Annotated in this window: 38 protein-coding genes, 5 tRNA genes, 2 rRNA genes, 1 pseudogene and 1 other annotated feature (1 of these 47 only partly in view); of the genes and pseudogenes, 13 read left to right on the plus strand and 33 right to left on the minus strand. The window is 33.9% G+C overall.

Annotated features, from left to right (window positions below):
* Positions 1-338, minus strand: the 5' portion of a protein-coding gene (locus B7R65_RS07280; RefSeq protein ID WP_088042106.1) for a response regulator transcription factor. Its footprint begins 349 nt before the window's first position; only the first 338 of its 687 coding nucleotides appear in the window; the start codon lies at positions 336-338; the stop codon falls past the left edge of the window.
* A gap of 809 nt (positions 339-1,147) precedes the next feature.
* Here B7R65_RS07280 and B7R65_RS21690 point away from each other — a divergent pair.
* Positions 1,148-1,867 (plus strand): GGDEF domain-containing protein, encoded by a 720-nt coding sequence (locus tag B7R65_RS21690; RefSeq protein WP_256941202.1) that lies wholly within the window; start codon positions 1,148-1,150, stop codon positions 1,865-1,867.
* 236 nt (positions 1,868-2,103) lie between these two features.
* Here B7R65_RS21690 and rlmH read toward each other — a convergent pair whose 3' ends face one another.
* From rlmH to B7R65_RS07395, 22 genes and pseudogenes are all read right to left on the minus strand, one after another.
* Complete coding sequence (rlmH, locus tag B7R65_RS07290) at positions 2,104-2,583, minus strand: 23S rRNA (pseudouridine(1915)-N(3))-methyltransferase RlmH (RefSeq protein ID WP_088042108.1); 480 nt, start codon at positions 2,581-2,583, stop codon at positions 2,104-2,106.
* A 59-nt stretch (positions 2,584-2,642) separates the two neighbouring features.
* Positions 2,643-2,834, minus strand: coding sequence for a CxxH/CxxC protein (locus B7R65_RS07295; protein WP_088042109.1), 192 nt, complete (start codon positions 2,832-2,834; stop codon positions 2,643-2,645).
* Between the two features lie 73 nt (positions 2,835-2,907).
* Positions 2,908-3,702, minus strand: a complete 795-nt coding sequence (locus B7R65_RS07300) for an MBL fold metallo-hydrolase (RefSeq protein WP_088042110.1) — start codon at positions 3,700-3,702, stop codon at positions 2,908-2,910.
* Between the two features lie 2 nt (positions 3,703-3,704).
* A complete protein-coding gene (locus B7R65_RS07305) occupies positions 3,705-4,499 on the minus strand; it encodes a two-component system regulatory protein YycI (protein ID WP_179194802.1) in 795 nt (264 codons plus the stop codon).
* On the minus strand, positions 4,486-5,835 hold the full coding sequence (locus B7R65_RS07310) for a YycH family regulatory protein (RefSeq protein WP_088042112.1): 1,350 nt from the start codon (positions 5,833-5,835) through the stop codon (positions 4,486-4,488). The genes B7R65_RS07305 and B7R65_RS07310 overlap by 14 nt, the downstream gene beginning before the upstream one ends.
* The gene (gene walK / locus B7R65_RS07315) at positions 5,832-7,676 is read right to left on the minus strand and encodes a cell wall metabolism sensor histidine kinase WalK (protein ID WP_088042113.1); all 1,845 of its coding nucleotides are present in this window, start codon (positions 7,674-7,676) and stop codon (positions 5,832-5,834) included. The genes B7R65_RS07310 and walK overlap by 4 nt, the downstream gene beginning before the upstream one ends.
* The gene (gene yycF, locus B7R65_RS07320) at positions 7,676-8,380 is read right to left on the minus strand and encodes a response regulator YycF (RefSeq protein ID WP_088042114.1); all 705 of its coding nucleotides are present in this window, start codon (positions 8,378-8,380) and stop codon (positions 7,676-7,678) included. The genes walK and yycF overlap by 1 nt, the downstream gene beginning before the upstream one ends.
* Positions 8,381-8,758: 378 nt before the next feature.
* Positions 8,759-8,823: transfer RNA gene (locus B7R65_RS07325), tRNA-Val, on the minus strand.
* Positions 8,824-8,837: 14 nt separating this feature from the next.
* Positions 8,838-8,953, minus strand: a 5S ribosomal RNA gene (gene rrf / locus B7R65_RS07330).
* Between the two features lie 139 nt (positions 8,954-9,092).
* Positions 9,093-9,340: a sequence feature (23S ribosomal RNA rRNA prediction is too short), on the minus strand.
* Positions 9,328-9,651 (minus strand): annotated as a pseudogene (locus B7R65_RS21965) (adenylosuccinate synthetase); the annotation flags it as partial. (Overlaps the previous feature by 13 nt.)
* Positions 9,644-9,716 (minus strand) — tRNA-Lys (locus B7R65_RS07340). The gene B7R65_RS07340 and the pseudogene B7R65_RS21965, both read right to left, overlap by 8 nt.
* A gap of 132 nt (positions 9,717-9,848) precedes the next feature.
* Positions 9,849-11,138, minus strand: a complete 1,290-nt coding sequence (locus B7R65_RS07345; protein WP_088042115.1) for an adenylosuccinate synthase — start codon at positions 11,136-11,138, stop codon at positions 9,849-9,851.
* Positions 11,139-11,340: 202 nt separating this feature from the next.
* Complete coding sequence (gene dnaB / locus B7R65_RS07350) at positions 11,341-12,705, minus strand: replicative DNA helicase (protein WP_088042116.1); 1,365 nt, start codon at positions 12,703-12,705, stop codon at positions 11,341-11,343.
* A 25-nt stretch (positions 12,706-12,730) separates the two neighbouring features.
* Positions 12,731-13,174: a 50S ribosomal protein L9 gene (gene rplI, locus B7R65_RS07355; protein WP_088042117.1), complete on the minus strand. Its 444-nt coding sequence runs from the start codon at positions 13,172-13,174 to the stop codon at positions 12,731-12,733.
* Positions 13,171-15,147, minus strand: a complete 1,977-nt coding sequence (locus B7R65_RS07360) for a DHH family phosphoesterase (protein ID WP_088042118.1) — start codon at positions 15,145-15,147, stop codon at positions 13,171-13,173. The genes rplI and B7R65_RS07360 overlap by 4 nt, the downstream gene beginning before the upstream one ends.
* A 76-nt stretch (positions 15,148-15,223) precedes the next feature.
* The gene (locus tag B7R65_RS07365) at positions 15,224-16,150 is read right to left on the minus strand and encodes a YybS family protein (RefSeq protein ID WP_088042119.1); all 927 of its coding nucleotides are present in this window, start codon (positions 16,148-16,150) and stop codon (positions 15,224-15,226) included.
* Positions 16,151-16,293: 143 nt separating this feature from the next.
* Positions 16,294-16,527, minus strand: a complete 234-nt coding sequence (gene rpsR, locus B7R65_RS07370; protein WP_088042153.1) for a 30S ribosomal protein S18 — start codon at positions 16,525-16,527, stop codon at positions 16,294-16,296.
* A gap of 74 nt (positions 16,528-16,601) precedes the next feature.
* Complete coding sequence (gene ssb, locus B7R65_RS07375) at positions 16,602-17,087, minus strand: single-stranded DNA-binding protein (RefSeq protein WP_088042120.1); 486 nt, start codon at positions 17,085-17,087, stop codon at positions 16,602-16,604.
* A 32-nt stretch (positions 17,088-17,119) separates the two neighbouring features.
* Positions 17,120-17,410 (minus strand): 30S ribosomal protein S6, encoded by a 291-nt coding sequence (rpsF, locus tag B7R65_RS07380; protein WP_088042121.1) that lies wholly within the window; start codon positions 17,408-17,410, stop codon positions 17,120-17,122.
* A gap of 129 nt (positions 17,411-17,539) precedes the next feature.
* Complete coding sequence (ychF, locus tag B7R65_RS07385; protein WP_088042122.1) at positions 17,540-18,640, minus strand: redox-regulated ATPase YchF; 1,101 nt, start codon at positions 18,638-18,640, stop codon at positions 17,540-17,542.
* Between the two features lie 161 nt (positions 18,641-18,801).
* Positions 18,802-18,999, minus strand: a complete 198-nt coding sequence (locus B7R65_RS07390) for a DUF951 domain-containing protein (RefSeq protein ID WP_088042123.1) — start codon at positions 18,997-18,999, stop codon at positions 18,802-18,804.
* Positions 19,000-19,033: 34 nt separating this feature from the next.
* Positions 19,034-19,915 (minus strand): mechanosensitive ion channel family protein, encoded by an 882-nt coding sequence (locus B7R65_RS07395; protein WP_088042124.1) that lies wholly within the window; start codon positions 19,913-19,915, stop codon positions 19,034-19,036.
* Positions 19,916-20,103: 188 nt separating this feature from the next.
* On the opposite strand from B7R65_RS07395, the gene yyaC reads away from it, so the two are divergent.
* The gene (gene yyaC / locus B7R65_RS07400) at positions 20,104-20,679 is read left to right on the plus strand and encodes a spore protease YyaC (RefSeq protein ID WP_088042125.1); all 576 of its coding nucleotides are present in this window, start codon (positions 20,104-20,106) and stop codon (positions 20,677-20,679) included.
* Positions 20,680-20,793: 114 nt separating this feature from the next.
* Here yyaC and B7R65_RS07405 read toward each other — a convergent pair whose 3' ends face one another.
* From B7R65_RS07405 to rpmH, 10 genes are all read right to left on the minus strand, one after another.
* The gene (locus tag B7R65_RS07405) at positions 20,794-21,636 is read right to left on the minus strand and encodes a ParB/RepB/Spo0J family partition protein (protein WP_088042126.1); all 843 of its coding nucleotides are present in this window, start codon (positions 21,634-21,636) and stop codon (positions 20,794-20,796) included.
* Positions 21,629-22,390, minus strand: coding sequence for a ParA family protein (locus tag B7R65_RS07410; RefSeq protein WP_088042127.1), 762 nt, complete (start codon positions 22,388-22,390; stop codon positions 21,629-21,631). The genes B7R65_RS07405 and B7R65_RS07410 overlap by 8 nt, the downstream gene beginning before the upstream one ends.
* Before the next feature lie 137 nt (positions 22,391-22,527).
* Positions 22,528-23,334 (minus strand): nucleoid occlusion protein, encoded by an 807-nt coding sequence (gene noc, locus B7R65_RS07415; RefSeq protein WP_373419556.1) that lies wholly within the window; start codon positions 23,332-23,334, stop codon positions 22,528-22,530.
* Positions 23,335-23,465: 131 nt separating this feature from the next.
* Positions 23,466-24,185 carry a 16S rRNA (guanine(527)-N(7))-methyltransferase RsmG gene (gene rsmG / locus B7R65_RS07420; protein WP_088042129.1) on the minus strand — a complete coding sequence of 240 codons (720 nt, stop codon included), beginning with the start codon at positions 24,183-24,185 and terminating at the stop codon, positions 23,466-23,468.
* A gap of 20 nt (positions 24,186-24,205) precedes the next feature.
* Positions 24,206-26,092, minus strand: coding sequence for a tRNA uridine-5-carboxymethylaminomethyl(34) synthesis enzyme MnmG (gene mnmG / locus B7R65_RS07425; protein WP_088042130.1), 1,887 nt, complete (start codon positions 26,090-26,092; stop codon positions 24,206-24,208).
* Between the two features lie 20 nt (positions 26,093-26,112).
* On the minus strand, positions 26,113-27,489 hold the full coding sequence (gene mnmE / locus B7R65_RS07430) for a tRNA uridine-5-carboxymethylaminomethyl(34) synthesis GTPase MnmE (RefSeq protein WP_088042131.1): 1,377 nt from the start codon (positions 27,487-27,489) through the stop codon (positions 26,113-26,115).
* Between the two features lie 166 nt (positions 27,490-27,655).
* Complete coding sequence (jag, locus tag B7R65_RS07435) at positions 27,656-28,297, minus strand: RNA-binding cell elongation regulator Jag/EloR (protein WP_088042132.1); 642 nt, start codon at positions 28,295-28,297, stop codon at positions 27,656-27,658.
* On the minus strand, positions 28,294-29,058 hold the full coding sequence (gene spoIIIJ, locus B7R65_RS07440) for a YidC family membrane integrase SpoIIIJ (RefSeq protein ID WP_088042154.1): 765 nt from the start codon (positions 29,056-29,058) through the stop codon (positions 28,294-28,296). The genes jag and spoIIIJ overlap by 4 nt, the downstream gene beginning before the upstream one ends.
* Positions 29,059-29,118: 60 nt before the next feature.
* Positions 29,119-29,499 (minus strand): ribonuclease P protein component, encoded by a 381-nt coding sequence (gene rnpA / locus B7R65_RS07445; protein WP_088042133.1) that lies wholly within the window; start codon positions 29,497-29,499, stop codon positions 29,119-29,121.
* Between the two features lie 142 nt (positions 29,500-29,641).
* A complete protein-coding gene (rpmH, locus tag B7R65_RS07450) occupies positions 29,642-29,776 on the minus strand; it encodes a 50S ribosomal protein L34 (protein ID WP_056467137.1) in 135 nt (44 codons plus the stop codon).
* 743 nt (positions 29,777-30,519) lie between these two features.
* On the opposite strand from rpmH, the gene dnaA reads away from it, so the two are divergent.
* From dnaA to B7R65_RS07505, 11 genes are all read left to right on the plus strand, one after another.
* Positions 30,520-31,866 (plus strand): chromosomal replication initiator protein DnaA, encoded by a 1,347-nt coding sequence (gene dnaA, locus B7R65_RS07455; protein WP_088042134.1) that lies wholly within the window; start codon positions 30,520-30,522, stop codon positions 31,864-31,866.
* A gap of 155 nt (positions 31,867-32,021) precedes the next feature.
* Positions 32,022-33,167, plus strand: a complete 1,146-nt coding sequence (dnaN, locus tag B7R65_RS07460) for a DNA polymerase III subunit beta (RefSeq protein ID WP_088042135.1) — start codon at positions 32,022-32,024, stop codon at positions 33,165-33,167.
* A gap of 227 nt (positions 33,168-33,394) precedes the next feature.
* Positions 33,395-33,613 carry a S4 domain-containing protein YaaA gene (gene yaaA, locus B7R65_RS07465; protein ID WP_088042136.1) on the plus strand — a complete coding sequence of 73 codons (219 nt, stop codon included), beginning with the start codon at positions 33,395-33,397 and terminating at the stop codon, positions 33,611-33,613.
* 17 nt (positions 33,614-33,630) lie between these two features.
* Positions 33,631-34,752 (plus strand): DNA replication/repair protein RecF, encoded by a 1,122-nt coding sequence (gene recF / locus B7R65_RS07470; RefSeq protein WP_088042137.1) that lies wholly within the window; start codon positions 33,631-33,633, stop codon positions 34,750-34,752.
* A gap of 98 nt (positions 34,753-34,850) precedes the next feature.
* Positions 34,851-36,770 (plus strand): DNA topoisomerase (ATP-hydrolyzing) subunit B, encoded by a 1,920-nt coding sequence (gyrB, locus tag B7R65_RS07475; protein ID WP_088042155.1) that lies wholly within the window; start codon positions 34,851-34,853, stop codon positions 36,768-36,770.
* A gap of 71 nt (positions 36,771-36,841) precedes the next feature.
* The gene (gene gyrA, locus B7R65_RS07480) at positions 36,842-39,325 is read left to right on the plus strand and encodes a DNA gyrase subunit A (RefSeq protein WP_088042138.1); all 2,484 of its coding nucleotides are present in this window, start codon (positions 36,842-36,844) and stop codon (positions 39,323-39,325) included.
* 86 nt (positions 39,326-39,411) lie between these two features.
* On the plus strand, positions 39,412-40,404 hold the full coding sequence (locus B7R65_RS07485; RefSeq protein ID WP_088042139.1) for an HD-GYP domain-containing protein: 993 nt from the start codon (positions 39,412-39,414) through the stop codon (positions 40,402-40,404).
* A tRNA-Arg gene (locus B7R65_RS07490) sits at positions 40,395-40,471 on the plus strand. Before B7R65_RS07485 ends, B7R65_RS07490 begins: the two co-directional genes overlap by 10 nt.
* A 5-nt stretch (positions 40,472-40,476) precedes the next feature.
* Positions 40,477-40,553: transfer RNA gene (locus B7R65_RS07495), tRNA-Pro, on the plus strand.
* A 10-nt stretch (positions 40,554-40,563) separates the two neighbouring features.
* Positions 40,564-40,639 (plus strand) — tRNA-Ala (locus B7R65_RS07500).
* 88 nt (positions 40,640-40,727) lie between these two features.
* Positions 40,728-41,268 (plus strand): 16S ribosomal RNA (locus B7R65_RS07505); the annotation flags it as partial.

Genomic DNA, 41,268 nt, shown 5'->3' on the forward strand with positions numbered 1-41,268 from the left:
GATTTCACCCTTGCTATAAGCTCTAATGGATTAAATGGTTTTGTTATGTAATCATCTGCTCCTAAATTTAAGCCTAAAATTTTATCCGAATCCTCAGACTTAGCAGAAAGCATAATGATAGGTACCTTATTCGTTTCTCTAATCTTCATCGTAGCTCTAATTCCATCTAACTTAGGCATCATAATATCCATAATAATAAGATGGATCTCTTGATTTTCAATAACCTCAAAAGCTTCTTCTCCGTTATATGCCTTAAATAAGCTATAACCTTCATTTTCTAAATAAATGCAAATCGCCTCTACAATGGATATATCATCATCACAAACTAAAATGTTCATGTAAATTCGCTCCTATATATGTTTTTCAACATTGTATCACCTCTTTATTTTTTGTGATAAGAGGATGATATCAATAAAATCTTAATAACCGCCTAATGTAAATCTTAAGATTTTCTTAGGATTAATAAAAAACAGCCAGCTTTAGGCTGGCTAGTTTAAGTTGATTCTATTTTAATGTACTATCACTACTTTCATAATTTCCAAAGTTAAAGATTCTATTTGAATAACCGAAATTTATTGTATAGTCTTTATCGACAAATTAGCTTCTTAAACTACAAATAGTTTAATATGTGCGCATAATTAAAGGAGGTACAGCTTAAGTGAAAATTACTTTTAAAACAGTCTTCTCACCTATTACTTATATTTTTATTCTTTTGGGATGTTATTTCTTGATCCAAAAAATCCCATCTTTCACACCTCCTGTTATACTTGTTATTAAGTATTCTTCATATGTTATATTTGGATTAGGAATCACCTTAAGCATTCGATTTAATCGAGGGAGGGTTTTCCTGATAATTTTACTACTTATCCTATCTCAATTGTTTCTGAACCGTTATTCAGAATTGTCAATAAATATTACAAATTATTCTCAGGTCCTTTATCCCCTGATGTGCTTGCTTATACCTCTTAATATCATTACTTTCGCGCACTTAAAGGAAAGAGGCTTATTCTCTTTATGGGGAAAAGTACGTATCACTCTTATATTAATCGAGCTGTTTTGTATTTATAAAATTGCTGTGTCCAATAACTCGTCAATACAAAAGGTATTGAATTATAAATTCATAAATCTCCCTTTAGAGAAAACTATTATGAATCAAACAGCTCTGCTAATATTCATTTTAACGCTTATATTTTTTATAATAAAAGCCTATGTGAAAAATAGTGTCTTTGAAGTACGATTAGTTGGTGTTATTATCTCTGTTTTCACAGCCCTCTTATTCGTTAATGATAAAATATCTTTTTCTATATTTCTAAGTGCCGCTGGTTTAATGTTAATTATCAGCATCATTGAGGACTCCTACTCCATGGCATATCTTGATGAACTTACGGGAATTCCTTCACGCCGCGCCCTAAGGGAGAACTTGATGAAACTAGGCAATAAATATGTTATAGCGATGGTAGATATTGATTTTTTCAAAAAATTCAATGATAAATACGGGCATGATGTTGGAGATGATGTTTTAAAATTGGTAGCTTCTAATTTAGTGCAGGTCACAGGTGGTGGGAAAGCCTTTCGTTATGGTGGGGAAGAATTTACAATTCTGTTTCCAGGCAAATCTATAAATGACGTAATACCACATTTGGAAAGCTTACGTGAACAAGTATCCAAATCAGGATACACCAAAAAAGCATCAAAAGATCAAAAATCAAAATCAAAACGTGGAAATTCAAGCCAATTATTTGTTACAATCAGCATGGGAGTATGTGAGAAAAACAGTAAATATAAGGATTCTAACGATGTAATAAAAGGTGCTGACAAAGCCCTGTACAGAGCTAAGAAAAAAGGTCGAAACTGTGTCAGTAAATAACAGCTGAATAGTACGATTTTTTCCCATAACAAAAACGCCTCTAATGAAATATAGTTTAACTATACGACATTAAAGGTGTTTTTTTCTTGAGTCCCACTTTAAGGGTTCATCTAAAGCGCTGGAACCTTTTTATTAGTGGTGAAAGAGCTTGGGTCTCTCGGAAGGTCATACCCCATTCGCTTATTTTCAAACAAAGGCAAGTATTCTAATTAATATAACTCCCGCAAAAGTCTACATCATTTATGATATGGTTCATTTCTGTTAATCCTAAAAGCACGATACACCTGTTCAACCAATATGAGTTTCATTAATTGATGTGGAAATGTCATTTTTGAAAATGATAGAGTATCATCCGACCTTTTCATCACCGCTTCACTCAGTCCAAGTGATCCTCCGATAACAAAAGCTACTTTACTATTTCCATACGTTGCTAACTGATCTATTTTTTTTGCAAGTGATTCTGAAGAATGCTCTTTACCGTTTATGGCAAGCGCAATTACATACGAATCTTCTGAAATTTTACTTAGTATTCTTTCTCCTTCTTTTTCCTTTACGATTAGCATATCTGCATCACTTAAATTTTCTGGTGCTTTTTCATCTGGAACTTCGATAATTTCCATTTTGGCATAACCAGATAATCGTTTTATGTATTCATCTATCCCCATTTTTAAATATTTCTCTTTTAACTTTCCAACACTGATTATTGAGATATTCACACTGTATCCTCACTTTACAAACAAGTTATCCACAAAACTTATCCACATACCCACAATTTCTATCCACATTTAGTGGGAGAATCTATGTTCGATACAATATATATGGCATCATTTTGACAATATTCACAGCTTGTGGATATTTTTTGAGTTTTTTCGACTTTATTCAACAAAGGTGTTTCATTATACTTATCCACAAAATCATCAAGTGCCCATTCTATATGTTCATTGCAACTTAATATCTTTTTTTCCATTTTTGCTCATCTCCTTATTTTTACACAAAAAAAGAAGGGAAAGTAAACTCTCCCCTTTAGCATACGTTCATTATTATACATACACTATATCTGTCGGTTTTTGAGGATCTGTATGATGAAGTGCAAATTGACTCCCCACTTCAAACCCTTTTCCCTCTAATACCTGAGTAACAGACATTTTGGCAAGCTCTTTCATGTTATTATCTTGGCTTAAATGCGCAAGATAAATACGCTTCGTTTTATCTCCTATCACATCAGACATTGCTAATGCAGCATCTTCATTTGAAACGTGACCAACATCACTTAATATACGTCGTTTAATGCTCCACGGATATTTTCCCATACGTAGCATTTCAACATCATGATTACTTTCAAAAATGTACATATCTGCGTTTGATATAATACCTTTCATTCGATCACTTACATAACCTGTATCCGTAATTGTTACAAATTTTTTCCCGTTGTGATGAAACACGTAAAACATTGGTTCAGCAGCATCATGTGATACGCCAAAAGATTCGACTTCAATATCCCCAAACTGATGCGTCGTTTCCATATTAAAGATGAACTTTTGCTCCGTTGGAATATCTCCAATTAAGTGGTTCATTGCTTTCCATGTTTTTTCATTTGCATAAATAGGAACTTGGTATCTCCTAGCAAGTACACCAAGTCCTTTAATATGATCACTATGCTCATGTGTAACAAGAATGCCAGAAACTTCTTTGAGATCTCTGTTAATATCTTTCGCTAACGCTTCCATCGCCTTACCGCTTAGTCCCGCATCAACTAAAAGTTTTGTTTGCTCCGTCCCAACGTACAACGCATTTCCGGTACTTCCACTTGCAAGTACACTAAAATGCAAACTCATTTCTATTCACTCCATTTTTCATCTTCAATCTTATTTACTTGTCCCTCGATCGCATTGACAAAATAGTCTTGTCTATCATTTACAACTAAATGCCATGCAGGCGCGATGACTTTTACGCCTGTTGATAACGGAATTAAAGTGTAATATCCAAAATCAACTTTTGTTACACGATCGCTTGGTTTAAGCTCGTCTTTTACATAAAGGTTTTCAATTGCTTTAATAGCAGGTAATACCTCTTGAACACTTTCTTTATCAATTTCTTTCAAGTCTTCTAAATATCTTTGACGATATGATACAATTTCGTCTTTTTCATTGTACTTAATTTCTATAACAGAACTTTCGATATTATAAATTAAACGATCTTTATAAATCTGACAGAAATAGATTGTTTTCGAATTTAAATCTGTCTTACAGAAACGATAACTTTTTCCATTCCAAACATACTCATTAATAAAATTCTCTAAAAAGAAAATTCGATTTGTATCTGGAAGCTTTACCTTGTTTTTTAATTGACTCTGAATGACATCACGATATATTTCAATATCTTGTCCTTTAAGACTCGAAATGGTTTTCTCATTGAAAACTTTACTATTACCAGTAAGATAAGACACCTTTAATGATTCTTTAGGTAATGGAACATAGGTAATGTCATTGGCTTTTAGTTGTTCTTCTATAGTTGATTCTGCTATTAAGTCTAGCTGATCGCTACTTCTTTTTTGATAATATTGAATCGCCAAGAAGATATCAAGTACTAAAAAAGTTAATATAAATATTGTTTTGATTCTACTCCAATCCAACAATATTCACCCCAGTTCTACTGAGCAAATCTTGATCGATTTTCTTAAAAGAATCTCCATAATAGATGACCCAAACAGGCTTCAACTGGATTGCTCGATTATAATAAAATTTATTAATTTGGTCTTCATCACCATCAAATATAGTTTCGTATCCCAAAGTAATATCTTTGATCAGCGATTTATTAATCGACTTATTATTATCTAAAACCTCCATAATTTGAGGTCCAGACATTAATTCCATTTCACTTTCTTTTTTCTCCATTTGTAAATTCAGTTTATATAATGGACGTTTATAAGTTTGAATATCATCTTGTTTTCCCAATTTAGTCGCAATTGTCGCGTTCTTAAAAACAGGTAAATTGTTAATATTAAGCCTATAGAAAATCTCATTGTTTTCAGGCTTAATGCCAGATAACACATATCCGTCTGTCCAACCTCCGTGCCCATTTATAAACTCTACACTTTTTTGGATTAGTACGTTGGGACTTTGGTTTTCATCAGCAGCTATTGTCGGGTTTACAAACGTAATCGAACGATTTAATGGAGAAACAGTCATTAATCTTGTCCCATCAGTATACGTATCGCCAGAGTCACTACTCTCTTTACGCACATTAGTAGGGTCGATAAATATTGCATCTTTAAATTTATCTACTTCAATATCAGACGTTAAAAACTCCATCGTTTTTAATTTTACTGTTTGTTTAGGTAAATAGATTGTTTTTCCTGTTTGCAACTTATATTTAACACTATCTGTATAATGCTTGTAATTGGATTTTATTTTCCCTACCGCTGAAATAATACCCGAATTATCAAACGTTGCATCATAAAGTAAATTTAGAGAATCATTAACAAAATAGATTTTCGAAGAGGTCTCCTGTTTTTGAGACATTCTTATAACGATTCTGTCGAAAACAATATTTTGCAATCTTTTTGAATCTAATTTAAATATTTTATCTAATGTTTCAATTGGGATTAATGTAGGAAAAATGATTTCAATTTTGTTTTTTCCTTTTGTAATTCCCTGGAAATTTTGCTCAGAAGTATCACTGGTCAAGTTTTCAAAATTAGATATTTCTACTTTCTGTAAAGCCTTATAAAGAGGTAATATATTACTTTGTTTTGATGTTACAAAATGCTTATTGGACTCATGTACAACTACTTGACTTGGAATCACGATATTTTCAAAATCTTTCTGCGCACCAATTTTAACATTTTGTATATAATCACGTTGGATTGGATCGTAAGTAGGCTTATATGACCAAAGTCTATACGATAAAACTAAGCTTAAAATAACTAAACTAGTAAGTGCAATTGATTTGATACGTTCTCTCTTCATCCCCACTCATCCTCTTGGTCATCAGCTACTGGAAGTGTAAAATAGACTGTAGTACCCTTTCCTTCTTCACTTTTAGCCCAAATATGACCATCATGCGCATAAATCATTTCTTTAGCAATTGCGAGTCCAAGACCAGTACCTCCTACTTGTCTAGAACGTGCTTTATCAACTCGGTAAAAACGATCAAATATTTTCGCTAAATTATCTTTTGGAATTCCCATACCCTCGTCAGTTATGCTAATCAGTATCTGATCTCTTGATTCCTTAATTCGATAAGTTACTTTTCCACCCTCTGGCGAATATTTTAAAGCATTTGAAATGATATTATCTAAAACCTGAGTAATTTTATCTTCGTCAATAAAAACAAAACGGGTTTTGTTTAAAAACTCTCGCTTGAAAGATACTGCTTGTGATTTACTCATTTCAAAACGATCGATAATACGATTAAATAGATCTGTAAAGTTAACCCAATCTTTCGTTAATCGATATTCAGTACTATCAAGTTTAGATAATTGCAATAGGTCATTAACCAATCGAATCATTCGTTCAGTTTCATCTTGAGTTACTTGCAGGAATTTAGGAGCAATTTCCTTATTCTCCCAAGCTCCATCTGATAAAGCCTCTAAATAACTTCTCATAGTTGTTAATGGTGTTCTTAATTCATGTGATACATTAGCAACAAATTCTCTTCGCTCTTGTTCTATTTTTTCTTGCTCTGTTACATCATATAGTACAGCAATTAAACCATTTACTTTGCCTGTATCTTTTTGAATCGTCGAGAAGCTTGCCCTAATAATCATCGGTCTTTTATTTTCACTGTAATCTAGCATAATCGAATCCGGCTCTTCGTATAAATCATCTAATGTATTAACTTTTTCAATTCCTAAAACTTCTAAAATTGATTTATTTAATACTGTTTCACGTGAAACATTCAACATCGCTTCAGCTGGATCATTTAATAAGATAATTTTCCCTCTACGGTCTGTTGCAATTACTCCATCAGTCATATGCTCTAATACCGATTGTAATTTTCTTCTTTCACCTTCCGTAGATGCCCTGGCCTGTTGTAAGTTTCGAGATAAATTATTAAATGAAATTGTTAATTCTCCAATTTCATCTTCACTATATGCCTTTAATCGACGTGAGAAATTCCCCTTCGCCATTTCCTGAGCTTGTCTTCTTATTTCAGAGATTGGCTTTGTAATTGCCTTTGCAAGTAAAATCCCTAAAATCGAAGTAATAGCTACAGCTATAAGTGTACCCGTTGAAAAAATACGATTGATTAAAGTCATTCTGTCATACGTACTTTCCATGGATGCACTAGTATAAATAGCCGCGACAGTTCCGTCATCTTCTTCAACAGGAACTACAATTATTCTCATCCGATGTCCATTTTTAGGATCAATTAATACTTTTTCAGTTGTTGTTCCGACTAATAATGTTCTTGTTATCAATAAATCAGTTGTTCTTTTACCAACAATTGAACGATTATTGGAATCTGATGTAGCAATCACTTCACTATTTTGATTTACGACCCTTACATCAGAGATTCCAATATTTCCAACTTCAGAAACAACATCTGAAACTATTTTTTGTATATTTGTTTTAATTTCTGGATCATCAAGTGTTTTCTTTTTTTCGTACTCCATCTTGATATTATAGGCCAGCATATTGGCACGATCGCTAATTGACGCAGAAAAGTTATTAACTAACTGTTTTTCTAGCTCTCTTGAAAAATACACGCTGATAACCTGCATAGCAACTAATATGAGTAAAATGTATACTAGTACGAATTTAAATACGATTGATTGAAATAACCCTACTTTATTATAGGCTGCCATTAATCTTGCTCCGGATCACGTAAGTAGTAGCCTACTCCTCTTCTTGTTACGATGAATAGCGGATAGCTTGGATTATCCTCAATTTTTTCACGTAATCTTCTAATTGTTACGTCGACAGTACGTACGTCTCCAAAGTAATCATATCCCCAAACAGTTTGAAGTAAATGTTCTCTAGTCATTACTTGTCCTATATGCTTAGCTAAATAGTAAAGTAACTCAAATTCACGATGAGTTAACTCAATCTTTTCTCCTCGTTTTGTAACGATATATGCATTTGGATTAATTACAAGTGAACCAATTACAACTTCTACTGACTCTTCTTTTTCAGCCGTTGCTCCAGTTTGATGTCTTCTTAGGTTAGCCTTAACTCTGGCAAGCAACTCTCTCGTACTAAACGGTTTAGTTACATAGTCATCTGCTCCCATTTCAAGTCCTAATACTTTATCTAATTCTGAGTCCTTCGCTGTAATCATGATAATAGGCATTTCATGATTTTTTCGAATTTCTCTACAAACTTCTAATCCATCTCGAATTGGAAGCATAATGTCTAGTAATACTAAGTCTGGAAGAAATTCATCAATTTTTTGTAAAGCTTCTTCCCCATCATACGCACAAACTATTTCAAAACCTTCTTTTTCTAGATTAAACTTTAATATATCTGCAATTGGCTTTTCATCATCGACTATTAATATTTTCTTATTCATTCCCCGCACTCCTTTTCTAGTAAGTTCAGCTGCCTGTTTGTCTATTCTTATCTTTAGCAATTTAATAATAAATTAGGCAACAAATAAACTAATCATAGTAATTTCGTTTTGTAGGATTGTCTCTATAAATATACAATACGACTAATAACTAACGTGTCCTTGTTTTTAACAAAAACAATATGAAATTTTATATCTTTTTTAGAAAAAAACCCCTAGCTTGTTGCTAGAGGTTTAATTCACTTACTTCTATTTTAAATTAAGTATGTTTTTTTGTAAAATACTTCACTAATTTGATCCTATAAATATCGGATAATCCTATGAATTATGAACCCATATAGAAATAAATAAAAACTACTGCATACACAGTAGTTTTTATGATGGCTCGGGACGGAATCGAACCGCCGACCCCCTGCTTGTAAGGCAGGTGCTCTCCCAGCTGAGCTAATCCTCCATCAAAACCAAGCGACGTTCTACTCTCACAGGGGGAAACCCCCAACTACCATCGACGCTGAAGAGCTTAACTGCCGTGTTCGGTATGGGAACGGGTGTGACCTCTTCGCTATCATCACTTGATTTATTTGCTTGGGACATTGATTATTATAACAAAATATCAATCAAAGTCAACATTTTTTTAAAGATATTTTAAAGTTTTTACACTTTTTTATACCTTCAAAACTAGATAATGTCATTATCAAACTTGTTAGTTAAGTCCTCGACCGATTAGTATCAGTCAGCTCCACGTGTCACCACGCTTCCACCTCTGACCTATCAACCTGATCATCTCTCAGGGGTCTTACTAGCTTAACGCTATGGGAAATCTCATCTTGAGGGGGGCTTCATGCTTAGATGCTTTCAGCACTTATCCCTTCCACACATAGCTACCCAGCCTCTGGTCCTACCGAGAACACAGACAAAGGTATACCTACTAATTGAGATACACGCTCTACATAGTGTCTTGCGTTAACTGGCAGTTCATTTAGTGTTTTCACACCCGTTATATCTTCTGTCCAGCCTGGAAGTTCTTCGTATACTGGTTCACACTCTGAAAGTTGTTTTAAGCTAGCAGGGAACTCAGAGATTGTCTCTCCACGGTATTTGTATGCTACACATATCTTAACTGTTTCTAGGCCTGTTAAAACGTCAATAGAGTTAAGTGATAAATCAGTGATTCCACTTACGCGACGAGCATGACGTACAACAACACTATCAAACCAACCAACACGTCTTGGTCTTCCTGTAAAACCATAATATAAAAATAAAAGATGAGCCATGAAGGATTCGAACCTTCGACCCTCTGATTAAAAGTCAGATGCTCTACCTACTGAGCTAATGGCTCGCATAATAATTTTATGTTGTCAGTTATGACGACAAGATTTATCATAACATATAAACCAAATACATTGCAATAGTAATTTTATATTTAAGAAAAATAAAAGCCCTTAAAGAATTTAAGGGCTTTTTAGTCAAATTAAGCTCCGTAAACGTTACGAACAATATTCGTTTGATTACGATCTGGTCCTACCGAGAACACAGACAAAGGTATACCTACTAATTGAGATACACGCTCTACATAGTGTCTTGCGTTAACTGGCAGTTCATTTAGTGTTTTCACACCCGTTATATCTTCTGTCCAGCCTGGAAGTTCTTCGTATACTGGTTCACACTCTGAAAGTTGTTTTAAGCTAGCAGGGAACTCAGAGATTGTCTCTCCACGGTATTTGTATGCTACACATATCTTAACTGTTTCTAGGCCTGTTAAAACGTCAATAGAGTTAAGTGATAAATCAGTGATTCCACTTACGCGACGAGCATGACGTACAACAACACTATCAAACCAACCAACACGTCTTGGTCTTCCTGTAGTTGTTCCATATTCACGACCTACTTCACGAATTGTATTTCCAATTTCGTCATGTAGTTCAGTTGGGAATGCTCCTTCACCAACACGAGTTGTATAAGCTTTACATACTCCTACAACATGATTAATTTTTGTTGGTCCTACACCAGATCCAATTGTTACTCCACCTGCAACTGGGTTAGATGATGTAACGAATGGGTAAGTACCTTGATCGATATCTAACATTACACCTTGAGCACCTTCAAATAATACTCGTCTTCCACCATCAATTGCATCATTTAATACAACTGAAGTATCGCAAACGTACTTTTTAATTTGTTGTCCAAATTCATAATATTCTTCGAAAATATCATCAATGTTTAACTCAGTTGAATCGTACATTTTCACGAATAAATTATTTTTCTCTTCAAGATTACGTTTTAATTTTATATAGAACTCTTCCTTATCAAGTAGATCCGCCATACGAATTCCAACACGAGCAGCTTTGTCCATATAAGCCGGTCCAATACCTTTTTTCGTTGTACCAATCTTATTAGCGCCTTTACGTTCTTCCTCTAGCTCATCTTGTTTTAAATGGTACGGTAAGATAACATGAGCACGATTACTAATACGTAAATTATCTGTTGAAACACCTTTATTATGTAAATATGCTAGTTCTTGAACTAACGCCTTAGGATCTACAACCATTCCATTACCAATTACACAAATTTTCTCTGAGAAGAAAATACCTGATGGAATTAAATGAAGTTTGTACTTTTCACCATTGAAAACAATTGTATGTCCAGCATTGTTACCACCTTGATATCTAGCAACCACTTCTGCTTGCTGAGATAAAAAGTCAGTAATTTTTCCTTTTCCTTCGTCTCCCCATTGAGAACCTACTACTACTACTGATGACAATGTATTGCACCTCCGAATAAAATTCGCTATTTCCGAACTAAAACCAAGACAAGTATATCAAACCTACGGAATTTGTCAATAAAACTCAGCCTTTTTTTCATTTTCAACTTAAATATGTTCGAATTTGCTATCTAATGTCTTACAATAAATAGTTTACCCTTTCTAAAAAAAATAATCACATAGAATCTCTATGTGATCATTTTTATGCACCCGGTGCATGTTCATCGTTAAACCTACGTTCTAAGTTTACGAATTTATTATATTCTTTTACAAATGCTAATTGAACTGTTCCTACTGGACCATTCCTTTGTTTTGCTATGATAATCTCAATGATATTTTTATTCTCTGATTCTTTATCATAGTAATCGTCACGATATAAGAAAGCAACGATATCAGCATCTTGCTCAATACTTCCTGATTCACGAATATCGGACATCATAGGACGTTTATCTTGTCTTGATTCAACGCTACGTGACAGCTGAGATAACGCGATTACAGGTACTTTTAATTCCCTTGCTAATGCTTTAAGTGAACGTGAGATTTCAGAAACTTCTTGTTGACGATTTTCTCCTCCACCTCTACCACTACCTTGAATGAGCTGAAGATAATCGATTAAGATCATTCCTAATCCATGCTCTTGTTTTAGCCTTCTACACTTAGCACGTATATCATTTACGCGTATACCAGGGGTATCATCTATATAAATACCTGTATTCGCTAAGCTACTAGCTGCCATAGTCAGCTTATTCCAATCTTCTTGCTCTAAATTACCCGTTCTTAAAGCCTGGGCATTAATATTTCCTTCAGCACAAAGCATACGCATTACTAATTGATCAGAACCCATCTCTAGACTAAAGATAGCTACATTTTCATCAGTTTTTGTTGCCACATTTTGTGCGATATTTAATGCAAACGCTGTTTTACCTACAGAAGGACGCGCTGCAACAATAATTAAATCATTCGGTTGAAATCCAGCTGTCATACGATCCAGGTCAGTGAAGCCAGTTGGAATACCAGTTATTTCACCGCGTTGATTAAATAGCATTTCAATTTTACTAAATGTATTAAAAACAACGTCTTTAATATTCTGGAAACCCGATACATTTGTCCGTTGAGCTACTTGTAAAATACTTTTCTCTGCTTCATTAAGAATGACATCTACTGGAACATCCGATACATAACCTTCGGAAGCAATATTAGTAGCTGTTCGAATCAGCCTTCTTAACGTAGATTTTTCTTCTACAATCTTTGCATAGTAGTCTACATTTGATGCTGTTGGCACAGAAGCCAATAAATCATTTAAATAAGACACTCCTCCTACTTCCTCTAGTAAGCCTTGATTGGCTAATTCAGAAGTTAGAGTGATGACATCTAGAGGCTCGTTTCTTGAAGAAATATTCAACATTGCTTCAAATAACTTTTGATGAGCAGCTCGATAAAAGTCATCAGGTAAAAGCCGTTCTGTAGTTGGTATTAAAGCATCTGAATCTAACAGGACTGCTCCTAATACAGCTTGTTCAGCTTCTATATTCTGCGGTGGAGTACGATCATTTAACAAATCACTCATTTTTAGTCCTCCAGATGCTTATTACTTATTGTTCCTTTACATGAACTTTTAATGTTGCACTCACTTCTGGGTGTAATTTAACTTTAATATTCGTTACACCTAAACCACGAATTGCATCATTCATATCAAATTTACGTTTATCTAATTTAATACCATGAGTTTTTTGTAGCTCGTCTGTAATTTGTTTACTAGTAATCGAACCGAAAAGACGACCGCCTTCTCCTGATTTTGCTTTCAATTCCACAGTAAGTGCTTCAATTGTCTCTTTCAGTTTTTTACAGTTTTCTAATTCAATCGCAGCATCTTTTGCTTCTTTGTTCTTTTTCGCATCAAGAGTTTTTAGGTTACCGGCAGTTGCTTCAATTGCATCACCATTTTTAACTAAGAAATTAGCATAACCATCTGCTACATTTTTAGTTTCGCCTTTTTTCCCTTTACCTTTTACGTCTTTTAAGAAAATTACTTTCATTTGTTCGATCTCCCTTCGATATATTGATCAATTATTTGCAATAAATTTAATTCTACTTCTCTTATTGAAGTTGCTTCGATTTGTGCCGCTGCATTCGTTAAATGTCCGCCACCACCGAGCTCCTCCATGATTAATTGAACGTTTATATCACCTAATGATCGGCTACTGATACTAACAAGATTATCAGAACGTTTAGCAATTACGAAGGATGCAATTACATCAGTCATCGTTAATAATGTGTCGGCAGCCTGCGCGATTAATACTTGCTCATAGTTAATGTTTTCTTTACCGTAGCTAATAGCGAAGCCGTTTTTATACATATAGGCTTCTTCAATTAACTCTGCTTTACGTATATATTCATTCATATCTTGTTTTAACAGGTTTTGAACGAGAATTGTATCTGCCCCGTTTGATCGTAAGTATGATGCTGCATCGAATGTACGAGCTCCCGTACGGAATGTAAAACTCTTCGTATCAACTATAATACCTGCTAATAAAGCTGTTGCTTCAAGCATATTTAATTTGATTTTTTTAGGCTGATATTCTAATAACTCAGTTACTAACTCCGCTGTAGAAGAAGCATAAGGCTCCATATAAACAAGAATAGCATCTTTTATAAAGTCTTCACCTCTACGATGGTGGTCAATGACAACGATTTTATCCGTTTCATCTAATAATGACTCTACTTCTACCATTGTCGGTCTATGTGTATCAACTACAACTATTAAAGTATCTTCATTCACTAATTCTTTTGCTTTTTCAGGCGTAATAAAGCATGTCATATACTGCTCACTTTTAGACATTTCTCTCATCAATCGATTAACGCCTTTATCAACTTCATCCTTATTAATAACTACATATCCATTCACATCGTTATGGGTAACCATTTTTAATATCCCTACAGCAGAGCCTAATGCATCCATATCTGGCAATTTATGCCCCATAATCATAACGTTTGAACTGCTTTTCATTAAATCCCTTAAAGCGTGTGAAATAACCCTTGCTCTAACCCTCGTTCGTTTTTCAACTGGGTTTGTTTTCCCACCAAAGAATTTCACTTTGCCGTTTATATTTTTTACTGTTACTTGATCTCCACCACGGCCTAACGCTAAGTCTAGACCTGATTGAGCCAAATGTCCAAGTTCAGGTAAATTCTCACTACCTACCCCAACACCAACACTTAATGTAATGGGCAGATTTCTCTTTGTTGTTTCATCTCTAACAAGATCTAAAATTGCGAATTTATTACTTTCTAACGCGCTTAAAATACCTTCATTTAAGACGGCATACAGTCGGTCTGAAGAAACTCTTCTTAAGAAAATACCATGTTTATATGCCCAACTATTTAAAATTGTAGTAACAGCACCATTGATACTAGAGCGTTCTTGATCATCTAACCCTTGAGTCATTTCATCATAATTATCAAGTAATATGACTGCAATAACAGTTCTTTGATCTTCATACAATTTCTCCATCTGAGCTTGTTCAGTCACATCAAATAAATAAATATATCGTTCTTCTCTTTTAATGACAACTCGATAAGTTCTTTTATTAATTGTTATTAAATCTTCTTTTTTTTCTTTTTTCGAGATAAGAGCCATTAAGCCATCTGATAAATCATAGATGTGTTTTCCAATTAAAGTATGATCGTCTAAAATATTAATAATGTATTGGTTACCCCATTCAATTTGATATTCACGATCATATAATAGCACTCCGATTGGCATTTCAGTTATTGCTTCATTACTTAAATTTTTTACTCTCGACATAACCGATTGAATATACATATCTAAAATATGACGATACTTTATTTCAATCTTTACCACTAAAAAAATAACTAACAGAAAGATAATAATAAAGATTATACCTAGTTGTGGACGTATATAAACTACAGTTCCTATCAGAAATATTGCAAGAGCAGTTAATATATAGACGGGAATAAGAAACACTTGTTTCTTATGAAAATCTTGCATAAATTCAGCCCCTAAATCAAATAAAATCTAACTTCTTTACAAATTAAGAAATCCATACATACTTAGCTAAGTACGTTTACTTTTTCCTTCTATTAAAAATTCCGATTGAAACGATACCAATCAACAAAACAATGTATATCAAAGGTTGAATGAAAATACACACTATTAATATAAGAATTGGTACTGCTTTTGTTAACTTTTTCAAATGACTAAAATAAAAAATCGATGCAAATCCTTGTACGATCAATAGTAACTGTAGTACATAAGTTAAGTTAATTACAGCGATATATAAAAAACTATTTTCAGCTAATTTAAAAAAGTTAAAGATTAAAACAACTAAAAAGAACCATGAAAATCCTAATGGAATTCTAAATTCTCTAAAAGGCTTAAACTTAGGCGTCTTAATACCTAATCTTTTTATTATTGGAAATGTAATAGCTTGTGTTAAAAAAGCGTATACAAAACTTGCCATTAATAATAAAGTTGGAAATATTACTGGAATAAGCTTAAAAGTTTTTGTAAGGCTATCCAAATTTTTCTCATCATAAGAGATACCTAAATCTGAATACATCTTCTTACTATTATCAATTGAGTCAATTAACATTGTTGTTATTTTATTAGCCAAATCTGTTTGGAAATAAACCTTGGCCAATATATTCAATAGTACTATATGTATTAATACTAAAAACGTACTACTTAATAAAATCTCACCTTTACTTCTTTCGTTTTTAAGTAAATATCCTATCAAAATCCCCAGAGTTGAAAACATTACAGTAACTGGAATCATTGTTACACCTGTCATAATGAGTGTTAGACCTATTCCTACACAGGTTATTACGATTGACTCTTTTAAAGGAAATTTAAAACTAAATCGAATAAATGGTAGCGGAATAAAAAATAGTAAGACAAGTGACATTATAGGTATATATGTGAATAGTAACAATAGGATAGAGTAAATCGCTAATGCTACTGCACCTTCAGAAATTAAACGAGCTGATTTCAATTTGTTGCTCCTTTCTACTACACCAACTTAATACCGGTAAGCATACTAACTCCTATTTTACCATAAAACATTATAAAAAATGAAACCTTCATAAAGACAAAAAAAGTACAGCACGAGAATGCTGTACTTTTTTATTATTCAGCTTATTCAGCCACGTATGGTAATAATGCCATTTGACGAGAGCGTTTGATTGCAATCGTTAATTTACGTTGGTATCTAGCTGAAGTACCAGTTACACGACGAGGTAAAATTTTACCACGCTCTGATACGAAACGTTTTAATAACTCTGTATCTTTATAGTCGATTTTAGTTATGCCGTTTGAAGTAAAGTAACAAACTTTACGACGCTTAGCACGTCCACCTTTACGTCCACCCATTGCCATTTCATTTCCCTCCTTTTTTTTAAGAATTCATTTTTGTAATGTTTACCGTTCAACAATACATTTTATTATTAGAAAGGAAGGTCATCATCAGTAATATCAATTGTTTTGCTTGTCCCACCGAATGGATCATCATTAAAGCTAGGCTTCCCTGATGGCGCTTCAAAAGGATTTCCAGCGTTAGCCCCTTGGTTTTGTTGGTTCATTCCAAATGAACCACCTTGGTTGTTTGATGCATTTCTTGGTTCTAAGAATTGGACAGAGTCTGCAACAACTTCTGTTACATAAACTTTCTTTCCATCTTGACCATCATAACTTCTAGTTTGTATGCGACCTTCAACGCCCGCTAAGCTTCCTTTTTTCAAGAAGTTCGCAACGTTTTCAGCAGGTTTTCTCCAGATAACGCAGTTAATAAAATCTGCTTCTCGATCTCCTGACTGATTTGAGAAGGTACGATTTACCGCTAGAGTAAATGTAGCAACAGCAACCCCAGCTGGTGTATAACGTAAGTCTGGATCCTTTGTTAGACGACCTACAAGCACAACACGATTGATCATCCGATTCTTACCTCCCTAAGGCATTTCAAATATTATTTGTCTTCTTCACGGATAACGATATGGCGAATGATATCTTCGCTGATTTTCGCTAAACGATCGAATTCTTGTACTGCTTCTGGTTTACTAGAAACATTTACAAGCATGTAATGTCCATCACGGAAATCGTTAATTTCATAAGCTAAACGACGTTTACCCCACTCTTTAACGTTTGTGATTTCTGCACCTTGTTCAGTTAAAACGTTGTTAAAACGCTCAACTAATGCTTTTTGTGCTTCGTCTTCCATATTTGGTCGAACGATGTACATGATTTCGTATTTATTCATCACAATGTCACCTCCTTTTGGTCTAACGGCCCAATTAAGGGCAAGGAGCAATTTTATTAATCACTCACGAGTTCAAATTATAGCATATAAAAATTTATATAGCAAACCAATAATAATTTAGGCTTACTCTTAAACATTAAAACGGAAATGCATTACGTCTCCATCTTGAACGATATATTCTTTCCCTTCAAGACGAACTTTTCCAGCTTCTTTTGCAGTAGTCATTGAGCCATATGATGCTAAATCTTCGTATGAAACAGTTTCTGCACGGATAAACCCACGTTCAAAGTCAGTGTGAATAACTCCAGCACATTGTGGTGCTTTCATACCTTTTTTGAATGTCCAAGCACGTACCTCTTGAACACCAGCAGTAAAGTATGTTGCTAAGCCTAGTAAATGATACGCTGCACGAATTAATTGATCTAAACCTGATTCTTCAATTCCGATTTCTTGCAGGAATGAACGCTTTTCTTCATCATCTAATTCTGCAATTTCTTCTTCGATTTTTGCACTAATGACAATTACCTGAGATCCTTCTGCATCTGCAAAAGCACGAACTTTTTCTACATATTCATTAGAAGATGGGTCAACAATGTCATCTTCACCAACATTTGCGATATATAGCATTGGTTTTGTTGTTAATAAATGTAATCCTTTAACAACCTTCATTTGTTCTTCAGTAAATTCAACTGATCGAGCAGGTTTATCACTTTCAAACGCATCTCTTAGTTTTACTAAAATTTCATGCTCATATGATGCATCTTTATCTTTCTGTTTAGCTAATTTAGCTACACGATCAATTCTTTTTTCAACTGACTCTAAATCAGCCAGAATTAATTCCAGATTAATCGTTTCGATATCTGCAATTGGATCTACTTTACCAGAAACGTGCGTGATATTATCATCCGCGAAGCAACGTACAACCTGACAAATTGCATCCACTTGGCGAATATGAGATAAGAATTTATTTCCTAAACCTTCACCTTTACTTGCACCTTTTACGATCCCTGCAATATCAGTGAACTCAAATGTTGTTGGAACTGTTTTTTTCGGTTGAACTAATTCAGTTAATTTCTCTAAACGATAGTCTGGTACTTCTACTACTCCTACGTTTGGATCAATTGTACAAAACGGATAGTTTGCTGATTCAGCACCGGCTTGTGTAATTGCATTAAATAATGTTGACTTTCCTACGTTTGGTAAACCTACGATACCTGCTGTTAATGCCATAATTTCCACTCCTATACGAACTTAGTTAATCTTTCACAATTATATTGATTTCAAAAAAAAATAACAAGAATATCCGAATAATATTTTCAACATACGAAAGGTATCTAATAAGAGCGGTAACAAGTTGCTCCTACTAGATACCTTTTAATATTTGTATAGTACTACTCTTCTGCCTTAATTAAAACTTTTTTTAATTTTCTTGAAAACTCTCTACGCGGTATAAGAACACTATGCCCACAGCCCTCACATTTGAGGCGAATATCCATACCCATGCGAATGATTTTCCATTTATTCACACCACAAGGATGTGCTTTTTTCATTTCTACTATATCATTTAAATTAAAAACCTTCTCTTCCACTGATCATTTCACTTCCTTAATAGTAGAATAAAGACTAAGCGTTTTCGTTTTTAGCTTCTGGTTGTCTATATAATACCATTTTTGGATAAGGAATTTCTATGTTATTTCTTTCAAGTATTTCTTTAATCTCTTTACGAATGGCTCTTGATATTTTAAATTGAGTCATTGGTTTCACTTCTGACGCAATCCTTAAAGTCACTTCAGATGGACCAAGGTTTTGTATTCCAAGATATTCTGGTGGTTTTACCATCTCTTCATATCTAGCTGGCATCGTTTCTAAATGTTCCTCTATAACCGCTTGTGCGTGTTCAATTTCACCTTCATATGAAATACTAATATCTACTAAAGCAACTGCATTGTGAAGAGAAAAATTAGTTACTTCGGTTATCATACCATTTTGAATAATATGTAACTCACCCGTACCACTTCTTATTTTAGTAGTTTTTAATCCTATTGATTGTACAGTTCCTTCAAAAGTTTGTATTCTAATATAATCCCCTACAGAAAATTGGTCTTCAAACAATATGAAAAATCCTGAAATGATATCTTTAACTAAACTTTGTGCACCAAAACCTAGTGCAACACCACCAACTCCTGCGCCTACAATAAGACCTTTTGTTTCAACGCCGAATATTGGTAGGATTGTCAAAACGGCAATAAAAAACACAACATAAGCGAGTACGTTTTCTAATAGTTTTACAAGAGTATTAGATCGTCTCTCTGATACTTGTAACGGGCCTCTTGCATTTACTTTTAAAATTTTGCGAATTAATTTCCTTCCAAATTTAACAGCCAATACGGAAGCAATAATTATTAGTGCTACTTTAATTGAGGAGCTAAAAAGTGTATCCCATTGGCTCTCAGTTAGCATTGAATCTTTAATTGTTTTTTCTGCTTGATTCAAAGATGTTTCCATTTTATCCCCCTGTTCACTTTCTTCTATTTCTTTAAAAGTAATACTAAACGAAAAGGAAATTTTAAACCATAAAAATACCTAAATGTAACCATAAAGTAATTTTATAATAAAGATAACTAGTAAAGTATAAATTGTTTAAATATTGCATAAACTATTACTACTCTTTTAAATGAAAAGTAGGCGATAGTATGCAGTTTCCAGCAAATCCTTTGCGTAATTTATTTAAAGATGATTATTCAGTATTTTTAGATGATGAAAATGCAGTTGAGCAGTTTGCGGATCGTCTCTGCAAGTCGATTCCTAATCTTTACGCTAGTGAAGTTGTCTTTGTATGTATAGGTACTGATCGTTCAACTGGAGATTCTTTAGGTCCGTTAGTCGGAACAATGCTAGGAGAATTAAATTTAAATAGGTTCCATTATTATGGTACTCTTGATGAACCAATTCATGCGTTAAATCTTTCAGAACAATTAGAGATGATAAAAAGCAAGCATAATAACCCTTTTATCATCGCAATCGATGCATGTTTAGGTAGAGTTAAAAGTATTGGTAGTGTTCGACTATCAAACGGGCCACTAAAACCTGGAGCTGCAATGAAAAAGGAATTACCACCTGTAGGAGAATTAAATTTAACTGGTGTTGTGAACGTTAGTGGTTTTATGGAATTTTATGTACTTCAAAATACGAGGTTAAGTCTTGTAATGAAGTTGGCAAGGTTTATTGCTAAATCAATTAAAGAAACTGAAGTTAAATTGACATGTTAATTCAAATTTTCATTTTAGTAGTTTACTAACTTACACAAATAAAATATCAGTATACAAAAGGAACACTAATTGGATTTTTGGCGAGCAAAACAATTAGTGTTCCTTAGTATCATACTATTTTATTATCGAAAGGATTCTCTCAAGATCCTCTTTATTAAAAAATTGGATTTCAATCTTACCCTTATCTTTGACTGATTTAATTTTAACAGATGTACCAAACTTCTCCTGTAGAACATCCTCGTATTCGCTAAAAAACACGTTTTTACTTGGTAATTTCTTTATTGTTTCACGTGAAACATTGGAGTTTAATTCATTAACTAACGTTTCAACTTCTCTAACGCTAAGATTTTTTTCAATTACCTTTAATGCAGTACCTTCAATTAAACCTTTTCTTTTTAGACCTAAAAGAGCTCTCCCATGTCCCATAGAGAGTGTACCATTTTCAACCATTTCTTGAACTGAATTTGGTAAAGTTAATATTCTTAAATAATTTGCAATGTGCGGTCGGCTCTTACCTAGCTTTTTTGCAAGTTGTTCTTGTGTCAAATGTAATTGCTCTATTAACGTCTGATAAGCCTCAGCTTCCTCAAGAGGATTCAAATCATCTCGCTGTAAATTTTCTAATACTGCAAGTTCCATCATTTGCTCTTCAGTTAGATCTCTTACGATAACCGGAACAGTATTTAATCCTGCATTCTTAGCAGCTCGAAAACGTCGTTCACCAGCAACAATTTGAAAACCTTTAATACTTTTCCTTGCAATTATAGGTTGTAAAATACCATGTTCTATTACGGATTGAGTTAATTCCTGCATGGCAATCTCATCAAAAAATTTTCTAGGTTGATAAGGATTTGGTCTTAGTTCTTTAAGTGAAATCTCTTGGACAACCTCTTCATTTAACTGTTGATCAATATCTTGGAAGAATGCTCCAATACCTTTTCCTAAACCTTTAGCCATTATCAATCACTTCCTTTGCTAGTTCAAGATAGACTTCTGCACCTCTAGACTTCGGATCATATGTAATAATAGGTTTACCATGACTCGGCGCTTCGCTTAAGCGGATATTTCTTGGAATAATTGATTTATAAACGCGATCTTGGAAGTATTTTTTTACTTCTTCAATAACTTGTAGCCCTAAATTTGTACGAGCATCTAGCATTGTTAAAAGTACACCTTCAATTGCTAAATTCTTATTTAAATGTTTTTGAACTAATCTCACTGTGCTTAATAACTGACTTAAGCCTTCTAATGCGTAATATTCACACTGTACTGGTATAATAATGGAATCCGATGCAGTTAATGAGTTTAAAGTTAATAAGCCAAGAGATGGAGGACAATCTATTAAAATATAATCATAGTTTCCTTTAACTGTATCTAACGCACGTTTCAAACGAACTTCTCTAGATATAGTAGGTACTAGTTCGATTTCAGCACCAGCAAGTTGAATTGTTGCTGGAATGATATCAAAGTTCGGAATAGCGGTGTTTAATATTACGTTTTTCGCTTCAACATCATCAACTAATACATTGTATACACACTGATTAACATCTGCTTTTTCAATTCCAATCCCACTTGTAGCGTTTCCTTGAGGATCTATATCGACTAACAATACTTTTTTACCTAAATGAGCTAAACAAGCGCTTAAATTAACTGATGTTGTCGTCTTACCAACACCACCTTTTTGATTAGCTATAGAGATTACTTTAACCACTTTGTAATCTACTCCTTCCACAACAAACAATTCTTAATTTCTATTCTATCATGAATACATTCATCATTGTGTTTAGATTTAAAAATGGACAAAAAAAATTCACCACTAGATTAGAGGTGAATTAGTGAAAAATACCATTATTTTTTAGGTATTTTTATAGTTATTTGATAGTATTCATCATGTTCTTCTTCTTGACTATCAATATTCATGCCAGTTTTCGTAACCATTTGTAAAGATTCACGAATGGTGTTCATTGCAATGCGAATATCCTTACTAATCGCTTTGAATTTCGGTTTAGGTTTTGGTTTTTTCTCTGTTAATAAAGCAACCACACGATCTTCAGTTTGTTTTACATTCAACTGTTTATCAATAATTTCTTGTAGTAATGTAATTTGCAATTGAGGTAGCTTTAAAGGAATAAGTGCTCTAGCGTGACGTTCTGTAATTCTTTTATCCAATAACGCTTGTTGAATATCCTCTGGTAATTTTAACAACCTTAACTTATTTGCAACAGTAGATTGCCCTTTACCTAATCGCTGTGCTAATGCTTCTTGTGTTAAATTATGTAAGTCAATTAACTTTTGGTATGCAACAGCTTCTTCAAATGGTGATAGCTCCTCACGTTGCAAATTCTCAATAAGAGCTACAGAGGCAGTCTCTGTATCATTAAATGTTTTTACAATTGCAGGGATAGTATCCCATCCTAATGATGAAACGGCTCGGAAACGTCTTTCTCCAGCAATAATTTCAAAGAAGTTTGGCTTAATTTCTCTAACTACAATCGGTTGAATAATACCATGAGTTCGGATTGTTAGCGCTAGTTCTTTTATTTTATCATCATCAAAGAATGTTCTTGGTTGATACTGATTAGGAACAATCTCTGATATTGGAATTTGGCGTATAATCTCATTACTTGAGACCGAGTCTTGAATATCATCATTCACTTCTTTTTCTGATAGGCCAAATAACTTCGATAATGTGCTTTTCAATGTGATTCCCACCCTTTTAGAATTTCGTTCACAACAAAAGTAAACGTAACAAATGTTTCACGTGAAACATTTGTTAGTTCATCTTATTAAATTTCTAACGGTTCTTTACCAGGAGTACCAGGTTTACGTGGATACTTAGTTGGTGTCTTGCGTTTCTTTTCTACTATAACAATATTCCGTTCACTATCTTCACCTGGAAGTACAAAATGATTAATAGCTTTAACTACTCCACCAAGTGTTTTAATTGCATATTCAGCTTTATCCAATTCCTCTTGGCCAGCTGCACCCTTAAGAGCTACAAAGTGTCCATTCGGCTTTACAAGAGGTAGGCATAGCTCACTTAGTACTGACATTCTAGCAACCGCTCTTGCTGTAACGACATCATAAGATTCTCTCATACCAGTTTTCTTAGCAAAAGTTTCTGCACGATCATGATAAAACATGACATTTTCTAATTGTAATTCTTTTGCTAAATGATTTAAGAAAGAAATTCTCTTTTGAAGAGAGTCTACTATTGTTAATCGGATAGATGGGAAACAAATTTTAATCGGTATAGAAGGGAAGCCCGCTCCAGCACCAATATCACATAAAGTAATCTCATCTGAGAAGTCGAAATAAAATGAAGCACTGATTGAATCATAAAAGTGCTTTAAATATACCTCTTCTTCATCAGTAATAGCTGTTAAGTTCATTTTATTGTTCCATTCAACTAACGTATGAAAATATATTTCAAACTGTTTTAATTGGAAGTCTGATAAATGAATTCCTTTTTCTTTAAGTGCAGCAATAAACTGTTCTTTATTCACTAGTATTTCCCCTATCTATATTAGTTCGATATTCTTGCAATTTTTCCTTGTTCTAAATATACAAGTAGAATTGAAATATCTGCTGGGTTTACACCAGATATACGAGAAGCCTGACCAACCGATAGCGGGCGAACTTGTTCAAGTTTTTGTCTTGCTTCAGTAGCAATTCCGTGAATTGCTTGGTAATCAATATTTTCAGGAATTTTCTTTAAATCCATCTTTTTCATACGCTCTACTTGATTCAATGACTTTTCGATATAACCTTCATACTTAATTTGAATTTCAACTTGTTCTTTCACATCAGCATGTAATTCTTTTTCAGAAGGAGTTAGAGTATGGATATGTTCATAAACCATTTCTGGACGACGTAATAAATCTGCTGCGCGTATACCATCCTTCAGTTCACTACCGCCAACTTCAGCGATTAAACCTTGAACTTCCTCAGTTGGTTTTAATTGAGTCGCTTTTAATCTCTCAATTTCTTCCTCGATTAACATTTTCTTTTGTTCGAATTCAGAAAATCGTTCATCAGAAATTAATCCAAGTTTGTGACCAATTCTTGTAAGACGTAAATCGGCGTTATCATGGCGAAGTAATAATCGATATTCCGCTCTTGATGTAAGAAGACGGTAAGGTTCATTAGTTCCCTTTGTTACTAAATCATCAATTAAAACACCAATGTAAGCTTCAGAACGATCTAAAACTAATTCTTCTTTATCCAAAGAGCGACATGCAGCATTGATACCTGCAATTAAACCTTGACCCGCTGCTTCTTCATATCCAGAAGTACCATTAATTTGTCCTGCTGTATATAGATTTTTTATATGTTTAATTTCTAATGTTGGCCATAATTGAGTAGGTACTATCGCATCATATTCAATTGCATAACCTGTTCTCATCATTTGTACATTTTCAAGACCCGCGATTGAACGGAGCATTTTTTCTTGTACATCTTCAGGAAGACTTGTAGATAAGCCCTGTACATATACTTCTTGAGTGTTTCTTCCTTCAGGCTCTAAAAATATTTGATGTCTTGGTTTATCGTTAAATCGAACAACTTTATCTTCAATAGAAGGACAGTATCGAGGTCCAGTCCCTTTTATCATACCAGAGTACATAGGTGAACGGTGAAGATTATCATCAATAATTTGGTGCGTACCTTCACTTGTATAAGTTAACCAACAAGGAATTTGATCTGTTTCAACTGGTTCTGTTTCAAAAGAAAATGCACGAGGCACATCATCTCCTGGTTGTATCTCTGTTTTAGAATAATCTATACTAAGACTATTTACACGAGGAGGAGTACCTGTTTTAAAACGAACAAGTTCAATTCCAAGTTCCTCTAAATGTTCTGATAGCTTTATAGCAGGTTGTTGGTTGTTTGGACCACTTGAATATTTTAATTCTCCTACAATAATTTCCCCACGTAAGAATGTACCAGTTGTAATAACAACTGTTTTAGAACGATAGATAGCACCTGTTTGAGTGATTACCCCAGTACATTGACCGTCTTCTATAATTAATTTTTCCACTAAACCTTGTTTTAACGTTAGGTTTTCTGTATTTTCAATTGTTTTTTTCAGTTCGTGCTGATAAGCAAATTTATCAGCTTGAGCTCGTAATGCACGAACAGCAGGGCCTTTTCCAGTATTTAACATTCTCATTTGGATATGAGTTTTATCAATATTTCGACCCATTTCTCCGCCAAGTGCATCTATTTCCCGAACAACGATACCTTTTGCGGGCCCACCTACAGAAGGGTTACAAGGCATAAATGCTACCATATCTAAATTGATTGTTAGCATTAATGTTTTTGCACCCATTCGAGCAGATGCAAGTCCGGCTTCACATCCAGCATGCCCTGCACCAATAACAATTACATCATAATTGCCTGCTTCAAATCCCATTTTGCTCTCCTCCTAACCTTTTATTTTCCTAAACAGAATTGCGAAAACAATTGGTTTATTAAACTTTCTTGAACTGTATCTCCAATAATCTCACCTAATAATTCCCAGGCTCTTGTTAAGTCTATTTGAACTAAATCTATAGGCATTCCACTTTTCATTGCCTCAATCGCATCATTTAATGTTTGATCGGCTTGCTTTAATAACGCAATATGTCTAGCATTCGATAAATATGTTAAATCTTGTGCTTCAATTTGTCCCTCAAAGTAAAGATTGGCAATCGCTTTTTCTAGATCATCAATACCTTGTTCTTCTTTTAAAGAGGTAGTAACAATCGTTGCATTACCAACTAATGCTTTTACTTCATCTATATCTAGATTTTGTGCTAAATCTGTTTTATTAATAATGACAATTACGTCTTTACTACTCATTTGTTCAAATAAACTACGGTCTTCTGCAGTTAATTGTTCATTATTATTTAAAACAAATAGGACTAAATCAGCTAAATTCAGAACTTTTCTTGATCTTTCGACACCTATAGCTTCAACGACATCTTTTGTTTCACGAATACCAGCTGTGTCGATTAAACGTAAAGGAACTCCTTTAACATTTACATACTCTTCAATAACATCTCTAGTTGTACCAGGTATATCGGTTACAATTGCCTTACTTTCTTGTACAAGTGTATTTAATAAAGATGATTTCCCTACATTCGGTCTACCAATTATGACAGTTGACAGCCCTTCTCGTAGAATCTTCCCCTGTTTTGATGTCTCAAGAAGTCTGTGTAGTTCGTCTTGAACAGTTTTAGCTTTTTCAATTAACACAGTATTTGTCATTTCCTCAACATCATCGTATTCAGGATAATCAATATTTACTTCAATATGTGCAAGGATTTCAAGTAAAGTTTGTCTTAACCCATTTACTAGTTTCGATAGTCGACCTTCAACTTGATTCATAGCAATTGCCATCGCCTTGTCAGTTTTTGATCTAATTAAATCCATAACTGCTTCAGCTTGAGACAAGTCAATTCGCCCGTTTAGGAACGCTCTTTTAGTAAACTCTCCTGGTTCTGCAAGTCTAGCCCCTTGTGAAAGCACTAATTCAAGAACTTTATTCACAGAAAAAATACCGCCATGACAATTTATTTCGACAACATCTTCTCGTGTAAAAGTTTTTGGAGCTCTTAACACTGATATCATAACTTCTTCAATATTTGCTCCGGTACTAGGATCTATTAAATGACCGTAATGAATTGTATGTGAATCTACATTATTTAAATCTTTTTCTTTAAATAGTTTATTCGCTATTTGAACAGCTTCATCTCCGCTTAAACGAACGATGGCGATTGCACCTTCACCTTTTGGGGTAGATATCGCTGTAATTGTATCAAATTCCATTTGAAAACCACCTCAGGCATGTTATGTTCTTATAACATGTTACTTCTAAACCTATAGCATAGCATAAAGATTTTTATAATTGAACGTTTTTATATTATAACCTTATGAAAGTCCAAGTAAACTTAAATGTCTTGGATAGAAGATATCAAAAAAAACCAATTAAGGACTATCCCTTAATTGGTTTTTTTAAATCTATCACTAATTGACGATATGGATCTTGCCCAACAGATTTTGTTGAAATATTCGGCATGTCTGTCAGTATGTGATGAATAATTTTTCTTTCAAAAGAAGGCATTGGTTCTAAAGAAACTGCCTTTTTTGTTTTAATAACTGTTTGCGCTGCTTTTTTCGCTAAAATTTCAAGTGATTCTTTACGTTTTAAACGATAATTTTCAGCATCAACCGTTACATGGATTAACTGTTTAGAATGACGATTCACAAAGGTTTGCACTAAAAATTGAAGTGCATTTAATGTATTCCCTCTTTTACCGATGATAAGAGCTACTTTTTCACCTTTTATTGTAAATAAGAAAGACTGTTCTTTCTGATTTTGAACTTCATATTGAATTTCTGCCGTTTCATCTAAACTTTTAACGATATTGGAAAGATATTCATAGGCTTTTTCAATTAGTGTTTGCTTCTTAACCACTAAAACTTTAGCAGGCTTACCACCAAATAGTCCTAAAAAACCTTTTTTACTATCTTCGATTACTTCAATTTCGACTTCTTCTTTTGTTGAACTAAGTTGCTGAAGTGCATTTTGAACTGCTTGTTCGATTGTTTGACCAGTAGCAGTTACTTCTCTCACTTACTAGCCCCTCCTAAATTGTTATTTTGTGAAGTAGTATTATTTCTATTTACAAATAATGTTTGAAGAATCATAAATGTGTTACCAACTACCCAATAAAGTGCTAAAGCAGAAGGTAGTCTCACAGCAAATACTAAAATCATGATTGGCATAACATAAAGCATAATTTTCATTTGTTGTGCTGCAGGACCTGTCATTGTTCCAGTATTCATTGAAACCTTTTGTTGAATGAATGTTGTAATACCAGCAATAATAGGTAATGCATAAATCGGATCCGGATGACCTAATTGGAACCATAGGAAGTCATGTGCTTTAATTTCCATAGTTCTCATAATTGCATGATAAAAAGCAATTAAGATAGGCATCTGAATAAAAATTGGTAAACAACCAGAAAGTGGGTTTACACCGTGTTGTTGATATAACTTCATTGTTTCTTCATTTAATTTTTGAACTGTTTTTTGATCTTTAGATGAATATTTTTTTCTAAGTTCTAACATTTGAGGTTGAATCGTTTGCATCGCTTTAGTGCTTCTAATTTGCTTAATCATAAGTGGTAGTAATGCTAATCGGATTAGAAGAGTTACGATGATAATTGACATACCATAGCTTCCACCGAAAATTTTAGCTACCTCTCTTATTAACCATGATAATGGATAAACGAAATACTGATTCCATATCCCAGTACTTTCAGGTGTAATTGGTTGATTTGTTTGTGAACATCCAGCCAACACTACTACTAAGAAAAGAATCGCAACTAGCATTTGGTACTTCTTAGTCTTCAAACTAGTTCCTCCTTTAAGATGTTACATTTAAATATGTAATTACTTAATTTGTTTTTTATCTGTTTTATGTTTTGAATCACGAATTTTAAGTGCGTCCGCTCTTTTTAATACGTGAATTAAACTTTTTTTAAATTCATTAAAAGGTAGCTCAGTACAGGGCTTTCTAGCAATAACAACATAATCCATATTCAATAGAAGATCGTTACTTAATTCATTAAGAGCTTGTCTAATATAGCGCTTTATATGATTTCTTTCTACAGCATTACCTAACTTTTTACTTACAGATAATCCTATTCGAAATTGCTCCTGATCTTCTTTACTTAATGTATAGATTACAAATTGTCGGTTTGCAGTAGATGATCCCTCTCGAAAAACGCGACTAAAATCTGCATTCTTTTTTATTCTGTTTTTCTTGTTCATGTTTTACTGACACCTCTAAAGATTCCTTCAATTATCATAACAATTTTTTTATAAAAAATAAGGCCTTTTTTACTTACAAATTGTGACATACAAGCAAAAAAAGGCCTTCTAATTAGCGAAAAAGACCACTGTTGACAGTGGCCTACGCAGATAATACTTTTCTTCCTTTACGACGACGAGCTGCTAGAACTTTACGTCCGTTTGCAGTGCTCATACGGCTGCGGAAACCATGTACTTTGCTGCGTTTACGTTTGTTTGGTTGAAATGTTCTTTTCATTATATGACACCTCCCTGAGGAATTACTGTAATAGACAGTCCTATAAATTATAAAGAATAAGTGGTCAAAATGTCAATGTAAGATATCAAATCATCATTAATTATTATTTTCCATTTAATAAAGAAAGCTTAATCGAACTACATATATTAAGATGAAAATTCTTTTTTATTTCTTTAATAAAAGAAAAATTCTCTACTCATATCATTTCCCTTGGATCAATTTATAAACAATTTAATTCCTCAAAATCTGCGGTGTCGAAAGATTTTTCTCCAGCCAAAATAAAATGAATAAAAAAAAGATAAAAAAGTTTTCCCACCTCTTTTTATTTAAATGTGAAATGCTCTGTGGATAAGATTTATCAACATATTTTTTATTCACAACAGTTATTGACAATTTTTGCACAAGTTATTTTTCTGTGGACAATTTTTCTAAACAGGTGGATTAACGTGTGGATAACATGAAGTACTCATTGAAATACCTAAAGATTTTTGATATTATTATTTTGTTTTCCTTTTATGGACAAGTCATTTTATATAATTAATTGTCCACAGTTGTTAATAACTTGTGGACAGGTTTTACACTTATGCTATTTTAAAGTTATCCACATAGGTGAATACTGTCAAATAAAGTGGAAATTTGCAGATAGATTATTTTAAGCGTATGCAATGATATGTATAAAAATTACAGTTTAGATAAAGTGGTTGTACAAAACTTAAACACGCATTGTAAGGAGGGATTATTCGTTGGAGAATATAGGGGATCTTTGGTCTAGAGTTCTATCAGAAATAGAAAAAAAAATAAGCAAACCCAGTTTCGAAACTTGGTTAAAATCAACTAAAGCTTTTTCATTAAAAAATGATACGTTAACAATAATTGCACCTAATGAATTTGCTCGCGATTGGTTAGAATCAAAGTATTCATCTTTAATTATGGATACTGTTTTAGAAATTACTGGAGCGGAATTAGAAATAAAATTTATCCTTCCTCAAAATCATATTGAAGAAATCGAAATGAATATACCCGCTGTAAAAGCTAAAGTTAAATATGACGAGCCAGTTGAATTCGGTCAAAGTATGTTAAACCCTAAATATACTTTTGATACATTCGTTATTGGATCAGGCAATCGTTTTGCTCACGCAGCTTCATTGGCCGTTGCTGAAGCGCCAGCAAAAGCATATAACCCACTATTTATATACGGGGGCGTAGGATTAGGGAAAACACACTTAATGCATGCTATTGGACACTATGTACTTGAACATAATCCAAATGCTAAAGTCGTTTATTTGTCCTCAGAGAAGTTTACAAACGAATTTATTAACTCAATTCGAGACAATAAAGCAATTGAATTCCGCAATAAATATCGTAATGTTGACGTCCTACTTATTGATGATATTCAATTCTTGGCTGGAAAAGAACAAACTCAAGAAGAATTTTTCCATACATTTAACACGCTTCACGAAGAAAGCAAACAAATCGTTATTTCAAGTGATCGACCACCAAAAGAAATTCCTACACTAGAAGATCGTCTTCGTTCTCGATTTGAGTGGGGATTAATAACAGATATCACGCCTCCTGATTTAGAAACTAGGATTGCAATTTTACGTAAGAAAGCAAAAGCTGAAGGTCTAGATATACCTAATGAAGTTATGCTGTATATCGCAAACCAAATTGATACGAATATTCGTGAATTAGAGGGTGCACTTATTAGAGTTGTAGCCTATTCTTCCTTAATCAATAAAGACATTAATGCTAGTGTGGCCGCTGAAGCATTGAAGAATTTAATTACTGCATCTAAGCCTAAAACACTATCGATTCATGATATACAACGAACAGTTGGGGAATTCTTTAGCATAAAATTAGAAGACTTTAAAGCGAAAAAACGTACGAAGTCAGTTGCCTTTCCAAGACAAGTAGCAATGTATCTTTCAAGGGAGCTTACGGACCATTCTTTGCCTAAAATCGGAGAAGAGTTTGGTGGCAGAGATCATACAACAGTTATTCATGCACACGAAAAGATCTCCAGACTAGTTGAAACTGACTCACAACTTCAATCTCAAATTAAAGAGATCAATGAAAAATTAAATCAGTAAAGACTCTTAACTGTGCATAACTTTCTATTTTTTTTACACAGTCTATCCACATGTTGATAGACTATTTTTCTTTACTAAATTAGGGTTATCCACAAATTAACAGCCCCTACTACTATTACTATATTATTTTATAAATTATATAAGGAGTACAAACAATGAAATTTACTGTACAAAAAGATCATCTTGTTAAAGGTGTACAAGATGTAATGAGAGCTGTTTCATCTAGAACAACAATTCCTATTTTAACTGGAATAAAATTAGTCGTAACAAATGAAGGTCTAACATTAACAGGCAGTGATTCAGATATTTCAATAGAATCTTATTTACCGACAGTATTAGAGGATCAACAATTAGTAGATGTAAAACAACCAGGGAGTATTGTATTAAATGCTAGATATTTTAGTGATATTGTCAAAAAGTTACCTGCTGATTTTGTAGAATTAGAATCAGATAGTCATTATGTAACCACTATTAGAGCTGGAAAAACTGAATTTAGCTTAAATGGATTTGATGCAGAAGAATATCCATTACTTCCACAAATCGAAGAACATGAAACAATTTCAATTTCTGCAGATTTATTAAAATTCATGATTCGACAAACAGTTTTTGCAGTATCAACTTCAGAAACTAGACCAATTTTAACAGGTGTTAACTGGAAGATTGAGAATGGTGACCTAACATGTATAGCAACTGATAGCCACCGTCTAGCACTTAGACAAGCAAAAATCGACAATAATTCATTATCGAATGAATTTAAAGCAAGCGTAGTAATCCCAGGTAAAAGTTTAAATGAATTAAGTAAAATTCTTGATGATAGTACTGAAAAAGTAGATATCGTTCTAACAGAGCACCAAGCTTTATTTAAAACGAAGCATATCTTATTCTTTACTCGATTACTTGAAGGTAACTACCCTGATACATCAAAATTAATTCCTAGCGAAAGTAAGACTGAACTTACTGTAATGACTAAAGAATTCTTACAAGCGATAGATCGCGCTTCTCTACTAGCAAGAGAGGGAAGAAATAATGTTGTACACTTAGAAACATTAAGTAATCAATTAGTAAATATTTCTTCATACTCGCCAGAAATCGGAAAAGTAGTTGATGAAATTGTTTGTGAGGATATAAAAGGTGAAGAATTAAAAATTTCTTTTAGTGCGAAATATGTAATGGATGCATTAAAAGCTATTGAAAGCCCTGAAATTTATATTCAATTTACAGGAGCTATGAGACCATTTTTAATTCGTACAGCAAATGATTCAAGAACGCTGCAATTAATTTTACCAGTTCGCACATACTAGTTAGTAAATTCGAAGAAAGGGGCTGACCTAAAAGAATGTACTAGCAACCTCCAGTTAATAAGTAGAATTCATTTGAATTCAAACTACTTCCTAACAAATTATTTGGAGAGTGCAAAGTACATTTAGGTCAGTCTTTTTTCTTATAAAGAAGAAAATAAGGGATTCCTATTTTTTTTCTTTCAGAAGTTTAGTACAATTAAGAAATGGATATTTGAGGGTGATGAAAAATGAAAAATGAAAATGTTAAAATAAATACCGAATATATTACTTTAGGTCAATTTTTAAAATTAGCAGGAGTTATTGATACAGGTGGAATGGCTAAATGGTTTTTATCTGAGCACGAAATCTTTGTAAATAACGAACCAGAAAACAGAAGAGGAAAAAAATTAGTTTTGAATGATACTGTTTCAATAACAGGAATTGGATCATTTAAAATTACTTCATAAATTTCGGGGGAATCCCATTGTATATTAAAGATTTACAGTTAAAACAGTATCGAAATTACGAGCAGCTTCAGTTAAATTTTCAAAATAATGTAAATGTAATTATAGGTGAGAATGCTCAAGGTAAAACAAACTTAATGGAATCTATTTATGTGCTAGCTTTAACAAAGTCCCATCGAACAAGCAATGATAAAGAAATGATACGTTGGGATGAAGAGTATGGTACAATAAAAGGTACGTTACAAAAGAAAAATCAACAAGTGACACTGCAACTAATCCTCTCAAAGAAAGGTAAGAAAGCAAAGCTAAACCATCTTGAACAGATGAAGTTGAGTCAGTATATAGGCGTAATGAATGTCGTTATGTTCGCACCTGAGGATTTGCATTTAGTAAAAGGCAGTCCACAAGTACGTCGTAAATTTCTTGACATGGAATTAGGACAAGTTTCGCCAGTTTACCTACATGAATTAAGTCAATATCAAAGAATCCTCCAACAACGAAATTCACTTTTAAAAACATTACAAATGAGTCGAGATCGGAACTATTTAATGCTTGAAGTCCTTACATCTCAGCTAGTGAAACATGCAGTAAAAATAATAGAAAAGCGAATTTCGTTTATCAAATTATTACAAGATTGGGCATCTCCAATTCATAGTCAAATTTCTAGAGAAACTGAAAAACTAGAAATTATATATAAACCAAGCATTAATGTATCAGAATTAACAGATTTGACGAAAATGGAAGAAGAGTACATAAAACAGTTCGAAGCAGAAAAAGAGCGTGAAGTATCTAGAGGTACCACACTGCTTGGTCCACATAGAGATGACTTGGTCTTTATGGTAAATGATAAAAATGTCCAAACTTACGGATCGCAGGGGCAACAGCGGACTACTGCACTTTCATTAAAATTAGCGGAGATTGAACTAATTAAAGAAGAAGTAGGCGAATATCCTATACTTTTACTAGATGATGTTCTTTCAGAGTTAGATGATTATCGTCAAACACATTTACTAAATGCGATTCAAAATAAAGTCCAAACTTTTGTAACAACAACAAGTGTTGACGGCATTCAACACGAAACGATAAAGCAAGCAAATATCATTAATGTTTCACATGGAACAATCGTAAATGATTTTCTATAAGTAATTTTTGAAATTTCTACTAAGCCGCCTAATAAGCATAGCTGAAATTTATTAATTCTTTTATGTAAAATAAGAAGAGTAGGTGAATGTTCATGACAATGGATCAGAAAATGCAGGAACATAATTATGATGAAAACCAGATACAGGTTCTTGAAGGTTTAGAGGCCGTACGAAAAAGACCAGGTATGTATATCGGATCTACAAGCGGTAAAGGTTTACATCACTTAGTTTGGGAAATTGTTGATAATAGTATAGATGAAGCACTAGCAGGATATTGTGATGAAATCAATGTCATAATTGAAGAAGATAACAGTATCACTGTTAAAGATAATGGACGTGGAATCCCAGTAGGTATTCATGAAAAAATGGGAAGACCAGCGTTAGAAGTTATCATGACTGTACTGCACGCAGGTGGTAAATTTGGTGGCGGCGGATACAAAGTATCAGGAGGACTACATGGTGTTGGTGCTTCAGTAGTAAATGCTCTTTCTACTTTGTTAGAAGTACATGTCCACCGTGACGGAAATATTTATTACCAACAGTTTGCAAAGGGTGCACCAGTTGCTGATATGAGTATAGAGGGTCAATCAGAAATAACAGGTACTATTACTCATTTCAAACCAGATGAAGAAATTTTTACGGAAACAACAGTGTATGAATTTGATACTCTGGCAAATCGTTTAAGAGAGCTTGCCTTTCTAAATCGTGGTCTCCGCTTAACAATTGAAGACAGAAGAGAAAACAAACAAAAGAAAGAGTACCACTATGAAGGTGGAATTAAATCTTATGTTGAACATTTAAATCGTTCTAAAGAAGTTATTCACGAAGAACCGATTTTTGTTATTGGTGAAAAAGATGGCATAACTGTTGAGATTGCTCTTCAATACAATGAGAGCTACACAAGTAATATCTACTCATTTACCAATAATATTAATACTCATGAAGGTGGTACACATGAAGTTGGATTCAAAACTGCCTTAACAAGAGTAATAAATGATTATGGACGTAAAAACGGATTAATTAAAGAACAAGACAGTAATTTATCTGGTGAAGATGTTCGTGAAGGTTTAACAGCGATCGTGTCCATTAAACATCCAGATCCACAATTTGAAGGCCAAACCAAAACAAAGCTAGGTAATAGTGAGGTTCGTACAATTACTGAGCAAGTTTTTGGCGAGAAGTTAGATAAATTCTTATTGGAAAATCCTACTGAAGCCCGAAAAATAGTAGAAAAAGGTTTAATGGCAGCTAGAGCACGTATGGCTGCAAAAAAAGCTCGTGAACTAACAAGAAGAAAAAGTGCATTGGAAGTTTCAAGTTTGCCTGGGAAATTAGCTGATTGTTCTTCAAAGGATTCCTCTATTAGTGAGATTTATATTGTAGAGGGTGACTCAGCTGGTGGAAGTGCAAAACAAGGTCGAGATCGTCATTTTCAAGCAATATTACCATTACGTGGAAAAATCATTAATGTTGAGAAAGCTCGTCTAGATAAAATCTTATCAAATAACGAGGTCCGTTCAATGATTACCGCATTTGGTACAGGAATTGGTGAAGAATTCAACATTGAAAAAGCACGTTATCATAAAATTATTATCATGACAGATGCCGATGTTGATGGAGCGCATATCCGTACCTTATTGTTAACGTTCTTATATCGATATATGCGTCAAATTATTGAGAGCGGGTATATTTATATAGCTCAACCGCCTTTATTTAAAATACAACAAGGTAAAAAAGTACAGTACGCTTACAATAATAAGGAAATGGACGAAATACTTTCAAATTTATCTGCAGTACCAAAACCAGTTATCCAACGATATAAAGGTTTAGGTGAGATGAACCCTGAACAATTATGGGAAACAACAATGAACCCTGAAACAAGAACTTTACTTCAAGTAAATCTTCAAGATGCAATTGAAGCAGATGAAACGTTTGAAACATTGATGGGTGAGAAAGTAGAACCAAGACGAAACTTTATTCAAGACAATGCTAAGTATGTAAAGAATTTAGATATCTAATAAGTAAATATAAAGGAGCATAGTTGCTCCTTTTCCTACATAGAAACGTAAATTAAAGGGAGGTGCCGAAGTTGAACGAAAATCAACAAATCAAAGAAATCAATATAAGTAATGAGATGCGTAATTCCTTCCTAGATTATGCAATGAGTGTAATTGTCTCGCGTGCATTACCAGATGTAAGAGATGGCCTAAAGCCTGTACACCGAAGAATCTTATATGCGATGAACGATTTAGGCATGACGGCAGAAAAAGCTTATAAAAAATCAGCTCGTATTGTTGGTGAAGTAATCGGTAAATACCATCCACATGGTGACTCTGCGGTTTATGAAACGATGGTACGTATGGCGCAAGATTTTAACTTCCGCTATATGCTTGTAGATGGTCATGGGAATTTTGGTTCGGTAGACGGAGACGCTGCAGCTGCAATGCGTTATACGGAAGCTAGAATGTCTAAAATTTCAATGGAATTAATTCGTGATATTAATAAAAATACAATCGATTTTCAAGATAACTATGATGGTTCTGAAAGAGAGCCAATCGTTTTACCAGCACGTTTCCCTAACTTACTTGTTAACGGTGCAACTGGAATCGCGGTTGGTATGGCTACAAATATTCCACCACATCAATTAGGCGAGGTAATCGATGGTGTTCTTGCCTTAAGTAAAGACCCTGAACTTACTACTCAGGAACTTATGGAATATATACAAGGACCTGACTTCCCTACTTCAGGAATGATTCTAGGTAAATCTGGAATTCGTAAAGCTTACGAAACTGGTAAAGGCTCTATCATTATCAGAGGTAAAGTTGAAATTGAAGAAAAAGCTAATGGAAGACAAACAATTATCGTTACTGAATTACCATATCAAGTAAATAAAGCGAAGTTAGTTGAACGTATTGCAGAACTAGTTCGTGATAAAAAAATTGATGGTATTACAGATCTACGTGATGAGTCTGACAGAAATGGTATGCGTATTGTTATTGAAGTAAGAAGAGACGCAAATGCAAATGTTTTATTAAATAATTTATATAAACAAACTGCTATACAAACAAGTTTCGGTATAAATCTTTTAGCTCTAGTTAACGGTGAACCTAAAGTTTTATCTTTAAAAAGTTGCCTAAAACATTACCTAGATCATCAAATTGTAGTTATAAAACGAAGAACTAAATTTGAATTAGAAAAAGCTGAAGCTCGTGCACATATTTTAGAAGGTTTAAAAGTTGCTTTAGATCATTTAGATGCAGTAATTAGCTTAATTAGAGCTTCTCAAACTGGAGAAATTGCAAAAAATGGTTTAATGGAAACATTCAACTTATCAGAAAAGCAAGCTCAAGCAATTTTAGATATGAGATTACAACGTTTAACTGGATTAGAACGTGAAAAAATCGAAGAAGAATATCAAGAATTAATTAAATTAATTGCGGAATTAAAAGCTATTCTTGCAGATGAAGAGCGCGTTCTTGAAATTATTCGTGAAGAGTTAACTCAATTAAAAGAGCAATACAATGATAAACGAAGAACTTCGATTGTTCCTGGTGGAGTTGAAATGATTGAAGATGAAGATTTAATTCCAGTAGAAAACATTATTGTTAGTTTAACTCATAATGGATATATCAAACGATTACCTATTTCTACTTATCGTTCTCAACGTAGAGGTGGCCGTGGTATTCAAGGAATGGGTACAAACGATGATGATTTCCTAGAACACTTACTAACTACTTCGACCCATGACACAATACTATTCTTTACAAACAAAGGAAAAGTTTATCGTTCTAAAGGTTACGAGGTCCCTGAATATAGTCGTACTGCTAAGGGGCTACCAATAGTAAACTTACTAGAAATTGATAAAGATGAAAGTATAAATGCTATTATCCCAGTCAGTGAATTTTTAGATGATTGGTATCTATTCTTTACTACTAAACAAGGAATTGCGAAGCGTGTACCATTATCTGCTTTCGCAAATATTCGTACAAATGGATTAATAGCAATTAATTTAAAAGAAGATGACGATGTAATCTCTGTTCGATTAACAGATAGTACAAAAGACATAGTAGTAGGAACTTCAAAAGGGATGATTATCCGTTTTAATGAAGAAGATGTAAGATCTATGGGAAGAACAGCTACTGGTGTTAAAGCAATTACACTTTCTGACGATGATTATGTTGTAGGGATGGAAGTAGTTGAGGAACACTTAGATATTCTAGTTGTTACAGAACATGGATTTGGTAAACGAACTGCTCAAGAAGAGTACCGTATTCAAAGTCGTGGAGGTAAAGGTTTAAAAACACTAAACGTAACTGAGAAAAACGGGAAAATGATCTCTCTAAAATGTGTAAGTGACGAAGAAGATTTAATGTTAATTACAGAATCCGGAGTTATCATACGTATGCCAATCGATCAAATTTCAAGACTTGGACGTGTTACACAAGGGGTAAAACTAATTAAATTAGATCAAGAAGGCCACGTTGCAACTGTGGCAATTGCGGCTAAAGAAGATGAAGTTGACCCATCCTCTCTTGAAGATGATGAAGATGAGATTGAAACAACAGAAGAATAATACTTTAAGTTAATCCTATGACAAGATAAGAGAGAACCAAAAATTGTTCTCTCTTTTTTTTAAACTTATAAAATGGGGGATAACTAATGAAAGTTCGTGCGGAAATGTTAAAAGAAGGTTGGATTTTGAGTAAGCCTTTACATTTAAATACTGAAAATCCAATAGTTGATATGGGAAAAGCACTAACAAATGAAGACATTGCAGTAATTCGCGCTTTTTTAATTAATGATATTGAAGTAGAAATAGCTGATGCAAATAGTTCAAATTCAGAAAAGAATGTTTCTGTAGAGTTTAATAGTATGTACCTAGAGGCTATGAAGCAATACCGAACTCATTTTACTAGTTGGGAATCAGGTGGATCCCTTAATATTATAGAATTCCGAAAAGTATTAATGCCATTAATAGATTATACTCAAAGCAATTCATTAAAGAAGATTCCTGTTCCAAATGTGATTTGTAAGGACGATAAAGATAAAATAATACATCATAGTTTGTTAAGTACGATGCTTTCATCTTTAATAGCGCAGAAACTTAATTATCCTAAAGGTGATATTATTCAAATAGGTGTATCAGCAGCTCTATGTAATGCAGGGTTTGCAAAATATCATTTTAAAAGTATTACTCAATTAGAAAGCAATCCAGATTATAAAAACCATCCAATGTATAGTTATCGTATGGTAGAAAAAGCTCAGTTCTTGCGTGATCAAATGAAAGTGGCTATTTTACAGCACGAGGAAAGACTAGACGGAAGCGGTTATCCATTAAGACTAATGTCTAAACATATTAACGAGTATGCTTCGATTCTTGGAGCATGTGCTTACTACTTTAATAAAGTATTATTCTCAAAAGAAAGTTTAAATGATTTTCAAATAATCGAACATCTAAATAAAGAATGTTTCGGTAAGTTTCATCCTAGTGTAATTGAAGCCATTAATAATATCGTAATTCATTTCCAGTTAGGTGATCGAGTGATGTTATCAAATGGTGTCATAGGACAAATTGTATACCGTTCTACAGTTGAGATAGCAAGACCGACTGTAAAGGCAGAGAATATGGACATGGTTAATATGCGCCCGTAGCTCAATTGGATAGAGCGTTTGACTACGGATCAAAAGGTTATGGGTTCGAGTCCTTTCGGGCGCGCCATATTACGGGAAGTGGCTCAGCTTGGTAGAGCACCTGGTTTGGGACCAGGGGGTCGCAGGTTCAAATCCTGTCTTCCCGACCATTAAATTCATGGGGCCTTAGCTCAGCTGGGAGAGCGCCTGCCTTGCACGCAGGAGGTCAGCGGTTCGATCCCGCTAGGCTCCACCATTTTAATAATGATCTTTGAAAACTAAACAAAACATGAAGTAAAACGTCAATTATTAGTTTTAGAGCAAAACAAGATTTAAACTTAACTATTATGGAGAGTTTGATCCTGGCTCAGGACGAACGCTGGCGGCGTGCCTAATACATGCAAGTCGAGCGGACTTGTAGGAGCTTGCTCCTGCAGGTTAGCGGCGGACGGGTGAGTAACACGTGGGCAACCTACCTATAAGACTGGGATAACTTCGGGAAACCGGAGCTAATACCGGATGACACAAAGGAACTCCTGTTCCTTTGTTGAAAGATGGCTTCGGCTATCACTTATAGATGGGCCCGCGGCGCATTAGCTAGTTGGTGAGGTAACGGCTCACCAAGGCGACGATGCGTAGCCGACCTGAGAGGGTGATCGGCCACACTGGGACTGAGACACGGCCCAGACTCCTACGGGAGGCAGCAGTAGGGAATCTTCCGCAATGGACGAAAGTCTGACGGAGCAACGCCGCGTGAACGATGAAGGCCTTCGGGTCGTAAAGTTCTGTTGTTAGGGAAGAACAAGTGCTAGTTAAATAAGCTGGCACCTTGACGGTACCTAACCAGAAAGCCACGGCTAACTACGTGCCAGCAGCCGCGGTAAT

The sequence above is a fragment of the Bacillus sp. EAC genome (genome assembly GCF_002156875.1).
In the GTDB taxonomy this organism is placed as follows: domain Bacteria; phylum Bacillota; class Bacilli; order Bacillales; family Bacillaceae_G; genus Gottfriedia.

Coding starts and splice junctions, on each gene's coding strand:
- B7R65_RS21690 (WP_256941202.1), top strand. CDS start 1,148: ATGAATCAAACAGCTCTGCTAATATTCATTTTAACGCTTATATTTTTT.
- B7R65_RS07295 (WP_088042109.1), bottom strand. CDS start 2,834: ATGGAAAAAAAGATATTAAGTTGCAATGAACATATAGAATGGGCACTT.
- B7R65_RS07300 (WP_088042110.1), bottom strand. CDS start 3,702: ATGAGTTTGCATTTTAGTGTACTTGCAAGTGGAAGTACCGGAAATGCG.
- B7R65_RS07310 (WP_088042112.1), bottom strand. CDS start 5,835: ATGAAGAGAGAACGTATCAAATCAATTGCACTTACTAGTTTAGTTATT.
- walK (WP_088042113.1), bottom strand. CDS start 7,676: ATGGCAGCCTATAATAAAGTAGGGTTATTTCAATCAATCGTATTTAAA.
- yycF (WP_088042114.1), bottom strand. CDS start 8,380: ATGAATAAGAAAATATTAATAGTCGATGATGAAAAGCCAATTGCAGAT.
- dnaB (WP_088042116.1), bottom strand. CDS start 12,705: ATGAGTGATTTGTTAAATGATCGTACTCCACCGCAGAATATAGAAGCT.
- rplI (WP_088042117.1), bottom strand. CDS start 13,174: ATGAAAGTAATTTTCTTAAAAGACGTAAAAGGTAAAGGGAAAAAAGGC.
- B7R65_RS07360 (WP_088042118.1), bottom strand. CDS start 15,147: ATGCAAGATTTTCATAAGAAACAAGTGTTTCTTATTCCCGTCTATATA.
- rpsR (WP_088042153.1), bottom strand. CDS start 16,527: ATGGGTGGACGTAAAGGTGGACGTGCTAAGCGTCGTAAAGTTTGTTAC.
- ssb (WP_088042120.1), bottom strand. CDS start 17,087: ATGATCAATCGTGTTGTGCTTGTAGGTCGTCTAACAAAGGATCCAGAC.
- rpsF (WP_088042121.1), bottom strand. CDS start 17,410: ATGAATAAATACGAAATCATGTACATCGTTCGACCAAATATGGAAGAC.
- ychF (WP_088042122.1), bottom strand. CDS start 18,640: ATGGCATTAACAGCAGGTATCGTAGGTTTACCAAACGTAGGAAAGTCA.
- B7R65_RS07395 (WP_088042124.1), bottom strand. CDS start 19,915: ATGGAAACATCTTTGAATCAAGCAGAAAAAACAATTAAAGATTCAATG.
- yyaC (WP_088042125.1), top strand. CDS start 20,104: ATGCAGTTTCCAGCAAATCCTTTGCGTAATTTATTTAAAGATGATTAT.
- B7R65_RS07405 (WP_088042126.1), bottom strand. CDS start 21,636: ATGGCTAAAGGTTTAGGAAAAGGTATTGGAGCATTCTTCCAAGATATT.
- mnmG (WP_088042130.1), bottom strand. CDS start 26,092: ATGGGATTTGAAGCAGGCAATTATGATGTAATTGTTATTGGTGCAGGG.
- mnmE (WP_088042131.1), bottom strand. CDS start 27,489: ATGGAATTTGATACAATTACAGCGATATCTACCCCAAAAGGTGAAGGT.
- spoIIIJ (WP_088042154.1), bottom strand. CDS start 29,058: ATGCTAGTTGCGATTCTTTTCTTAGTAGTAGTGTTGGCTGGATGTTCA.
- rnpA (WP_088042133.1), bottom strand. CDS start 29,499: ATGAACAAGAAAAACAGAATAAAAAAGAATGCAGATTTTAGTCGCGTT.
- rpmH (WP_056467137.1), bottom strand. CDS start 29,776: ATGAAAAGAACATTTCAACCAAACAAACGTAAACGCAGCAAAGTACAT.
- dnaN (WP_088042135.1), top strand. CDS start 32,022: ATGAAATTTACTGTACAAAAAGATCATCTTGTTAAAGGTGTACAAGAT.
- yaaA (WP_088042136.1), top strand. CDS start 33,395: ATGAAAAATGAAAATGTTAAAATAAATACCGAATATATTACTTTAGGT.
- gyrB (WP_088042155.1), top strand. CDS start 34,851: ATGGATCAGAAAATGCAGGAACATAATTATGATGAAAACCAGATACAG.
- B7R65_RS07485 (WP_088042139.1), top strand. CDS start 39,412: ATGAAAGTTCGTGCGGAAATGTTAAAAGAAGGTTGGATTTTGAGTAAG.